The sequence below is a fragment of the Streptomyces sp. NH27 genome, from assembly GCF_056859195.1.
In genome coordinates, this window is record NZ_JACEGK010000001.1 from 1 (window position 1) to 50406 (window position 50406).

Annotated in this window: 83 protein-coding genes and 1 tRNA gene (1 of these 84 only partly in view); 21 read left to right on the forward strand and 63 right to left on the reverse strand. The window is 68.8% G+C overall.

The features are described from left to right. Positions 1 to 21 precede the first annotated feature (21 nt). Together AC13HU_RS00005 and AC13HU_RS00010 are read left to right on the forward strand one after the other, a co-directional pair. Complete coding sequence (locus AC13HU_RS00005) at positions 22 to 615, forward strand: DUF5134 domain-containing protein (protein WP_483039551.1); 594 nt, start codon at positions 22 to 24, stop codon at positions 613 to 615. Between the two features lie 489 nt (positions 616 to 1104). Then, entirely contained in the window at positions 1105 to 1725 is a 621-nt protein-coding gene (locus tag AC13HU_RS00010) for a GntR family transcriptional regulator (protein WP_483039552.1), read from the forward strand. A gap of 192 nt (positions 1726 to 1917) precedes the next feature. Here AC13HU_RS00010 and AC13HU_RS00015 read toward each other — a convergent pair whose 3' ends face one another. After that, positions 1918 to 2148 (reverse strand): hypothetical protein, encoded by a 231-nt coding sequence (locus tag AC13HU_RS00015; protein WP_483039553.1) that lies wholly within the window; start codon positions 2146 to 2148, stop codon positions 1918 to 1920. Positions 2149 to 2300: 152 nt separating this feature from the next. On the opposite strand from AC13HU_RS00015, the gene AC13HU_RS00020 reads away from it, so the two are divergent. From AC13HU_RS00020 to AC13HU_RS00050, 7 genes are all read left to right on the forward strand, one after another. Beyond that, entirely contained in the window at positions 2301 to 2594 is a 294-nt protein-coding gene (locus AC13HU_RS00020; RefSeq protein WP_483039554.1) for a GntR family transcriptional regulator, read from the forward strand. Positions 2595 to 2603: 9 nt separating this feature from the next. Continuing rightward, positions 2604 to 2783: a hypothetical protein gene (locus AC13HU_RS00025; protein ID WP_483039555.1), complete on the forward strand. Its 180-nt coding sequence runs from the start codon at positions 2604 to 2606 to the stop codon at positions 2781 to 2783. Positions 2784 to 2875: 92 nt separating this feature from the next. Then, a complete protein-coding gene (locus tag AC13HU_RS00030) occupies positions 2876 to 3187 on the forward strand; it encodes a hypothetical protein (protein WP_483039556.1) in 312 nt (103 codons plus the stop codon). 59 nt (positions 3188 to 3246) lie between these two features. Then, positions 3247 to 3669 (forward strand): helix-turn-helix domain-containing protein, encoded by a 423-nt coding sequence (locus AC13HU_RS00035; RefSeq protein ID WP_483039557.1) that lies wholly within the window; start codon positions 3247 to 3249, stop codon positions 3667 to 3669. 83 nt (positions 3670 to 3752) lie between these two features. Further along, entirely contained in the window at positions 3753 to 4547 is a 795-nt protein-coding gene (locus AC13HU_RS00040; protein ID WP_483039558.1) for a hypothetical protein, read from the forward strand. Positions 4548 to 4912: 365 nt separating this feature from the next. Beyond that, positions 4913 to 5176 (forward strand): hypothetical protein, encoded by a 264-nt coding sequence (locus AC13HU_RS00045; protein ID WP_483039559.1) that lies wholly within the window; start codon positions 4913 to 4915, stop codon positions 5174 to 5176. Between the two features lie 44 nt (positions 5177 to 5220). Then, complete coding sequence (locus AC13HU_RS00050) at positions 5221 to 5673, forward strand: hypothetical protein (RefSeq protein WP_483039560.1); 453 nt, start codon at positions 5221 to 5223, stop codon at positions 5671 to 5673. A 104-nt stretch (positions 5674 to 5777) separates the two neighbouring features. Here the strand turns inward: AC13HU_RS00050 and AC13HU_RS00055 are convergent, their stop codons facing one another. Further along, the gene (locus AC13HU_RS00055) at positions 5778 to 6035 is read right to left on the reverse strand and encodes a hypothetical protein (RefSeq protein WP_483039561.1); all 258 of its coding nucleotides are present in this window, start codon (positions 6033 to 6035) and stop codon (positions 5778 to 5780) included. Between the two features lie 3 nt (positions 6036 to 6038). Beyond that, positions 6039 to 6335 (reverse strand): sigma-70 RNA polymerase sigma factor region 4 domain-containing protein, encoded by a 297-nt coding sequence (locus AC13HU_RS00060; protein WP_483039562.1) that lies wholly within the window; start codon positions 6333 to 6335, stop codon positions 6039 to 6041. Positions 6336 to 6452: 117 nt separating this feature from the next. Here AC13HU_RS00060 and AC13HU_RS00065 point away from each other — a divergent pair, with 117 nt between their 5' ends. The 7 genes from AC13HU_RS00065 (at position 6453) to AC13HU_RS00095 (ending at position 10196) form a co-directional block, all read left to right on the forward strand. Next, positions 6453 to 6761 (forward strand): hypothetical protein, encoded by a 309-nt coding sequence (locus AC13HU_RS00065; protein ID WP_483039563.1) that lies wholly within the window; start codon positions 6453 to 6455, stop codon positions 6759 to 6761. A gap of 66 nt (positions 6762 to 6827) precedes the next feature. Beyond that, positions 6828 to 7091 carry a hypothetical protein gene (locus AC13HU_RS00070; protein ID WP_483039564.1) on the forward strand — a complete coding sequence of 88 codons (264 nt, stop codon included), beginning with the start codon at positions 6828 to 6830 and terminating at the stop codon, positions 7089 to 7091. A 17-nt stretch (positions 7092 to 7108) separates the two neighbouring features. Further along, positions 7109 to 7414: a hypothetical protein gene (locus AC13HU_RS00075; protein WP_483039565.1), complete on the forward strand. Its 306-nt coding sequence runs from the start codon at positions 7109 to 7111 to the stop codon at positions 7412 to 7414. Positions 7415 to 7433: 19 nt separating this feature from the next. After that, positions 7434 to 7763, forward strand: coding sequence for a hypothetical protein (locus AC13HU_RS00080; protein ID WP_483039566.1), 330 nt, complete (start codon positions 7434 to 7436; stop codon positions 7761 to 7763). 17 nt (positions 7764 to 7780) lie between these two features. Next, a complete protein-coding gene (locus AC13HU_RS00085) occupies positions 7781 to 8122 on the forward strand; it encodes a hypothetical protein (protein WP_483039567.1) in 342 nt (113 codons plus the stop codon). Between the two features lie 140 nt (positions 8123 to 8262). Continuing rightward, complete coding sequence (locus tag AC13HU_RS00090; protein WP_483039568.1) at positions 8263 to 9105, forward strand: DNA adenine methylase; 843 nt, start codon at positions 8263 to 8265, stop codon at positions 9103 to 9105. Further along, positions 9102 to 10196, forward strand: a complete 1095-nt coding sequence (locus tag AC13HU_RS00095; protein ID WP_483039569.1) for a tyrosine-type recombinase/integrase — start codon at positions 9102 to 9104, stop codon at positions 10194 to 10196. Before AC13HU_RS00090 ends, AC13HU_RS00095 begins: the two co-directional genes overlap by 4 nt. Before the next feature lie 315 nt (positions 10197 to 10511). Here the strand turns inward: AC13HU_RS00095 and AC13HU_RS00100 are convergent, their stop codons facing one another. Then, on the reverse strand, positions 10512 to 10925 hold the full coding sequence (locus AC13HU_RS00100) for an HNH endonuclease (protein ID WP_483039570.1): 414 nt from the start codon (positions 10923 to 10925) through the stop codon (positions 10512 to 10514). 113 nt (positions 10926 to 11038) lie between these two features. Then, entirely contained in the window at positions 11039 to 11278 is a 240-nt protein-coding gene (locus AC13HU_RS00105; protein ID WP_483039571.1) for a hypothetical protein, read from the reverse strand. A gap of 233 nt (positions 11279 to 11511) precedes the next feature. Here AC13HU_RS00105 and AC13HU_RS00110 point away from each other — a divergent pair, with 233 nt between their 5' ends. The 4 genes from AC13HU_RS00110 to AC13HU_RS00125 all read left to right on the forward strand — a co-directional run bounded on the left by AC13HU_RS00110 (position 11512) and on the right by AC13HU_RS00125 (position 12642). Beyond that, positions 11512 to 11688: a hypothetical protein gene (locus AC13HU_RS00110; RefSeq protein WP_483039572.1), complete on the forward strand. Its 177-nt coding sequence runs from the start codon at positions 11512 to 11514 to the stop codon at positions 11686 to 11688. 32 nt (positions 11689 to 11720) lie between these two features. Next, complete coding sequence (locus AC13HU_RS00115; protein WP_483039573.1) at positions 11721 to 11951, forward strand: hypothetical protein; 231 nt, start codon at positions 11721 to 11723, stop codon at positions 11949 to 11951. 77 nt (positions 11952 to 12028) lie between these two features. Next, entirely contained in the window at positions 12029 to 12313 is a 285-nt protein-coding gene (locus AC13HU_RS00120; protein ID WP_483039574.1) for a hypothetical protein, read from the forward strand. Positions 12314 to 12357: 44 nt separating this feature from the next. After that, entirely contained in the window at positions 12358 to 12642 is a 285-nt protein-coding gene (locus AC13HU_RS00125) for a hypothetical protein (RefSeq protein ID WP_483039575.1), read from the forward strand. Positions 12643 to 12698: 56 nt separating this feature from the next. On the opposite strand, the gene AC13HU_RS00130 is transcribed toward AC13HU_RS00125, so the two are convergent. From AC13HU_RS00130 to AC13HU_RS00200, 15 genes are all read right to left on the reverse strand, one after another. Then, a complete protein-coding gene (locus AC13HU_RS00130) occupies positions 12699 to 13022 on the reverse strand; it encodes a hypothetical protein (RefSeq protein ID WP_483039576.1) in 324 nt (107 codons plus the stop codon). Between the two features lie 371 nt (positions 13023 to 13393). After that, complete coding sequence (locus AC13HU_RS00135) at positions 13394 to 13708, reverse strand: hypothetical protein (protein ID WP_483039577.1); 315 nt, start codon at positions 13706 to 13708, stop codon at positions 13394 to 13396. Positions 13709 to 13723: 15 nt separating this feature from the next. After that, positions 13724 to 14095 carry a hypothetical protein gene (locus AC13HU_RS00140; protein WP_483039578.1) on the reverse strand — a complete coding sequence of 124 codons (372 nt, stop codon included), beginning with the start codon at positions 14093 to 14095 and terminating at the stop codon, positions 13724 to 13726. 25 nt (positions 14096 to 14120) lie between these two features. Next, positions 14121 to 14993: a glycoside hydrolase family 25 protein gene (locus AC13HU_RS00145; protein ID WP_483039579.1), complete on the reverse strand. Its 873-nt coding sequence runs from the start codon at positions 14991 to 14993 to the stop codon at positions 14121 to 14123. A gap of 1 nt (position 14994) precedes the next feature. Next, positions 14995 to 15729 carry a hypothetical protein gene (locus AC13HU_RS00150; RefSeq protein WP_483039580.1) on the reverse strand — a complete coding sequence of 245 codons (735 nt, stop codon included), beginning with the start codon at positions 15727 to 15729 and terminating at the stop codon, positions 14995 to 14997. Positions 15730 to 15945: 216 nt separating this feature from the next. Further along, positions 15946 to 16557, reverse strand: coding sequence for a hypothetical protein (locus tag AC13HU_RS00155; protein WP_483039581.1), 612 nt, complete (start codon positions 16555 to 16557; stop codon positions 15946 to 15948). 30 nt (positions 16558 to 16587) lie between these two features. Next, positions 16588 to 17229: a hypothetical protein gene (locus AC13HU_RS00160; RefSeq protein WP_483039582.1), complete on the reverse strand. Its 642-nt coding sequence runs from the start codon at positions 17227 to 17229 to the stop codon at positions 16588 to 16590. After that, positions 17226 to 18275 carry a DUF5047 domain-containing protein gene (locus AC13HU_RS00165; RefSeq protein WP_483039583.1) on the reverse strand — a complete coding sequence of 350 codons (1050 nt, stop codon included), beginning with the start codon at positions 18273 to 18275 and terminating at the stop codon, positions 17226 to 17228. The genes AC13HU_RS00160 and AC13HU_RS00165 overlap by 4 nt, the downstream gene beginning before the upstream one ends. 53 nt (positions 18276 to 18328) lie before the next feature. Further along, a complete protein-coding gene (locus AC13HU_RS00170) occupies positions 18329 to 20569 on the reverse strand; it encodes a hypothetical protein (protein ID WP_483039584.1) in 2241 nt (746 codons plus the stop codon). Then, on the reverse strand, positions 20569 to 25098 hold the full coding sequence (locus tag AC13HU_RS00175; protein ID WP_483039585.1) for a phage tail tape measure protein: 4530 nt from the start codon (positions 25096 to 25098) through the stop codon (positions 20569 to 20571). The genes AC13HU_RS00170 and AC13HU_RS00175 overlap by 1 nt, the downstream gene beginning before the upstream one ends. A gap of 130 nt (positions 25099 to 25228) precedes the next feature. Next, entirely contained in the window at positions 25229 to 25690 is a 462-nt protein-coding gene (locus AC13HU_RS00180; RefSeq protein ID WP_483039586.1) for a hypothetical protein, read from the reverse strand. 14 nt (positions 25691 to 25704) lie between these two features. Continuing rightward, complete coding sequence (locus tag AC13HU_RS00185) at positions 25705 to 26172, reverse strand: hypothetical protein (protein ID WP_483039587.1); 468 nt, start codon at positions 26170 to 26172, stop codon at positions 25705 to 25707. After that, entirely contained in the window at positions 26172 to 26654 is a 483-nt protein-coding gene (locus tag AC13HU_RS00190) for a phage tail tube protein (RefSeq protein WP_483039588.1), read from the reverse strand. Before AC13HU_RS00190 ends, AC13HU_RS00185 begins: the two co-directional genes overlap by 1 nt. After that, positions 26651 to 26908 (reverse strand): hypothetical protein, encoded by a 258-nt coding sequence (locus AC13HU_RS00195; protein WP_483039589.1) that lies wholly within the window; start codon positions 26906 to 26908, stop codon positions 26651 to 26653. Before AC13HU_RS00195 ends, AC13HU_RS00190 begins: the two co-directional genes overlap by 4 nt. Further along, positions 26908 to 27213 carry a hypothetical protein gene (locus AC13HU_RS00200; RefSeq protein WP_483039590.1) on the reverse strand — a complete coding sequence of 102 codons (306 nt, stop codon included), beginning with the start codon at positions 27211 to 27213 and terminating at the stop codon, positions 26908 to 26910. Before AC13HU_RS00200 ends, AC13HU_RS00195 begins: the two co-directional genes overlap by 1 nt. Positions 27214 to 27333: 120 nt before the next feature. On the opposite strand from AC13HU_RS00200, the gene AC13HU_RS00205 reads away from it, so the two are divergent. Then, positions 27334 to 27846 (forward strand): hypothetical protein, encoded by a 513-nt coding sequence (locus AC13HU_RS00205; RefSeq protein ID WP_483039591.1) that lies wholly within the window; start codon positions 27334 to 27336, stop codon positions 27844 to 27846. 1 nt (position 27847) lies between these two features. Here the strand turns inward: AC13HU_RS00205 and AC13HU_RS00210 are convergent, their stop codons facing one another. From AC13HU_RS00210 to AC13HU_RS00420, 43 genes are all read right to left on the reverse strand, one after another. After that, positions 27848 to 28312, reverse strand: a complete 465-nt coding sequence (locus tag AC13HU_RS00210) for a hypothetical protein (RefSeq protein WP_483039592.1) — start codon at positions 28310 to 28312, stop codon at positions 27848 to 27850. Continuing rightward, positions 28309 to 28848 (reverse strand): head-tail connector protein, encoded by a 540-nt coding sequence (locus AC13HU_RS00215; protein ID WP_483039593.1) that lies wholly within the window; start codon positions 28846 to 28848, stop codon positions 28309 to 28311. The genes AC13HU_RS00210 and AC13HU_RS00215 overlap by 4 nt, the downstream gene beginning before the upstream one ends. Before the next feature lie 7 nt (positions 28849 to 28855). Next, on the reverse strand, positions 28856 to 29212 hold the full coding sequence (locus AC13HU_RS00220; RefSeq protein ID WP_483039594.1) for a hypothetical protein: 357 nt from the start codon (positions 29210 to 29212) through the stop codon (positions 28856 to 28858). Between the two features lie 8 nt (positions 29213 to 29220). Continuing rightward, positions 29221 to 29694 (reverse strand): hypothetical protein, encoded by a 474-nt coding sequence (locus AC13HU_RS00225; protein WP_483039595.1) that lies wholly within the window; start codon positions 29692 to 29694, stop codon positions 29221 to 29223. A 64-nt stretch (positions 29695 to 29758) separates the two neighbouring features. Further along, the gene (locus AC13HU_RS00230; RefSeq protein WP_483039596.1) at positions 29759 to 31033 is read right to left on the reverse strand and encodes a phage major capsid protein; all 1275 of its coding nucleotides are present in this window, start codon (positions 31031 to 31033) and stop codon (positions 29759 to 29761) included. Positions 31034 to 31324: 291 nt separating this feature from the next. Continuing rightward, entirely contained in the window at positions 31325 to 32314 is a 990-nt protein-coding gene (locus AC13HU_RS00235; protein ID WP_483039597.1) for an HK97 family phage prohead protease, read from the reverse strand. After that, positions 32307 to 33737 (reverse strand): phage portal protein, encoded by a 1431-nt coding sequence (locus AC13HU_RS00240; RefSeq protein ID WP_483039598.1) that lies wholly within the window; start codon positions 33735 to 33737, stop codon positions 32307 to 32309. The genes AC13HU_RS00235 and AC13HU_RS00240 overlap by 8 nt, the downstream gene beginning before the upstream one ends. 12 nt (positions 33738 to 33749) lie before the next feature. After that, positions 33750 to 35123 carry a hypothetical protein gene (locus AC13HU_RS00245; protein WP_483039599.1) on the reverse strand — a complete coding sequence of 458 codons (1374 nt, stop codon included), beginning with the start codon at positions 35121 to 35123 and terminating at the stop codon, positions 33750 to 33752. 94 nt (positions 35124 to 35217) lie between these two features. Then, a complete protein-coding gene (locus AC13HU_RS00250; RefSeq protein ID WP_483039600.1) occupies positions 35218 to 35652 on the reverse strand; it encodes a hypothetical protein in 435 nt (144 codons plus the stop codon). Between the two features lie 306 nt (positions 35653 to 35958). Further along, the gene (locus tag AC13HU_RS00255) at positions 35959 to 36249 is read right to left on the reverse strand and encodes an HNH endonuclease (protein WP_483039601.1); all 291 of its coding nucleotides are present in this window, start codon (positions 36247 to 36249) and stop codon (positions 35959 to 35961) included. A 13-nt stretch (positions 36250 to 36262) separates the two neighbouring features. Beyond that, positions 36263 to 36739 (reverse strand): hypothetical protein, encoded by a 477-nt coding sequence (locus tag AC13HU_RS00260; RefSeq protein ID WP_483039602.1) that lies wholly within the window; start codon positions 36737 to 36739, stop codon positions 36263 to 36265. Between the two features lie 11 nt (positions 36740 to 36750). Further along, entirely contained in the window at positions 36751 to 36945 is a 195-nt protein-coding gene (locus AC13HU_RS00265) for a hypothetical protein (RefSeq protein WP_483039603.1), read from the reverse strand. Between the two features lie 43 nt (positions 36946 to 36988). Continuing rightward, positions 36989 to 37061: transfer RNA gene (locus tag AC13HU_RS00270), tRNA-Asn, on the reverse strand. A gap of 108 nt (positions 37062 to 37169) precedes the next feature. Further along, positions 37170 to 37385 carry a MerR family transcriptional regulator gene (locus AC13HU_RS00275; RefSeq protein WP_483039604.1) on the reverse strand — a complete coding sequence of 72 codons (216 nt, stop codon included), beginning with the start codon at positions 37383 to 37385 and terminating at the stop codon, positions 37170 to 37172. Positions 37386 to 37475: 90 nt separating this feature from the next. Beyond that, positions 37476 to 38213, reverse strand: coding sequence for a hypothetical protein (locus AC13HU_RS00280; RefSeq protein WP_483039605.1), 738 nt, complete (start codon positions 38211 to 38213; stop codon positions 37476 to 37478). A gap of 60 nt (positions 38214 to 38273) precedes the next feature. Continuing rightward, the gene (locus AC13HU_RS00285) at positions 38274 to 38483 is read right to left on the reverse strand and encodes a hypothetical protein (protein WP_483039606.1); all 210 of its coding nucleotides are present in this window, start codon (positions 38481 to 38483) and stop codon (positions 38274 to 38276) included. Beyond that, entirely contained in the window at positions 38480 to 38899 is a 420-nt protein-coding gene (locus AC13HU_RS00290; RefSeq protein ID WP_483039607.1) for a DUF6221 family protein, read from the reverse strand. The genes AC13HU_RS00285 and AC13HU_RS00290 overlap by 4 nt, the downstream gene beginning before the upstream one ends. 93 nt (positions 38900 to 38992) lie before the next feature. Beyond that, on the reverse strand, positions 38993 to 39388 hold the full coding sequence (locus tag AC13HU_RS00295) for a DUF3307 domain-containing protein (protein ID WP_483039608.1): 396 nt from the start codon (positions 39386 to 39388) through the stop codon (positions 38993 to 38995). Between the two features lie 4 nt (positions 39389 to 39392). Next, positions 39393 to 39563 carry a hypothetical protein gene (locus AC13HU_RS00300; protein WP_483039609.1) on the reverse strand — a complete coding sequence of 57 codons (171 nt, stop codon included), beginning with the start codon at positions 39561 to 39563 and terminating at the stop codon, positions 39393 to 39395. Positions 39564 to 39667: 104 nt separating this feature from the next. Further along, complete coding sequence (locus AC13HU_RS00305; RefSeq protein WP_483039655.1) at positions 39668 to 39853, reverse strand: DUF4236 domain-containing protein; 186 nt, start codon at positions 39851 to 39853, stop codon at positions 39668 to 39670. A gap of 2 nt (positions 39854 to 39855) precedes the next feature. Further along, positions 39856 to 40080 carry a hypothetical protein gene (locus AC13HU_RS00310; protein ID WP_483039610.1) on the reverse strand — a complete coding sequence of 75 codons (225 nt, stop codon included), beginning with the start codon at positions 40078 to 40080 and terminating at the stop codon, positions 39856 to 39858. Position 40081: 1 nt separating this feature from the next. Then, on the reverse strand, positions 40082 to 40216 hold the full coding sequence (locus tag AC13HU_RS00315; RefSeq protein WP_483039611.1) for a hypothetical protein: 135 nt from the start codon (positions 40214 to 40216) through the stop codon (positions 40082 to 40084). A 10-nt stretch (positions 40217 to 40226) separates the two neighbouring features. Continuing rightward, positions 40227 to 40400 carry a hypothetical protein gene (locus AC13HU_RS00320; RefSeq protein ID WP_483039612.1) on the reverse strand — a complete coding sequence of 58 codons (174 nt, stop codon included), beginning with the start codon at positions 40398 to 40400 and terminating at the stop codon, positions 40227 to 40229. A gap of 9 nt (positions 40401 to 40409) precedes the next feature. Beyond that, positions 40410 to 40667: a hypothetical protein gene (locus AC13HU_RS00325; protein ID WP_483039613.1), complete on the reverse strand. Its 258-nt coding sequence runs from the start codon at positions 40665 to 40667 to the stop codon at positions 40410 to 40412. A gap of 3 nt (positions 40668 to 40670) precedes the next feature. After that, a complete protein-coding gene (locus AC13HU_RS00330; RefSeq protein WP_483039614.1) occupies positions 40671 to 40886 on the reverse strand; it encodes a hypothetical protein in 216 nt (71 codons plus the stop codon). A 2-nt stretch (positions 40887 to 40888) separates the two neighbouring features. Beyond that, a complete protein-coding gene (locus tag AC13HU_RS00335; RefSeq protein ID WP_483039615.1) occupies positions 40889 to 41170 on the reverse strand; it encodes a hypothetical protein in 282 nt (93 codons plus the stop codon). 2 nt (positions 41171 to 41172) lie between these two features. Beyond that, entirely contained in the window at positions 41173 to 41367 is a 195-nt protein-coding gene (locus AC13HU_RS00340) for a hypothetical protein (RefSeq protein ID WP_483039616.1), read from the reverse strand. A 2-nt stretch (positions 41368 to 41369) separates the two neighbouring features. Further along, on the reverse strand, positions 41370 to 41615 hold the full coding sequence (locus AC13HU_RS00345) for a hypothetical protein (protein ID WP_483039617.1): 246 nt from the start codon (positions 41613 to 41615) through the stop codon (positions 41370 to 41372). Between the two features lie 2 nt (positions 41616 to 41617). Continuing rightward, on the reverse strand, positions 41618 to 41815 hold the full coding sequence (locus AC13HU_RS00350; protein WP_483039618.1) for a hypothetical protein: 198 nt from the start codon (positions 41813 to 41815) through the stop codon (positions 41618 to 41620). A gap of 11 nt (positions 41816 to 41826) precedes the next feature. After that, positions 41827 to 42069: a hypothetical protein gene (locus tag AC13HU_RS00355; protein ID WP_483039619.1), complete on the reverse strand. Its 243-nt coding sequence runs from the start codon at positions 42067 to 42069 to the stop codon at positions 41827 to 41829. Between the two features lie 139 nt (positions 42070 to 42208). After that, complete coding sequence (locus AC13HU_RS00360) at positions 42209 to 42676, reverse strand: hypothetical protein (protein ID WP_483039620.1); 468 nt, start codon at positions 42674 to 42676, stop codon at positions 42209 to 42211. Positions 42677 to 42941: 265 nt separating this feature from the next. Continuing rightward, positions 42942 to 45062 (reverse strand): hypothetical protein, encoded by a 2121-nt coding sequence (locus AC13HU_RS00365; protein ID WP_483039621.1) that lies wholly within the window; start codon positions 45060 to 45062, stop codon positions 42942 to 42944. 1 nt (position 45063) lies between these two features. Then, a complete protein-coding gene (locus tag AC13HU_RS00370) occupies positions 45064 to 46431 on the reverse strand; it encodes a hypothetical protein (RefSeq protein WP_483039622.1) in 1368 nt (455 codons plus the stop codon). Positions 46432 to 46477: 46 nt separating this feature from the next. Continuing rightward, positions 46478 to 46699: a hypothetical protein gene (locus AC13HU_RS00375; protein ID WP_483039623.1), complete on the reverse strand. Its 222-nt coding sequence runs from the start codon at positions 46697 to 46699 to the stop codon at positions 46478 to 46480. A 16-nt stretch (positions 46700 to 46715) separates the two neighbouring features. Further along, positions 46716 to 46994: a hypothetical protein gene (locus AC13HU_RS00380; protein ID WP_483039624.1), complete on the reverse strand. Its 279-nt coding sequence runs from the start codon at positions 46992 to 46994 to the stop codon at positions 46716 to 46718. After that, positions 46991 to 47515: a DUF6919 domain-containing protein gene (locus AC13HU_RS00385; protein WP_483039625.1), complete on the reverse strand. Its 525-nt coding sequence runs from the start codon at positions 47513 to 47515 to the stop codon at positions 46991 to 46993. The genes AC13HU_RS00380 and AC13HU_RS00385 overlap by 4 nt, the downstream gene beginning before the upstream one ends. A gap of 1 nt (position 47516) precedes the next feature. Next, positions 47517 to 48107, reverse strand: a complete 591-nt coding sequence (locus AC13HU_RS00390) for a DUF6197 family protein (protein WP_483039626.1) — start codon at positions 48105 to 48107, stop codon at positions 47517 to 47519. After that, positions 48107 to 48433 (reverse strand): DUF7739 domain-containing protein, encoded by a 327-nt coding sequence (locus tag AC13HU_RS00395; protein ID WP_483039627.1) that lies wholly within the window; start codon positions 48431 to 48433, stop codon positions 48107 to 48109. Before AC13HU_RS00395 ends, AC13HU_RS00390 begins: the two co-directional genes overlap by 1 nt. A gap of 3 nt (positions 48434 to 48436) precedes the next feature. Further along, the gene (locus AC13HU_RS00400; protein ID WP_483039628.1) at positions 48437 to 48823 is read right to left on the reverse strand and encodes a hypothetical protein; all 387 of its coding nucleotides are present in this window, start codon (positions 48821 to 48823) and stop codon (positions 48437 to 48439) included. 444 nt (positions 48824 to 49267) lie between these two features. Next, positions 49268 to 49492 carry a hypothetical protein gene (locus AC13HU_RS00405; protein WP_483039629.1) on the reverse strand — a complete coding sequence of 75 codons (225 nt, stop codon included), beginning with the start codon at positions 49490 to 49492 and terminating at the stop codon, positions 49268 to 49270. 230 nt (positions 49493 to 49722) lie between these two features. After that, complete coding sequence (locus AC13HU_RS00410) at positions 49723 to 50007, reverse strand: hypothetical protein (protein ID WP_483039630.1); 285 nt, start codon at positions 50005 to 50007, stop codon at positions 49723 to 49725. After that, positions 50004 to 50177, reverse strand: a complete 174-nt coding sequence (locus tag AC13HU_RS00415) for a hypothetical protein (protein WP_483039631.1) — start codon at positions 50175 to 50177, stop codon at positions 50004 to 50006. The genes AC13HU_RS00410 and AC13HU_RS00415 overlap by 4 nt, the downstream gene beginning before the upstream one ends. Then, a protein-coding gene (locus AC13HU_RS00420; protein ID WP_483039632.1) for a hypothetical protein crosses the window boundary here: on the reverse strand, positions 50174 to 50406 show its 3' portion. It continues 13 nt past the right edge of the window; the window shows 233 of its 246 coding nt (coding positions 14–246); the start codon falls outside the window, past its right edge; its stop codon occupies positions 50174 to 50176. Before AC13HU_RS00420 ends, AC13HU_RS00415 begins: the two co-directional genes overlap by 4 nt.

Here is a 50406-nt window from a genome sequence, read left to right on the forward strand (position 1 = left end):
GACGGGAGGGGGCGATCGCCGATGCGCGAACCGCAGCTGGTCGCATGGCTCCTCGTCGCGCTGAGCGCGGCGGCGGCCGTGTCCTGCCTGGTGCGCGCCGAGGACAAGGACGAGGCGGTGATGGGCGCCGGCATGGCGGTGATGGCGGTGCCGGTCTCCGTGCTCGACCCGCACCGCTGGGGCGCCCCCGTCTTCGCGGTCGTCTACGCGGTGGCCGCGCTGCGCGCCGTGCTCCCCGGCCCGCACTCCTCGGGCCACCGGGTGCACCACGTGGTCTGCTCGGCCGCGATGGTCTACATGGCGGTGGCCATGGCACGGGCCGCGCCGTCCGGTGCCGGCCACACCATGGTCATGGGCGGCGCGGGCAGTTCGGCGGCGACCGGCCTCTTCCTCGTCTACTTCGCGGTCTACGTGCTGCGTACGGGCGTCCGGCTCGCGTACGCGCCCCTGCCGGCCGCCGGCGGGCTGATACCCGGCGGCCCCGCAGGCGCCGGGACGGCTGCCGCGCCCTCGCCCGCGGACGGGCCGGTACGGCTTCGGCACGCCCCCGAGGTGGCCGTCGCCTGCCGGGTGTCGATGGCGTTGGGCATGGTCGTGATGCTGCTCGTCATGTGACCGGTCCGCGGCTGACGAGCGTTTCTGCTGGCCACGTGGGCTGTTGGCCTCACGAGTGAGGATCGGACGGGGCGCTGGATAGACCTCGCTATCCCATGACTAGACAAGATCATTTCCCATCTGTCTCCCATGCCTATCCCATGGTTGACCTGTAGGTAGACAGACAAAACCGGTCCCGGACCAACCACTTGGGGGTGAAATCGATCCGGGACCGGCACTCTGCTCAACGACCGTCCCCTTCCATGGGTGTTCACTCGTTCGAGTGAACCTTGGCCACGGCCTGACGGTGCGTGGCATGTGACCGCCCCCGCCACCAAGGGGGTGCTTGCGACGGAGGCGGCCTTCGACGCCGGCGCACTCTCTGGCAAACCGGCGCCGAGCTCAGCGGGATCGGCGTAAATGACTACACGGGCAACCCTCGATATATCGAGGCGCGGGCGCAGTTCCTACTCTGGCGGCTTCCTGTGATCTTGGTCGCCAGAGGTGTCGATGCCCCGTCGCGTGGTCTACTCGCGGCGCGCCGCCGCCGAGATCGAGCGCCGCATCGCCGCCGGCGAATGGCTCCCCGGCGACCTCCTGCCATCCCGCGCAGAGCTGGGCCGCATGCTCGGCTACCACGAACAGACCATCCGGCTCGCGATGGTCCTGCTGCGCGACCGCGGCGTCATCGCGACCCGCGGCGAGCGCCTGCGCCCCGAGGTGGCGCATGCTCCAGTCGTGAGGCTCTTCACAGACCCCGACCGGCCGTGGCCCTGGCAGACCGAGACCACGCCGCGCGGCCACACGACCGCTACCGACGAGCTCGGCGAGCGGCTCGACGTCGCCGCCGGCATCCGCCTCAACTGGGAGACGGAGGAGCGGCTCGACGCGATCGGCCGGTCCCTGATGCATGTGACGACGTGGTGGCGCGGCCGGCGACGGCCACACGCCTCGTTCGTCGCCACGGTCGACGCGGTGCTCATCAATCACGACCAGGCGGCTGCCCTGCGGCTGCCGGTGGACACGGTGGCTCTGCGGGTCGTGCGGACTCGGCTGGGCGAGGACGGGACCCCGGTGGAGACGTCTGATCTGGTCCTCCCCCGCGATCGATGGCGGCTCAAGCTGCAGTAACGGGCAGGCCCGCGCGGCGGCTTGGGACGTGAGATCCACTTTGTGGCCGCGCTTCCACCCTGCCGCTACGCGTGTAGCGGGGGCAAGGGTGTGGCCTACATTCATCCCACCGAGTGGCCTGCCGCCGCCCGGACCGGGGGTACGGAGTCGGGTGGCGGCAGGAGCCCGCGTCCGCGCATGGGCGCGGGCGGTTCAGGGCTGGCGGCCGTCGCGGGCCTCGCGGTACGCCTGCCAGAGGCGGGCGGCAGCGGCGCACTGGAAGTCCGCGGCGAGGCAGGCCGGGCAGGTGCCGGTTCCGTGGTCGAGGTAGGCCCGGTAGGCGAGCATCTGCGCCGATTCCAGGAGTGCCGCTCCGCCGGCGAGTGCTACGAGCTTCGGCGCATCGCCTGTGTTCGGCCGGTGACCGCCCGTATCCTCGACCATGTCGGCTCCCACCAGTCGGCCACTCCCCCGGGCCGGTAGCACGGTCGCGGGGGTCTCTCGTTTCTCACGGTATACCTCGCTGTAGACCTCTGTAGAGGAGTGCAGAGGGATCTCGTCATGCGCGCAGGTCAGCAGCTATTTACGTTGATCGTGTGAGTGATACCGATCCGCGGGATCTCATTGACCACGAGTCGGGCCGGCCGATCTACGTGCAGCTCGCGGACCTCGTTTCCGAGCAGATCGCGGACGGGCGCCTGGTGCCGGATCGGCCGATCCCGGCCGAGGCCCGGCTGGCCGAGGAGTACGGGGTGGCCCGTCTGACGGCGAGGCGTGCCGTGCGGGAACTGCGCGAGCGGGGACTGGTGTACACGGTTCACGGCAAGGGCACCTACGTGGCGGAACCCGGCGTCCCGGATTCCGTACCGCCTGTCACACCCGGGCCCTAGGCTTGATCCATGCCCACTCCTCCTGCCGCCGGTGACGCCGCGCGCCTGACGGCTGCGCAGATCAACGCGCAGATCCAGGTGTTGGCGGCAGAGACCGAGACGTGGGACCGGGAGTCGCTGGCCGCGCTTGCCGAGCTGCGGGCGAAGTGGTGGCGCGCCCGCAGGCTGGAAGCGAGACTCGCCGCGTAGGGCGAAGGGCTTGACGCTTCCCATTTTAGGAAGCTAGTCTGTGGTCACGAGGTCAGGGGAACAGCCCCAGACCCCACCGGAAGGACCCGGCCATGACCGTCACCCACTTCACCGCCTGGCTCGTCAACGACCCGTCCTGCCTCGACCAGGGCTGCATGGACCTCACCGTTCTTCAGGACGAACTCCTCGGCGGCGACGTCGACAACGACGGCAACTGGGCCACCGACACGAGCAAGCCGACCGCGTTCTACGCCGTCACCACCGTTGACGCCCGCGACGGCGACGCCAAGGACGGCCAGGACCAGGCCGAGGAGCTGATGACCGCGGTCGGCTGGCGCATCGTGGGCGACTGGGACGCCGTCGACAACGCCTACATCGTCACCGTCGAGCGCGACGAGGACTGACCGGCATCACCCCTCATGGCCCCCGGCGACCACCGGGGGCCTTCCCGTTTGGAGTCCCCATGTCCGACAAGACCTGCGACGACCCGCCGAGCATGCCCGACGACGAGCGAATGACGGACGCCGAGTTCAAGGTCATCCGCGAGTTCCTGGGGCTGACCGGCGACTGGCTCGCCGAACACCTCGGCGTCTCGCCTCGGACTGTCCGCCACTGGGAGCAGGGCAAGTACCCCGTCCCCGACGGCGTCCGCCTGGAGATGGAAGACCTGGAGCGGCGTACCGGTGAGTGGATCGACCGTCTCGTGCCACAGCTCATGGACCTTCCCGACCCCGGCGTGTACGTGTACCGGACCGATGAGGACTACCACTCCGCGCACCCCGAGGTGCCGTTCCCCGCGTCGTGGCACCGCGCGGTCGTCGCCCGCATCGCACAGGAAGTCCCCGCCCTGGCCATCGCCTACGCACCCGACGGGGATACGAAGTGAGCCTGCGGCCGCGGGCGCTGCCGAAAGCCCGAGCACAGACCCTGACGCGCTTGGCGGCCCTCACTGAAGGGGGCAGCCCGTTCATGCTGCCAGGCGACGACAATCTCGTGGACGCGTTCCTGACGGACCTGCGGGCCAGCGACCTTTACTGGATCAGCGAGGACATGACGGCGCTGGCCATGCACGCCGGCGAACAACTCGCCGGCGCCAACTTCAGCACGGCCGCGCGCCCGTCCCCGATCGGTCTGGCAGTCTTCGCCGGCGGCCTCGGCATGGTCGACGTCTCCCCGGGAATGGGGATGCCCATTGATGCCCTCATGTGGGGCCCCGGACCGGATCAGACGCTGCGCGTCTGGCATCTGATCGACGGGCGCTCACTGTTCGCGGAGCTGCCAGCGGCCGCGGTCCATCATGAGCCGCCCCCTCTGATTCCGGTTCGCGAGTCACGTCTACCGATCGGCGACGGGTCGACGCCCTTGGATGACCTGGGTGCCCACGAGGGGATGCTGCCGTCGCGGGCCATCACGGGGGCGATGGCCGCGGCCTGGTACCTGATGCAGCAACCGCAGTTGGTGGACCGGGAGCAGGTGGACCCGGGCCGGGCCGATGCCCGGGCCTTACGGCGGGCCGAGCTGTCCGATGCGGGCGTCACGGTGGTGGATCTGCGGCGCCTGATGGTCCCACAGGACCGAGACCCGGATGCTGGCGGCGACGGCCGCCACTACCGGCACCGGTGGGTCGTCTCCGGGCACTGGCGGGACCAGCCCTACGGGCCGGATCGGGCGATGCGACGGAAGACGTGGATCACCGCGCACGTGAAAGGGCCCGAGGGCGCGCCGTTGTTGGTCACGGAGCGCGTCAACGTGTGGCGGCGATAGGAGTTCCGGCACCTACTGCTGTTGCGATACCGCGGACCCGTTCCGGACTGATGCACGACGCCCCCGCCGCATGTAGCGACGGGGGCGAAGGCGGCACTGTCTCCGGGGGCCTCTGCCCCGCGCGGTGTGGTCCTCCAGGTCGAGGCACCGCTTGCGGGAGGAAACCGTTCCCGGCTCCGGCTGATCCCGGCAGACGGCGAGCGCCGGGCCTTGCACCCGGGTCCCAGCGATTGGCTCGGTGGCATCCACTGGCGGCGCCTGTCCCTCTGTGGCGGGGGGCCCGCTCGCGCTGGGCTCAGTGTGGCACGCACCGCCGACAGCGCGCCCGGTGCACGGTTGTCACACCCCGGTCGTAGCCTGGCGATATGGCTGACGACATTCCCCCGGACCTGCTCGACCTCCAGCGGAAGCACTGGGACGCCATGGTGAAGACCAGGGCCGCCGCCGCGGCCGGAGAGGGCGTCGCTGCGGCAACGGCCGAGGAGGCGCGGCTCGCTCACGAACTCCACGCTTACCGGGAGGGCCGCCCGGAGTGGGCGACCGTGGCCGCGCAGAAGCGCGTCAGGGAAGCCGTGGCCAAGGCGGTGGCGAAGGCAGCAGCCGAAGCCGCCAAGGCGGCCAGCGAGTAGCCCGCAGATGGCGCAGGGCGCGGTTCGCACATACGATCGAATGCGTGTCCGAACCGCTCGCCCCACTCGTGACGGTCATGCTGCCCACCGGGGACCCCGTGCAGGCGATCGTCCACCGCCGTCGGCGAGAGCCCAACGGCAACTGGTGGTACGCCATTGAGATCGAACTGTGGGGCGTCCACGACCCCGACCCGGCCGAGCCGCTCGTCGCCGACACCGTGATCGTGCCGCTCTGGGTGCCCGCCGAGTCGTGCGCACCCATCCGCGGCGAGGAATACTCCGCAGTACCGACCGAGCGGGCCGCCGCGCCGCACCGGTACGGTCTCCAGACCCGGCTCACACCCCGCACTCCCGGCGCACCGCTCCAGGTCGTGCACGAGTTGGACTGCTGGATCGGCGACCACAGCATGATCAACAAGGCCCGGGCGCGCCACCTGCTGGCCGCTGGCCAGGCGTATGAGTGTGAGACCTGCCATCCGAGCGTCGCCCAGACGTGACGCGGCCCCGCCGACGGGGGTACGGCGGGGGCAGGCGCCCTTTGAGGGTGGCGCCACCATGCACCCGGGCCGGGCACGGTGGCCATACGACGAACAGCGCAGGATCAGGCGGGTTCGGCGTTCGTCTCGCGGTCTTTCGCTGCCGCCTCTTCCCAGGTCATCGTGAACTGGTAGTACGGCTTCGGGTCCGACAGCACCCGGTCGATCTCCCGTCGGGTGTCCTCCCGGGCCTTCTTGGTGGCCTCCTCCACGCGGTATTCGATCAGTTCCTCGGGCGTGGCGTCCAGGACGACGAACGCGTCGACCACGGTGGAAAAGACGGCGAGCCGCCCGTCCGGCTGTTGGATGATCTGCTGCGGCATGGCTCAACTCTCCTCGGTGGCGGGCGGGGTGGGGACAGCCTTGCGCGGTGACCTGCTGTGTCCCCGCGCGATCCCCGAGACGCGCTCCGGCTTGACGCCGAGGTGAGGGGCCATGTCGGTGTAGCTCATGCCGTCGCGTTCGTGGAGCGTGAGGACGACTCGTTGACGCTGCTCGCGAAGCCATCGTTGGAGGTCGGGCACGGCGGTGAGGGCGTCGGTGAGGGTCTTCGCCTGCTCGATGCTCTCGGGGCCGTCGACTAGATCGGCGAGCTGTTCGAAGGGCTCGGGTGGGGTCTCCATGACAGGAGTGTAGTGGCTACCCATTTATCAAACTAGTGGCTACCCACTTGACGTAATTGATGGGTACCCACTAAATTGGAGTCATCAGCAAGGAAGCGGCGAGCAGGGGAGACGGACATGGGAAGCATTCAGGACAAGGCCAACCAGTCCGAGGCCATCGCACGAGCCTCCATCGGCCGCCTCAACAGCGAGCGCCTCGCCGAGACCTGGATGCTCACCAACGGTCAGACCCACAGCCGCGCGGTCACCATCACCCGCGGCTGGCTCATGGATGAGCTGGAGAAGCGGATGGGCCAGATGGACGTGTGGGCCGACCTCTACCCCGGCCAGGTCGTCGACTACGACGGCGACCGCTTCGGCGCGTGGCTGGAGGCCGAGTTCGACGCCGAGGGCGCCCCGGTCAACCCGCTGCCCTACCTGACCTGACATCCCCGCCCGCCCTTCCCGGGGCGGGCCAGCGCCGACCACCACACCGCATCGAGGGGACCCGCCGTGAAGCACGCCAGCCGCCAGACCAGCGAGGCCACCCTCACCGACCTGACCCGCGCAGCCGACCGCCAGTCCGGCGAGCTTCGGACGTTCCGCTGTGACCGCATCCGGTCGTACACGGTCCACCGCACCGCCTACGTCGTGGTCCTCCCCGAGACCGACCGCCCGGCCGTCACCACGGTGCCCAGCTCGCCGGCCGCGCTCATCGGGCTGGAACTCGGCCGCGACGAACGCCCCACCACTCGCCACCTCGCCACCGTCGCCTGACCCGGAAGGACACCGCTATGGCCCAGAACCGCATCGTGATTGACCAGTCCAAGATCCATGTCGAGGAGGAGGCCGCCGCCCGCATGGAGCCCGGCGCCGAGTTTCCGCGGTCCCTCGACTGGTGGCAGCGGTACGTGCCCTTCTGGCTCACTGCGAGCGAGAGCGCGGACGGGTACCTGGTCCTGACGCCCAACGGGCGCCGCGCCGACGGGGGCGTCCACGAGCTCACCCCGGCCGTCGTGCGCCGCGACCTGGCCGCAGCCCACCGGTTCCTCAACGGGCACCTCGTCCTCGACTTCACCGACGCCATCGTCACCGCCTGACCAGGAAGGACCACCCGACATGGATCTGACGTCCCGCGCCGCCTACGAGTCCGTCCGCGCCTCCTGGATCGACATGATCAAGTACCACGGATTCTCCGAGGAGTACGAGCGCACCGCCTACGAGAACGCCCGCTCCCACTGGCCCCGGTACACGGCCGGCGACGACTGGTACGTCGCAGGAGTCGCCGCGCACCGCGACTACTGGGCCGGCCTGGGCCACGCCTGTGGCACCACCGGATGCGACCACCACGAGGACGCCGCCGCCAACACCCGGCGGGCGGGCGTTGTCGCGTCACAACCCGGTCACATCCCGCGCACACCATCGCCGCAACCGGAACACTCCCCCTGACCACCCAAGGGGGACCAATGCGCCACACCACCACCGCGCTCGCCGTACTTGCCGCGGCTGCGCTCCTCGCCGGCTGCTCGGGCAGCAGCCATGACCATAGCCACACCGCGGTCACGTACAGCGGGAAGTACACCCCGCTGGCCACCACGGCGCCGGGCTCCGAGCCGCCGGTCCCCACGGACTCCAAGCTCGCCACCGGCGCCCGGACCGCCGCCTGCTGGAAGGCGATCCGCGACCAGTACACCCCGGGGACGGTGCAACTCACCGGGGCTCCCACCACGCCACCCGCCTGCGCCGGCCTCACGTCGGACGAGATCTCCGCCGTCGCCTCCGACGTCCTCGCCCACCAACTCGGCTGACCGCACGCGCCACCGCCCCGCCACCGAGACGGTGACGGGGCGGTGTTGCTATACGCGGGTGGCGACACCGTGCTGCCCGCACCGACAGTCAACTAGCGCATAACGTTCCCTTATGCGCTATGAGTTGGTACCATTTATCCATGAAGCCGCCCTTCCCGTACTACGGCTCAAAGGGCCGTCTGGCCGGTCGAATCGTCGACCTGATGCCGAGTCACCGCGTGTACGTCGAGCCGTTCGCCGGCTCCGCCGCGGTCCTCTTCTCCAAGCCCGCCGCACCGGTTGAGGTCATCAACGACGTCGACCGGAACGTGACCACCTTCTTCCGCGTCCTCCGCACCCGGGAAGTGGAGCTGACGCGGGCGCTGCGCCTCACGCCGTACTCCCGCGAGGAGTACGCGGCCGCGGACCTGTCCGACGACAGCATCGACGAACTGGAGCGCGCGCGACGGTTCTTCATCCGCGCCACCCAGGGACACAACGCGGCTGGCTCCGGCGGGCGCGCAGGTTGGTCCAACGGCATACGGGCCAAGCACACCGACGCCACCGCAACGACCAACCTCGTTGAGCGCCTCTACCAACTCGCCGAGCGGCTGCGCGCCGTCGTCGTCGAGCAGCGGGACGCTCTCGCCGTCATCGCCGCGCACGACTCGGCGGACACTGTCTTCTACCTCGACCCTCCATACCTTTCAGAGACGCGACGCTCCGGACGCGACTACGCGCACGAAGCCGACAGCGAGGACTTTCACCGCGGGCTCGCGGCCGCGCTCCGCGACGTCAAGGGAACTGTCCTACTGTCCGGCTATCCGAGCCCCCTCTACGAAGGGCTGTACGCCGGGTGGGACCGCGTCGAGACGCCCGTGCACCGGGCCACGACGAATCACCGCGGCCGCACCGGAGTGGAGCGCGGCACAGAGGTCGTCTGGTGCAATCGGTCCCTCAGCCGTCAGGAGTCCCTGCTCGACCTCTTCGGAGAGGCATCATGAGCGAGCGTCTTCCGGAGCAGCGCGCTGGGCAGTCGATCGCGCTGCCCGGCTCGGACCTGTTCGAAGAGGTCCGTCGGAAGCTCGTCGACGACCTGGGCATGGTCCAGGTCGGCCGACGGGGGCAGGAGCGTCTCTACCGGCCGCGCGCCGAGCTCCTCGCCGAAGCCGTCACGCCAGAGACGTGGGTCATGGCGATGGATTGGCTTTCCTCCACCAGGCGCGGCTCCCTCAACACCAAGCGGACCTACGCCGATGACATCCGCCGCGTCTGGGCCGCCTACGCGCAGGAACTCGGGCACGAGAGGTTCGCCCTCGGCATCTTCAACGCCGACCACATCCGCGCTTGGCGCATCCGCATGGAGGCGCGCGAGGTCTCGCGCTCCACCGTCGCCCGCTACCTCAACAGCCTGTCCTCGCTGCACAGCTACGCCAGCGAGAAGATCGACCTCCCGAAGAACCCGGTCACCCAGGACGACCGGCCGCGCGTCGACAAGGGCAACAGCTCCACCTCGACGCCCGTCCTCGAAGTCGCTGAGATCCAGGCCGTGGCCGCGCAGGCCAAGGACGAGTTCGACCTGCTAGTGGTGACGCTGCTCTACACGCTCGCCGGCCGTGTCTCCGAGATGTGCGCTGCCGACGTCGCCGACCGGATCGAGCGCGGCCGCCGCAGCTTCCTTGACGTGACCCGCAAGGAGCACAAGGAGCGGATCCTCCCGCTGCCGCTCACCGTCGCCGAGATGCTCGACGCGCACACGGCCGGGCGCACAGAGGGCCCGCTGCTGCTCGACTCCGAGGGTGCGCGGCTCGACCGGCACGACGTTGCCCGCATGCTGGCCCGCATGGGTCGCCACGCCGGAGTCCTCCCGGGGCGGAAGCTGACCCCGCACGTCCTGCGGGCCAGTCGCATCACGCACATGCTCGACGCTGGTGAGCCGCTCGCCGAGGTCCAGGCGTTCGCCGACCACGACAACCCGGCCACCACGGTCGGCTACTGGAACCGGCGTCAGAAGGGCGAGCGCAACGCTGCCCACGTCGACGCCGCTGAGGCCGTCTTCGAGGGCGTCGTGCCGAAGTTCAGGCAGGGCGCCTGACCAGCCCAGATATTGCATGTTATCGAGAGTTGCAGCACCCAAGTCCACTGCGTGATCCGTGGGTTGCCGCGTGCGCCGAACCCCTCCCCCGCGCACGTCAACGCCCCGCCCTCCGGGGGATGAGGACGGGGCACCTAGCGGGGGGAATGGGGCGGAGCGCCTGCCTTCGCAGCTCAGGCAGGGCTCCTCGACACCGGCGACGCGGCCGCCGAGCCGTGAACCCACCGTGCACCCGGGCGCCGGGCGGCGTCTACCGGCATGCACGAAGTCAGCGCCGCCATACGACGAACAGCGCAGAGGTCAGGCGGCCCGCCGCTACCGGATGGCGCCGTGGTTGGTCGCGCCCGGAGTGCGCTCTCCCGGCCACGTGTTGCACCAGTGACACGACCAGCGCAGGTTCGCAACCGTGTTGGGGCCGCCGTCGATGCGCCGCACGATGTGATCCAGGCTCCCGATACGGCGGCCGACATGCCCCCACGGCAGCGGCTTGCGCGTCTCCGGATGCGTAGGCAAGCCCTCGACGGCCAGCGACCCGCAGTGGGCGCACCTGCCCTTGGCGGCCACCAGGATTGAGTACACGTCTTCCGTGCTTATCCGCTCGGTCGGCCGGCCGGACAGCATCCGGACTCGGTTGGCGCGGCGCGCCTTCAGGCCGCACCAGGCTCGCACGTCCCGCAGCGGCACCGCGGCCCGGTACTCGTCGTAGGTGAGGTAGTGCGGGGACGGCACTTCAGCGAGCGGCGGGTGATCGGTCTCGTACTCGGCTGCGTCCGTGGGGCCGGCCTGGCGCCGATCGCCGCAAGGAGCGGGTCGACCGGCGGGGGCAGCTCGTTGCTCATGGGTCAATCCTCCTTGGTGGCGGGCAGGGTGGGGGTGGACCACGGTCCGGCCGCTGGCCGTTCAGGAAGCCTGGCGCCGGGGCGACGCATGTACCAGCGGATGAACTCGCGGATGACCCGGCCGCGCGGGCTGCGTCCTTCGGGGTGGATGGCCTTGGTGGCGGCTTCGAAGGGTTCCCATTCGTCGTCGGGCGCCCGGAACTTCCGCTGGGTGTCGTAGCTGGTCTCAGGTTCGGGCGTCATCCCGCGAGCGTATCGGTTTGTGGCCACGAGCGGCAAGACGGGACTCGCTCATTTGTGGCCACGAAACTTCGGATCTCCATCTTGCTTTGTGGCCACAACGTCGAGTACGTTTGTGGCCACAAGGAAGCGCAACTCGCGCTCATCGCCTACGAGATCGCCCGCGACGAACGCCCCGCACGCCGCCACGACGCCAACGCCGCCTGGCCAGGCAGCACAAGCACAGGAGAACCCACATGTACAAGACCATGGACCGCCGCGAGGTCACCTCCCACTCCAACTCGCTGGAGGAGGCCGTTCGGTCCGCGCGTAACGCGTGGTGGAACGGCGGCGACGACCGCACGTTCATCGTGATCAACCCGTCCGGCAGCACCGTCGCCTACATCAAGCGCGGCGTCGCCACCGTCGGTTAGCACCAGCCACCGCCGCCTGCTCCGACCCGCGCGTGCTCGACCTCGACATCTCGGCCCGCTACGTCGGCCACACCAGCACCGACAACGGCGCGACCTGGCAGGCCGTCCTCATGCCCGCACCTTGGGAATCCGTGTGCGGCGGCCACGTCCAGGCGGAAACGCTCGGCCTCCTGCTGGCCGGCTACGACGTGGTCGCCGACGGCACGACCCGAATCATCCGCGAGGGCAACGGAACCCTCGCCCGCTGGACCCTCGCGAGCTGATCGCCGCCCGGGTCCGTGTCTTGTACGCGGGCACCACGAGGCGATCAGGCCCAACCCCAACCCGGAAGGAAACAATCGTGTCCGATCTGGAAACCCTCAGCGACACCCGCATCGGCGAGATCCGCAATCTCCTCGCCGACCCCAAGGCAACTCCGGCTGAACTTAGAGCCATCGCCCTTGAACTCCTCGCGGACAGCTACTACCTGCACGGACGCGCCGACTACTGGCGGGAGAGCTACCGCCTCGCCAAAGGGCTCACCGATGACGAACTCAACGCGCTCATCGCAGCCAGCGCCGCAGCAACGCCCCACCCGCGACCCTGCCGGGCCCCCTACGACGGGGACTGCACCTGCAACACCTGAGCGTTGCCCACCCCAACCCTCGAACGCCCCACCAAGGGAGCAGCATGACCGCCCGCCGCATGTCCGCCCGCCGCGCCCGCGAACTCATCGACGCCGCCGAGCTGGTGAAATCCCCGACGTGGTCGGAGGACCGCCGCTGGCACGTCGTATCCGGCGATCAGGTCCTCGTCGTCATCGAGCCCAGCTACAGCGGTATCACCCGCAACGGGTGGCGCTCGTGGATCGCCGACCTCGGACCCTCCAGCAACCGCAGCCACCAGCCCACCCGCGAGAAGGCCGCCGTCGCCGGACTCGACGCCTGGCAACGCTGGGCCGCCAACCGACACTGACCCCGGACATGCCAACGAGCCCCCGCCCTCGCGAAGGAGGACGGGGGCTGTTGAGTTCACAGCCGCCGGTAGGCGGCCGTCCCGACGAGCATCCCGAGACTGAGCAGACCGTCACGACTCGACGACGGGGTGGGTGGTGTCGTCGCGTCCGCCGTGCACCTGTACCGCGGCGCGGACGCGTCGAAGCCATCGACCGGCGAGCACGTGTAGGACTGGCCGGAAGGGTCGGTGTACGTCCAGCCGGCGGGCGGCTGGCCCGCGGCCCCGTCCTTGCCGTCCGTCCCATCCTTGCCCGGTGCGCCGTCCAGCCCGGCAGGACCAGTCGGCCCCGAGGCGCCTTGGGCGCCCGCCGCGCCAGGCGAGCCCTCGGGGCCTGGCACCGTGGAGTCGGCGCCGGGCGAACCAGCAGGTCCGGTCGATCCGGGTTCCGGCGATGCCGCGGCGCCGGGGCTGCCAGGTTCACCGCGTTCCCCCGGCAAGCCCGTCGGCCCGGACGGCCCGACGGCGCTCGGTCCAGGCTCTCCACGCGAACCGGGCGGACCCGCCACCGGTGAGGCCCCCAACTGCTGCACCTGGTGCGCCAGGGCATCCCTCGCTGCGTTGGATGTGGACAGGTCGTGGGACATCCCCTGCATGGTGATGACGATCCAGGCCAGGACGCCGACCGCGGCGATGACGCCAGCAGCGAAGAGGGCGTCCGCGCGCCTGTGCCCAGGCAGTTCGCCAGGGTCGGGGCTTCGACGATGGGAACTCACGAACCAGCCCCCTTCGTCGCGAGATACGCCGTGAGCAGCACCAACAGGACCGGAACGACCAGTGCAGTGAGGATCAGTCGTCGGTCCTGCGCGCGCTGCTTCTCCTTCTCGCGCGCGGCGTCTTCGAGGCCCTTGACGCGTTCCACCAACAGGCGGTGTCCTTCGTCGCGGGCCTGCTGCTCCAGCAGGTACCGCTCGACGGACACGCGCTTGTCGATGAGTTCGCCGAGCTGCTTGATGTCCTCGCGAATGTCGCCGACCCGGTCCTCCAGGCGTCGTGCGAGTTCGCCCAGGGACGGGTCGTCGGCCACGAGTAGCCCTCCAGGTCAGGTGCGGGGAGCCGCCGGTGTGACCGGCTTCTTGCCGGTGAGGAGCGCCGCTGGGGAGACCTGCCCGCGGGTGAGGAGTCCGAGGATGGCCAGCACGGCGGTGTTCACCGCGGCCACGGCGCCCGGGGAGACGTTGTAGTGGTAGGCGCTGAGCAGGTCGGCGGTGACGGCGACGGCGGTGGTGAACGCTGCGGGGGCGATGGGCCGGGTCAGGACCGCAGTCACGACACCGAACACCGCGCTGATGACGGCGGTCCACGCGCCAGCCTGGTCGGCGGTCATTCCGACTCCGAGCGTCACCGCGAGAGACAGGGCCGCGCTGACTGCGCTGACCCAGAGAGCGGGCTCGCGCCCGAAGAGCTTGAACATGGCAGGGCCGTTTCTGCTGGTGGGGTTAGGACTGGAGACGGGCGGCCAGTAGGTCGGCGACCTGCGTGGCCACGGCCGTTGCGAACGCGGCAGAGCTGGCGAGCTGCTGGCCGAGCGCGGTCACCTGCGCGTCGGTCAGGGCGACGGGAGTCGGGTCGCACGCGGTCCGTGCGGCCTCGACGGCGGCCTGCGCCGCGTACTTCGCCGACCACGTCGGGTTGGTCGTGTAGTCGCCGTTCGCGTGCGGCGGCCGTGCCGCCGGGATCACGTCCGCATCCCACACGGCCGCGGCCACCTTGTTGATGTCGTCGGCGGTGAGTGCCACGTCGTCCTCCGGGGTTGGTGTCGTGCCGGCCGCCCACGCACGGAGTTGGGCGGAGGTGAGGTTGCAGTAGTCCCGGTCGATGCCGCCGGCTTCGCTGTACTGGTGGATGAGCCATGGCGCTGTGACGCGCGGGCTGCCCTTGGCGGCGGACGGGTCCGCGATCCACAGGCCGTTGCCGGCGAAACTGGTGGTGTCGTGGGTCTTCCAGAACGACACGTTGCAGTAGAGGATCACGCGGTTGTTCGGCGCGGCCTTCTGCACGGCCTTGAGCCACGCGTCCTTGTCCGCGCCGGACACGCCAGCGTCCTCCCAGTCGAGGCAGAGGATGTCGCCGGGCTTCGCCGCGGCGTGGGCGAGGAAGTACGTCACCTGAGCGGCCATGGAGCCGGGCCGGGCGAAGTGGTAGTGGCCAACGATCAGGCCGGCGGCGCGGGCATGCGCGACCTGCGCGGCGTGAACCGGAGACACGTAGCCGGTGGCCTCGGTGGCCTTGACGAAAACGAAGCCGAGACCCGACGTGGACGGGGCCGACGACTGGTAGGACGCCCAGTCCTGGCCTTCGCAGCCGGTCACGTCAGGCCCACTTGGGTGCGAGGCAGTCGCCGCCCTGGGAGAGGAGGTACTGCATCTGCTGGTTGGTGGCGTAGCAGGAGCCGTGGTCGCCGAAGGACGTGTTCCACGAGTTGTCGATCTTGAATCGGCTCTTGTCCCAGCCCGACACGGCCAGCTCGTGGCCGCCCGCGACACCCGAGTCCGGGTCGATGTCGAGCTCGCCGTCCGCCTTCGGCGTGAACATGCTCTGGTACCACGGGATGCCGATCAGGACCGCACCCTTCTGCAGGGCGGTCTGCATCGCCTGCAAGCTGAACGCGTGGGTGTAGCCGGAGAACAGCCCGACCGCCTTCCCGGACTTGCCTGCGGCGAGCGACGAGGAGCCAGTGTCGTCCGGCGGGTACGTGCCGTCGCAGTCGTCCTCGCGCGTGTTCAGCGAGTAGAAGCGCAGTGCAGTGGACTCGTCGAGCTTGTACGTACCGGCCTTGAAGACCTTCTTGCTGTCCGCCCGGAGCTGCACGACCGGGGACGCGGTGCGGTTCGCCGAGTCCGTGCCGATGACGCCGGTCAGGGCATTGCCGGTACACGATCCGACCTGGCCCTGGTCCAGGATCGGGATGCGGCGCGTCCACTCGACGGCCTTCAGCGCGGAGGTGGGCAGCACCTCGTGCGCGTAGGCGAGCGACCGGGAGTCGTGGGCGATGTGCCGGCCGAGACGCGGGTCGGTCGGCTCGTAGCGGTGACGGGTGACGGTCACGGATGCTCCTTGGGCATGCGAAAGCCCCCGGCCAGTCGGCTGCGGGGGCTGGAGGTCAGGTGTTGTCGGCGGGGGTGTTCCCTGGCGGATCGTCTGCCGGTGGGTCTGATGACGGGACGGGCTGTTCGGGCATGAGGCCGGCGTCGACCAGGGTTTGCACGTCGGCTGGGGGCGCCGGGTCTGGGGGCGGCACTGATGGCCGCGGGGAGGACGCCATCAGTTCGTCAGGGAGTACATGACGTTGTTGAGTGACACCCAGGGCGGCTGCACCCCGGACTGGGTGACGATGGAGAGGCTGCCGTCCGCATTGAAGTCGATCTTCACGGACAGGCTCTCGGAGCTGACGGCCGAGCAGGCGGCCGTGACGGTCCTCTTCGTTGCCGGCCGGACGGTCGACGGCAGCGCATCGTGCAGGAAATTCCCCGAGTTCACCGGGACGCCCCCGGAGTAGGTGACGCCGAGACCACCCCGCCACATCACCACCGGATCCCCGAACAGGTTCACGAGCCGGTACTGCACGTTGCCGTTGGAGTTGATGTTGTTGCTGTAGCCGGTGGCGAGCATCGGCGTGGTCCACGCCTGCGTGCCTGCGGCGAGCGCGACCCAGCTCGTGCCGTCGAAGCCGGTCCACACCTTGGTCGCGGTCAGCCACGCGATCATCCCGGCGACTGGCGCCGTGATCGTTGCGTCCCGGGTCGTTGCGTCCGCGAACCGCATCACCGACCGCTGTGTCAACCCATCGCGCAGCGTTTCCCCGAGAACCACCAGGTCCGGCTTGTCGGTGTAGTCGAGGGTGTCGATCGACTGCCCCCAGGCGTCGTTAGCCACCAGTGGCCTCCTGAATCTGCATGCGTTCGGTCACGCCTCGCGGTACATGCCGGTGACGGTGATGATCGTGTTGGCGGCGATGCCGGTGCCGATGACGTTGGCGCCGGTGGAGGAGGTGATGCTGTCGACGGCCGCGAGCGTGCCTGACGCGGCCACCACACCCATGCACGAGCCGACGTTGCTGACGTGGCACGGAATGGCCTGCCTGCGGTTGGCCGAGCCGCGGTACGGCACGGACGGCAGCGAGAACATGACGTTCGACGAGCCCGTGCCAACAGCCGAGGCGGTGATGTACGCGCCGAAGAAGACCAGACTGCCGGAGCGTTTCCACCAGCCGTCGCGGATGCTCCACGTCGCGGAGCCGGCGCCGGTGATCGTCGGCGTGTACGTCGTCCACTCCGTGTCGGTGGCGTGAACGAGCAGGCCCTCGGCCCGCCAGTTCCCGGCACCCGATCGGGAGATGACGACCTGGTCGGCCACCACAGGGTGCGAGTAGCCGGCCATGCGGCGGCACACGATGCCGTCCGCAGTGGTGATCGTGCCGTCCGTCCCGAGGGTGGCGACGGTCGCGGTGCGCCAATCCGAACCCCGCACCAGCGGGGCCGCCTGCGCCTTGCGTTTCCCAGCTGCCGCGAGTGCCCGCGCCGCCTGGCGCGCCGAGTGGCTGGTCACGAGTCCTCCTTCGCTGCGATCGTGGCCAGCGTGAAGTCCCCTGACGTGTCCAGCGAGATGGAGAAGCTGGCGATCTGGTGCAGTTCTCGGGTGCCGTCGGTGTAGCCGACGCGAATCACATCGCCGGGCTCCAGAAGCGGGTTGGGCAGGCTCGTGATGTCCGCGGCCGCGTTCGGCTTGAGGCTCGTCTTCAGGAGTTGCGTCGCTGCTGCGGTGCACAGGGTCGTCGTGGTCAGCGTGGCCGAGGAGTAGAACGTCGGCGTCCTGCCGAACGGTCCGCCCACGTAGGTCGGCGACGTTGGGTCGGTGTCCTCGACCGTGGCGCTGACTGGCGCGGTGTCGTCGGTGGTGTTTTCCCCGTAGGCCGTGACCGAGTTGTAGACGCCGCTGCGGGCCATGCCCCGATCGGCGGAGACGAGCGCGCCACCCTCGCCGGCCGCGACCTCCCACACCACCGACGGCCCGGACAGGTCCGGCAGCGGCGCGATGATGAACTGACCGGCGGCGTCGCAGTAGATCTCGGCGCCGATGGCCGTTGCGAGCGTGGTGCAGGCGTCCCACCTGCTGTCCTGCTGGTCCCACGTCATCGTGCCGACGGAGGCGTCGGTCGCGCGGTTGATGATGACCGCAGTGGGGATAACGGCGTGGATCAGGGTGCCGATGCCGCCGACCGCCGTGGTGGCCGCGGACTGCACCGTCGTTGGGGCGGTGAAGACCGCGTCGGCGATCTGCGCCTCCATCGAGCTGCCGCTGATGGTCACCGGGCCGATGTCGACGTCGCCGGCGACCTCTTCGACGCGGAACACACCGATCGGGGCGGTCTCGACGGTTCCGTCGGGGTATCCGATACCGCGGAACACCCGCACCTGGGCCCCGTACACGGAGACCTTGTCAGCGGCGGTCCGCGGGATGAGGCTCGTGTCGGCGAGAGTGATCGAGCAGGTTCGGCGGGCGGTCGCCGACCGGTCCACGGTCACGCTGCCGCCGGTGTGGTCGAGGTCCTGCACAGTGCCGTCCGTGAGGACCAACTCAACCCGGGTCACCACGCGGTGGCTGTAGTTCAAGGCCGCGAGGAACCGACTACTCGGGGGCGTGTACATCACGACTCCCGGTTGTCGAGGACCAGATCCAGAACCGTCGCATATGCGTTGGAGACGTCCAGGACGGACCCCCAGGCCGTGAGGACGTCCTGCACGGTCCAGCCGGCAGTGCCGCCCACGCCGCCGATCGGAGGGTCCTGCTCTGCCAACGCCAACGACCACAGCCTGCGCGGTTCCCCGCCATACGCCACCGGGCGGCTCTCCGTGATGTCCCCGACCGTGTAGTAGGCGTCGTCCAAGCCGAGCCCTGGAGAGAACTGGATCAGCAGAGGGTTGCCGGTGTCCAGGACGAAGTGGAGCGCGCCGCGACCCGCATCGTCATCCGTCCACACCTGCAATGTGCCGTTGAGACCACCGCGCACATCCGACAGGATCACCGAGTTGCGGCGCCCTCGGATGCGGTACTCGGTCTGCTCGATCGACCGCTGCCAGTCCGGAGCTGCGCTGGCCCTCACGAGCAGGTTGCGTTGCGGCTGCGACACGTCCTTGATCCAGCAATCCGACAGGTCCGCCAGCGTGAGCTGCACCGTGGCCGTCTCCCCGTCGCCCACGTAGGCACCCGAAGTCGCGTCGTACTGCTCGTACCGGTACCAGACGTCCACGCCGATCGGCGCCTCGTAGTCCTCCACGACCATCTGCGCCGCCGTCACCACAACGCCCTGCATGGCACCAGCGGGGCCGCGCACCACTGACTGCGAAGAACCGACCATCCGGTACAGCGTCAGCGTCTCGCCCACGAGCAGCTCACGCATCACCAGCGTCACCAGGCCGTGAACGGAGTCAGCCGACGCCGTGAACGAAGGCGCCGTCTCCATCAACGCCACCGCATCGAGCTGGCACACCGCACCCGCCGACGGCGCAGTGATGCTGACCTCGATCCGGGCCGTCACCGCACCGGCCGGCGCGACCACGTCATTCCAGTCCTGCCACCACGACCCGGCAGGCACAAGCGTGTCCGCCGGGAACGTTGAGACGCTCAGGCTCGTGCCCGAGCCGTCGTAGAAGCGAATCTGGGGAGCCACCGGCCACGAACCGGACGCGGAATTGAACTGGATCTGCCCCCGCCAGTTCGCGGCTGCCACGACCGGGTACTTGCCCGACGCCAGAACGCTCGTCGTGGCCGTTGAGGATGTCACCACCAGGTCGTAGGCGCCATCGAACCCCGAGGAACTCCACGGCGTCGACCTCGCGATCGTTGCGACTCCGGACACGACGGTCCACTGCCCGACGCCCTCTTCGAAACTGGCATCCTCAAACGGCATGACGGTGCCGATGGCGACAGGCGACGTGTCGGCCCGCTGAATGACAGCACCCTCGACACGCAGCACCTGTGCCGCCGTTGCCGAAGTGACGCCGGCCGCCAAAACCAGTGTTACGGCGGATGTGGGGGCCAACCCGGACACGTACTGCCGGTACCAGCCCAGGGCCGCCGGGTGCGCCAGCGTCGCCCTCTTGGTGGAGATCTGGGTACCGGAGACGTCGTACCAACGCAGTTCCACCCAGCACGCCGACGACGTGCTAGGCGCGTTGATGTACAGGTAGCCGCGGTAGTCCACGCCCGGCTGCACGCCCGGCTGCTCGGCGCACTTGATGGACATGTTGCCGTTGGCCGTTGTCGTGGCCTTTACGACCTCGCCGCCGGAGTAGTACCAGGTCGCCGGCCACGACACGACAGGAACATCCCTGGTCACGGTGCAGTTCGCGTCGGACACCCACGCAGTGGAATCGACGTCACCGCCGGATTCGGCGTTGAACGACAGCAGGTTCCCCGACGTCGTCTTCGGCGCCCCGAGGTACACGTTCTCGAAGAAGTGCGTCTTTGCGCTCGCCGTCGTGGTCGCGGACAGCACAACCCGCGCGTACACCGCACCCACCGGCGCCGTACCGGCAACGCTGACGCGGTGCCAGGACGCCGAAGCCGCGTTCGTGGTGAGAGACCAGGTGGTACTGCCCACCGTCGCGTATGACGCGGTCAGCCACTGGATGCCGATCCGCTCCGCCTGATTCGCAGAGGCCGCATCGGCGAACGCCTGGTACGTCGAGCCTGCCGTCACTGGGTAGGCCGCGGTCGTCGAGCCCTGCATCTCGCCGCTGGCCACGCTGGTGAGCGTCAGGACCCCGTCGCCGTTCCGGCCGCCGCTGCCCAAGCTCCTGGTGCAGTTGAGGGAGGCGGTCCACCCGGACGTGTCCGGGTCGACCATCTCCGCCACCGCCGACAGGAAGTTCCCGGGGATCGCCACTACGCACCCCCGGTGTTCCTGGCCGCCGCCACCAGATCCGCATGCCCGGCCTCGACGCCCTCGGCGACACGGACATCGATCAGGCCGCGCAGCGCTTCGTCGTCGAAGTGGACGTGGACATGGGTCTCGTGCACCGCAGCCGCGGAACCGGATCCACTGAATGAGCCGCCCCGTGCACGCACCGCCGCGGTCATGTCCGCCATCCGCTGCGCCGCATACACGGCCTTCGGGCCGTGCACCGCGATGCCGGCCGCCATGCCCAGCGCGACCTGCTTGCCGACCTGGTCTCTGAACACCTGCGACGGCGACTTGATCTTCAGCTTCTTCTTGATGGTCGCGACCATGCCCGTCGCGAGCTTGTTCATCTCCTTCTGGATCGCGGACTCTTGCGCCTGCAGCCCGGTGAGGAAGCCCTTTCCGGCCTGGGCGCCGCTGTCGTACATCGCGTCGGCCATGGTGTTGCCGAACGACGTGGTCAGCTTGTTCTGACTGGCCGCGAGCGCGTTGAGGTTCTTGATGTCGAAGGACGACGCGCCGGCGAGCATCGTCGCCAACGATCCGCCCGGCCCCTGGTCCGCGACCTGCGACAGGAGGGTCTTGTTGAGGCCCATCTTCGACAACTTCGCGATCTCCGACGCGAAGGTCTTCGCGGTCGACTGCGACTGCTGCATCTGCATGATCAGACTGGACACCGACGTCGCCGACGTGTCCCCGATCCCCAGGAAGTCACCCAGGCTCGACGCCTGATCGCTCGCGTAGGACTTCGCCGCAGAGATCTGCGACGCGATGCTGGCCTTCTGCGTCGCCAGAGAGCCGAGCTTCGTCGCGGTCTTGTTGTTGCCCGCGACCATGCTGCCGTACCCGGCATTCTGCAGCTTGGTGTTCATGCTCTTCACGGCCGACGCGATCGCCGACGCAGTCCCGGTCTCCAGCGTCTTCAGGAAGCCGTTGGACAGGGCGTTGCTGACGGTCGTGCGGGCCGTCTTGGACCGCTTCGCCGCCGAGGTTGCGGCCGCCAGCTCCTTCTTCGCCGCAGCCAGACGCAGCTGTGCCGCCCGGAGATCGGCCTTCGCCGCGGCCAGCGCCGCCTTGCTGCGGGCCCGGTCCTCCCGCTCCTTCGCCGCCTCATACGCCCGCTGGGCTGCATCCACCCGTGCCTGCGCGGTGGACACCGACACGGTGCCCGACGCGTACCCAGGAATCTTGATCCCCGCGCCCTTGGCGAGGGCGAGGGAGTCGGTGTTGTTGTAGATGCGGGTGCCGTGCTTCGTCACCTGCATCAGCTCGGGCCCGCGCTCGCCCACCCAGGCCGTCTCGCCGAACTGCGCGAGACCTCCCTTCGCGTACCAGTGCGGGCTCCGGGCCTGCCACTTGCTCCACGCCTCAGCAGGGGTGCCGTAGCGGTCCCGGATGTACGAAAGACCCCACAAGATCTGCGTCTTGTAGTTGGTTTTCCAGTCCGAGCCGGCCGACGCCATCTTGGACGCCGGCAGCGCCTGCGGGATGCCGTAGGCGCCGCTGGAGGCGTTCTCCGCTCGGTAGTTCCAGCCGGATTCCCCGTTCCACAGCGACTTCAGCGGCCCGAATTCGTTGGCACCCCAGTTGTAGTTGCCGAGGATCGACTTGGCGAACGACTGGGCCGCGCCGGCTGCCTTCGCGCCGAAGCCCTTGTTGTCCTCGCCGCCACCCCCGACGAGCTGGTTCGCCCACTTCGCGGGCAGACTGACCCCAGCCTTGAGGAGTCCCTTGGCTGCATCGAGCGGCGAATGGAAAAGCCCCTTGACCGCAGCGTTGAGGACGTCCTTGCCCTGAAGCAGGCCGTTCATCAGGCCCGTCATCATGTGCCCGCCCAGCTCGGCCATCACCTTGCTCGGGCTGTGGATGCCGAACACGGACTTGATGCTGCCGACGATCTTCGACTTAACCTGCCCGGCCCAGTGGCCGATGCCGGTCTTTGCGTCGTTCATGACCGCCGACGCGCCGGACAGCAACCCATGGATCAAGTTGCCGCCGTCGCTGGCCAGCCACTTCGTGGGCGACACGACAGCCTTCACGATCGGCGACTTGACGTGCGACGACACCCACTTGCCGACGCCACCCAGGGCGCCCGTGATGCCGCCGTACAGACCGGAGATGATCGAGTGGCCACGGCCGATCAGCCATGAACCAGCGCCAGAGAAGCGGCTCGTGATCGGCGAGATGACGTGGGCCGAAATCCACTTACCGACACCCGAGATGGCCGCTTCGACGCCGCGGTACAGACCGGAGATTAGGTCCCCGCCGATACCCGCGAAAACGGTCGATGGCGAGTGGATTCCGAACCAGGACTTCACACTGGAGACGACCGGATCAACGATGTGTGACTTCGTCCACTTCGCCGCGCCTGCCAGCTTTCCAACAACCCCGTCGTAAAGGCCCTCGATGAGGTTCACGCCGGCCTGGTAGAAGGCGAACTTCCCCAGGTAGCGCAGCACGATCCGCACGAACTTCCCGGACACACCAGGCACGCTGTCCGTCAGGGTGGTGAAGCCCTTCGCCAAGGCCGACTTCAACTCCAAGCCCATCAGGCCGATACGTGTCGGGATGAGGCTCAGTTCCGTACCGATCCACTTCCCCAGCGCAGGAAAGGTTCGGCTGAACGACTGCGTGAACTCCGTGTAGAGCCGGTACACGAGGTCACCGGCGGCCGTGGTGGCGGATTTCGTCGTCCGGCCAATCCACGACGCCCAGTCAAGGGTCCGCACCCACGGGATCCGGTCCAGCGTCTGCCCGATGCCCTTGACCGCGTCACCCCACGGAATCTTCGAGAAGACCCGGCCAACCGCGTCACCGACCTTGCCGATGGGAACCACGCTGATGACGGCGATGATGGTGTCGAGCCAGTGCTTCTTCCAGAAGTCCAGAGAGAAGAGCGGCGCAAATATGTTGTCGATGAGGCCGATCGCGAACGGGATCGCGGTAGCCCCGAAACCCTTGCCGACGTTAACCCAGTCGATGCCCTGCACGACCTTCGAGATGTCCTGGCCAAGCTTCTTCGACTGCCCGGTCAGGTACCCGAAAGCAGTGTCCAATCCCTTGCCGAGGCTGCTGCCGAGACCCTTCCAGTCGAGGGACTTGACCGCATCCCCGAAACCGCCCGACAGGGCGGTACGGAGTGTTGCGCCGAGCTGCTGCGCCTGCGACGTGGCCTTCGCCTTCGGCAGGACATCCCCGAACTCCAGCGCACTTGCCGGGAGCTTGGAGAGGCTCTTCACCTCCGGGGTGACACTCACCTTCGCCTTCTGCGGCTTCAGCGCGCCGATGAACTCCGACACGAATCCAGTCGCGGCCTTCAGGTCGCCCTCGATCTTCCCGACCGGAATCATGTGCTCAAGGGACGACGTCACCTTGCCGACCGCGGGCAGAGCAGTCTTGTTGAGGTAGACCACAGCCCTCGACAGCAGCGGCAGCACCTTGTCGCCGAGTTCAATCTCCATCACCTGAAGGTTCGACTTGATCAGGTCGAACTGGGCCTGGACTGTCTTCTTCTGCGCCGCGACTGCAGCAGGAAATTTGCCCATGGAGTCGTTGACCTGGACTTGCTTCTTCTTGAGCACATCCAGGTTGTTGACCATGCTCAGGATTGCCGACGACGACTTGCCGCCACCGAACGCCCGGGACAGCAGCGCTGCCGACTGCGTCGCAGACAGACCCGACGAGTCCAAGTGCTGCTTCAGCAGGGTGACCGCGCCGATGATGCCGTCCTTGCCGCGCATCGCGTTGCCCAGCATGTCGCCCGTCAGGCCGATCTTCGCGAGCTGCTTACTCGCCGCAGCGGACGGAGCTCCGAGCAGGCTGATCGACATGCGCAGGCGGGTGGCCGCGCTCGCCGAGTCGACGCCCTCATCGGTGAACAGGGCCAGTGCAGACCCGACCTGGGAGAACGTGAGGCCGAAGGTCTTCGCGGTCGGGAGGATTCCGGTGCCGAGCGCGGCGACCATGTCCTGCATGGTCATGTTGCCGGCGCCGATGATCGCGTTGACGGTCTTCGCGGACTCACCGAACGTCTGCGCACCCTTGATCCCGGTACGCCACGCGCCAGCCAAGGCGTTCGCGGTCGCCTCAAGATCCGAGCCGCCCACCGCGGCCAGATCGGACGCGACCTTCAGGGACTTCATCGCATCGACGTTGTCCATACCGACGGACTTCAGGTGGTACAGCGCCTCAGACAGCTGCTGCGGTCCCTGCTGAGTCGTCTTGCCCAGCGCCAACACCTGCTTGGACAAGGTGCCCACGTCCTTGGACGTCGCCCCCGCCTGGGTCTGGATCTTGAGCATGGACGTCTGGAACTCAACGGCCTTCTCCGCCGACACCGCCAGCGCGCCGGCGACCGCAGCGCCCATGACCGCGCCGAACTTCGCCGCGGACTGCGCGAGTTTCCCCAGACCGCCGTCCAGCTTCGACGCCGACCTCCCGGCCTTGTCGAAGACCTTCGACGCGCCGTCCTTGGCGATCAGGTCGTACCGGACACCAGTCGTCTTGATCGCCACCGCGGCCCCCTCGGAGAGACGGGAGCCGGCGGCTCAAGGCATGGGTGCGGAAGCTACTTCATGGCGGCGGCCTCAGCCTCATCGGCGGCACGCTCCTCCGCCTCAACCTGGTACAGCAACTGCCAGAGAGTCAGCTCGCGACTGTCGGTACGCGCGAGGAGTTCAGCGCGTGTGCACCCGAGGTCGCGGGCGAGAACGAGAGTGAATCGGAGCCATCCGCCGTCGCCGACGCCGTCTCCTCCTCGGAGTTTCCCTCCATCTCCTCCGCCTCGTCGTCATCCATCCCCGACAGGCGACTGGCCACGTCGAACATCCGCTGGATCACCCGGCTCGGATGCTTGCCGAGAGTCGCCGCATCCTCATCGCGGAAGATCCGCACCCCCGACTCGGTCACCAAAGTTCGCACCAGGAACCGAGCCCGGTAGTTCCGCAGGTCCGTCTCGCCCTTGTGGCGGGAAGACATCTCGAACGCATCGCGCTCCACGCCCGACATGCCCTTGACGAACACGCTGTCGCCCCACTCAGGAATCTGCACCTCCTCCACCTGCGGAGCGGTCGAGATCGCGAGGATTGCGTCGCGGGTCAACGCCATGACTGTTCTCTCTCTCAGGTGATCTTCTTGCTGATGTCGTCCATGACGCGACCGACCGCGAGACGCGCCCGCGGGCCGGCCGTCGCCATGACCTTGTAGAAGTACGGCTGCGCGGGCTGCTGTACCCAGACCTCGCGGTTCCCGAACACCGGGTGGCGCCAAGGACTCTTACTGCCCTCCATGTACGCCTGCACGGCCTTCGCGTGCTGCGGCATCTTCCGGCCGTCCACCCGGATGATCACGGACGCCTGCTTGCCGGTCGTCTTCACCTGCAACGCGGTCGACCGCGACATCTGCCCCCGCAAGCCAGCCGCGCTGTACGGCCGTTTCGAAGGGATACGGCGGATCGACGCCCGCACCGCCGGAACCAGGGGCGACGCGGCCCTCCGGAGTTCCTTCCGGAACCCCTTCACGATGGTCTTGTCGTTCATCTTCCGCAGCTCGCGGGAGATCTGCGCCAAGTCCTTGCCGGTGACGGACATCAGGAGGGGATGGTGACGTTCTCCTGCGGCTCGCTCGTGACCGTGAAGTTGACGGTCAGGGTCGAGGCGTTGGTCATGTCGCGAACCTTCGGGACAGAGGAGATCCGTACCGGGAACACGTCCATGAAGTAGTCCACGACGTCCCCCTCATCCAGCCACACCACAAACCCGTTCTGGCCGCGGGTCAGCAGCCCGCGAACGTCCAGGCCGCGGTTGTCCGCGTAGAACGTCAGCGCACTGTCGTCCGCCGAGATCATCCCGGGGATCTTGCCGGTGAAACGGGTACCCAGGTCCGGGGTGTCGACGGTGTCCGAGGTCACCGACCATCCGGAGATGTCGGAGACCTCGTCGGTGAGGTCGGTGCCCGCATCCAACTCGGCGCGCGACGGGGCCGCGGGGTTGCTGATGGTCGGCACCCAGTAGACCTTCGTGACCTCCGGCCGGAAGTACCGAACGGTCGCGGCGATTGGGGTAGCAGTCATGACTCCTCCTTGGGGGTCTGCGTGCGCCGCCGCTTGGGCGTCTCGCTGTCGCTGTCGGAAGATGCGGAAGCGCCGGCGTCGGCCGGGGCATCGTCGGTGGTTTTGAGGTCCAGCGGCTTCGGATTGCGGGGCGCCGGCTCCGGTTCAGGCGCAAGCTCCCATCCGGCCGCCTGGTGGTACGGCACGGCGCTCGCCGCCACGGTGATGCCCTGGCCCGGCAGGGTCGGATGCTGCATCCGCACAGTGGTTGCCATCACGACGCCACCCGGACCACGGCCACCGAGACGCTGGTGACGCCGTCGTAGGTGATGCTGGCCCGGCCCGTGCCGGGGTCCCGGTACGTCGCCGTCAGCGGAATGAACTCGACCTTCCCGGCTGCCACAGTCACAGTCCGGTCCGCGACCGCAAGGTCACCGTCCACCGTCCCCGGCGTCGCCAGCGTCACCGTGTGACTCGCCGAGTCAGCGTTCTTCACCGCCAGGAACACGCCGCCACCCGTGAGAGCAGTGTCACCACCCGACGTGGCCGCCACGAGCTGGGCATCCAGCTGCAGCCCCACCAGGGGGACTTGATGAGTCGCAAGAGCCGCCACGGCCCCTCCTAACGAGATGAAACGAAGCCGTCGCAGACCGCGAACAGGCATGGGATAGTGCGGGCGAACCGCAACAGAGGGGGACGGATGAACAGACACGCCGCAACAGCCGCAGCAGGAATCGCAGGGCTCGTCATCGGCGCCGGCGGATGGGCCGCGTTCGGGCCGGCCAAGACCCACACCGTCCACGACACGCCCACCGCCAACGCGGCACCCGCCGGCAGCAGTGCAACACCAGCAGGCGGCCACTACGCCTCGGCGCAGGCCATCGCCGACAAGCTCGAAGCCAACGGGTTCGTCGTGTCGATGCTTCACAAGAACAGCGACGACACCAGCGCCAGCCTCGGCATGGACGCGTCCTACGACTTCGACGTCACCGAAAAGTCCGGGCCCGCACCCGGCGACAGCGGCATCAACATGTTCCGCAACCACCAGGCGCTCGTCACGTGGACCGGCCTCTCGCAGAGCTTCGGAGGCATCGCCGTCACCGGCGACACCTGGGCCGTCACCCTCGCCAGCGACAACGCCGCCTCGGTCAAGCTCAGCAAGCAGATGGCACCGAAGATCGCGAAAGTGCTCGGCGGGACCGTCGAGGAGTAGATCAGCGCTTGGTGTAGCCGTCGGTGTTGACCTCGAACGTCAGGGCCGCCTGCGTGCCACCCGACGTCTGCTGCTGCGTCAGCGTGTGGGAACCGACCGTCGCCCGCATCACCGCACCGCCCAGCGTCCGGTCACGGTCGATCGCAGCGCCCAGCCCCGACAAGATGGCGTAAGCAGCCTGCCGCACCGACGACACGGACGGCTCACCAGCCAGCACCCACGCCGTACAGCGAACCGTCGCCTGCTCCCGATCCGGATTCCCACCCAGACCCTCGCTCGCGACCTGCGTCTCAACGTCGGTGTCCTCGGTCCCGCCGGCCCAGCCGATGTACAGCACCCGCAACTGCGTACTGTCCTCCATCGCAGGGCCGTCCCGGACGACCACGCCCTCAAGCTCCGGCGCGTCCTGAGCGATCTGCACCAGCCTGGTCAGGGCCGCCGGAACCACTGTCTGCCAGCCCATCACGCCACCCCCGGCAAGCTCAGACCGAGGAGCTCGACCGCCCGGCGCGGCACCGCATACCCCAGCTGCGGCATGTACACCTCGTCGTCACCGGCACGCTGCACACCCATCGTCCCCCGACGCGTCGACCACAAGTGCTGAAGGATGATCAGAGCCGCCACTTGGTAGTTCGAAGGCGGCTCGGCGATACCGGCCGTGTACGAGACCGACACCAGCCCCCGCAGAGGCGGCCCACCACCCAGCACCGTCACAGCACCAGACTCCGCATTGACGTGCAGACCCGCAGTATCCCACGACGTCGACTCGTCCACAGACGCCACCGACGTGATCCCGGTGACCGGCACATTCGACAGCATGAAGCTCGTGCCGCCAGACCCGAAATCGCCTTCATCGGTGAAGCTACGCTCATCGACGATCCGACCTGTCGCCTTCTCCACCGCCGACGTCGCCGCGTCCACCCACAGCTGCACCGTGGCGTCCGTGGTCGACGTGGTGATGTTCAACTGCTCCTTCGCCAGCGCGAGCGTCAGCAGCGGCACGACGACCTCACTTCTCGCCGGGCTCCGGCTTCGTCACAGCAGGCTTTCGGGGCCGACCGGGGCCGCGCTTCACAGGAGCGGGCTCCTTGGGCTTGTTGTCGTCCGACTCCGGGTTATCCGCAGCCTTCTTCGCCGCCGCTGGCACGACAGGCGCCGCGGACCCCTTCGTCATCGCCTCCCGCGTCTCCACGGGAGCCTTATCCACCGCGGTCTCCACGTGGCCGTCGTCGGCGACTGGGATGGCCATGCCGGTCTTGCACATGTGCACCGCCTCGTCCTGCGGCAGATCGACCACGCCGCCGCGCTTCGGCCACGGATGCCCGTTCCTGCTACCGGAGATGTCGACCTTCATGCGGATCTTCACGGCGGCTCCTAGGCGATGAGGCCCGCGGCGCGCATCGCCGCGAGCGCAGAGTTGATGGCCGTGCGGCCGTTGTCGTCCCCGGTGCCGTCGACATCGAGATCGTCGATTCCGGCGGTGGTCAGTTGGCCGTCCGAACCCAGCACGAACGTCGGGTCTGCGGTACCTCCGTTGATGAGGCCCTGGGTGGCCAGAACGCCGATGACCGACCCGATTCCCGTGCGCAGGTCACTGTCCGCGGTTCCGCCCGTCGGAGCGGAGATGCCGCCGTCCAGCACGATCTTCTTCAGGGCGCCATTCCAGCCCTGGTTGAGAGGCAGGTGCGTGGCGCCCGCGATGATGCCAGCCTCGCGCAGCACCGCGAGGATCGACCCGATCGCGGTGCGGGCCTGAGTGTCGGACGTGGTCCCACCGGATGGGGCGGCGATGGCCGGTGCGTGCACCCACTGGCCAGTGGCCGCATTGAGGATGGTCGGCGCTGACATGCGCGGCCCCTTTCGTCATGGACGGCTGCGGGCGCCCCGTTGTACGCGGGGTGCCCGCAGATGGTCAGCTTGCGCCGCCGGCGAACGTCTTGACGGCTCCGGTCAAGTCCACCAGGGCGCCGTCCGCGCGCATCAGCGCCCGGAACGTCACCAGGTCGGAGTCGAACGCGAAGTCGTCGGACCGCTCGAAGCGGATACCGCCAGCCATGCGCACGAAGTACTGCGACATGTCGCCGAACACCACGGACTTCGCGCCCAGGCCGACCGCGGCCACGTTCGGCTCGGTCAGCACCGGCTTGCCCATGATGGTGTCCGGGACGCCCGCCTGAAGGCCCGGCTGCCAGATGTACTGGCCGGTGGTGTCCTTCAGCTTCCTGGCGTTCGCGATCGAGCTGTCGGCCATCATCCACGTCGCCGCCGCGGACTTGCGGTACGGGGCGATGACGGAGAAGAACAGGTCGATCAGGTTGTCGGAGCTGAACGCGCCGGACACGCCGGTGGCGCCGGTCACGCCGGTGCTCGCGTCGTGCACCACGCCATGCGGCTTCGCCGAACCGTCGCCGGTGATGGCGTGCGCGCCGAACGCGTTGCCCAGGGCCCGCCCGGCCTGCATGGCCAGGTAGCCCTCCAGGTCCACACCCGAGTCGTCCAGCAGCTCGCGGCTGATCTGGATGAGGGCGCCGTACTTGTACGCCCCCAGTTCGACCTGACCGAACACCGGGTCAGACTCGGTGATGGTGTCGCCCTCGGCCACCAGCGACGCCGTGCTGTGGGCGGTGGTCTTCGGGACCTGGATGGTCTCGCCACCCGCGGTGTTGAGAATCGTCGCACCGGACTGCATGATCGCGCTGTTCTGGATCAGATTCTCGACCAGTCGGTCGTAGAAGCTGGTCGGCACCGTGTCGCCGCCCGCAGTCGCGGTCCCGACCGTCAGGGCACGGGACTGCACCTTGCGCCAGTCGATCGGGCCCTCCGGCCGCACCTCGAAGAAGCGGCTGCGGCTCTCACCGCGCATCCAGGAACGCAGTTCCTCGGCGCTGTCGCCGCCCTCGCCGCGCTGCTCTCCACGGTCCTGGCCGCGCTGCTGCGACGCGGGCTTCTTGCCCTTGCCGTGCAGGGCGCTCAGGGCGTCGTCGGCATCCTTGGCGCGCTGCTGCGTGTCCAGGGCCGCCTTGATGCGGGTGTCGAGCTGGTCCAGCTCCTGGTTCATCGCATCCCACTGGCCCTGCTCCTCGGCCGAGAAGTTGCGGTTGGCCTCGCTCGCCTTGTCGGCGATGGCCTTCATCTGCTCATATACGTTGCCGCGGCGATCCCGCAGCGACTGCACCATGTCCGGCATGGAAGGACTCCCGTCCGTTCGAAATCGATCTCGAACCGGGAGCCCTCGCGGTCCCACACCCCAACGGGTGCCAGGAGGCCGGCGCCTGTGCGCAACCGGCGGTCCGCTGATCACTCAATCCGTGTCGCATGTCGGCCCGTTGTGTGCTTCACCGCGTCCGGAGCGGACGCCGACCGGGGGCTACCCAAGGCGGCGCCGTGACGACGCGGCTACGCGGTCCAAGGACGGCGTGCCGCCCCCGCATGGCGGGGGGCTTGATGGTGCTGTAGCTGCGAGAGCCGGACCCGAAGGTCAGACGTAGGGGTCTTCCTTGCGCTCCAGGAGCGCCATCGCCGCCGCAGGACCGAACAGGCCCTTCTTCGGCGCCGGACGGGACTTCCCGTCCTTGTCACTGCGGACGAAGAACTTCCGCAGCTCGTCGGCCTGCGCCATCGAGCGGACCTCTTCGAGTTCCACCTCGAACTTCTCAGCCAGCGACCGCAGACCGGCCGACGTGTCCGCGTAGGCCGGAGTGTTCACCGGCGCCACATCCACCAGCTGTACGCCGGTGAGGCGCCGAAGCGGATAGCCCTGCTCGGTCATCGTCCAGTCGTCGTCGACCGTGCGGAACGCGAACGACGACTTGCGGACGTCGCCGCGCTGCACCAGCTCCGCGACATGCGCCATCGCCTTCGGCGGATCCACGTCGTAGGACAGGCCGTAGGCGTCCAGGCCCATCCGCAGCGTCCCCGCCGCGGTCGTGCCGAGGAGCTGGTTGTCGTCGTGGTTGTACCGGGCGATCACGTCCGGCCAGCCGTCGCCACGGGCCTGGTTGAACGCGATCGGGTCGACGACCTCGATGAAGCCACCGAGGTTCTTGCTGTTGCGGTTGAACACGGCCGCGTAGCCGCCGATCGTCATTCGATCGCCGTCCACGGCGCGCAGTTCGGCCTTGCCGGTGTCGCCGGAGGTGAACCGGCGCTCGATGTCCACCACGGGGCTGCCTCCAAGGCTGTTTTGGCCGCCGATGCTGCCGTCGGCCCCCCAGTCGCTGGGGATCTTCTCGCCGAGGCCGATAGCCCGGGCGCGCTTGATGATGTGGGCGCGGATCGCGTTGTGCGAACCACCCCCGCGGCCGACCGCGCGGATAGCCGCAGCCAAGTCGTCCGCACCGTGCATGTTCGCCGGCCGGATCGGATACGAGCCGTCCGGCATCGTCCAGCCCTGCGCCGTCGCATATGCCCGAGCTGCCGCATTCAGATCTGCCGCATCCGGTGTCGTGATGTTTCCCTGATCAGCCACCGCGTCGCCCTCCCTCGCCGGGGATCGCGCGCAGCCGCGCCGGCATGTCGTCGCCGTCGTCGCTCCGGATCATCGGCGGCGAAATCTTCGCGCCGGCCGCGATCGGCAGCGGCGTGTAGTCCTGGCCCTTGCCGTCCGGCAGCGGCGCCATGTGCTCGCGGTCGCGGATCTCGTCGATGTTCGTTGCGCCGATCAGGCGCTGCTTCTCGTACATCGTCCAACGCGCCACCGGATCCAGACGGACCAGACTGTCCGCGTCGAAGCACACGAACTGGCCCCGCGGCAGCAAGACCGACAGGTGCTCTTCGAGCTTCGAAATCCACGGCAGCAGCGTCAGCTGGATCAGCTCGATCTCACGGCCCTGCGGACTGGAGTAGCTCATGGAGCCGCCGGTCTCGCCGCCCACAAGCTCCGGTGGCACCCCGTAGATCGCGGCGATCTGGCTCGCCGTCATGCGCATGGTGTCGACGAAGGAGACCTCGGCCGCCGGCAACTGGATCGTGGAGAAGTCCCAGTCCTTGCCGTACACGATCGGCTGCCGCGTCCGGATCGCAGCCACCAAACGGGCCTTGATGACCTCGGCGTCCTTCTGGTCGACGACCTGGTTGACGTTCTTGAACGCCCCCGGCGGGGCGCCCCCGCTGGTGAACCAGGTGTCCGTGTACTCCTGCGCGCTCAACCCAGTGGACACGCTCGTGGCGAACGCGGCCATTGGCGACAGGCCCCACACTCGGCCTGCGACCGCCATCCACGGGATGTGGACGATGTCCTCGCTCGCTACCTGCTGGCCGAGGACCATCCAGATCGGGTTGACGAAGGACCCCGGCGTGCCCGGCGGGTTCGTGTCGATCACCTGCACCCACGACCGGGGCAGCCACTCGATCTGCGTGGGGTACCCGAGGTAGTCCCGAAGGGTCACGAAGCCGACTGCGTTTCCGTGGAGCACCATGCTCATCACCGCACGCTGAATCCAGTCGTGCAACGTGCCCTGACTGGCCGGAGAAGTGAAGAGAGACGCCAGCGGCATGCCGCGCTGGGCATCACCCGCCGACCGGTACTGCCGAATCGGCACGCTCGCGAGATTCGTGCTGAGAATGCGTGCCGAGCCCCACATCGCCGCGAGCCGCATCGCCCGGTCTGGGCCCACCGCCGCCGTCGGCGACTCGCCACCCGCAGCCCACGGCAGCGACGTGATCGCCCGACGCTCCACGCCGCCGCGCGACTCCACGCCGAGCACCCAGCCGCCGGCGCGCCGAACGCCACCGCCCAACCGTCCGAGGCGTCGCCGCCACACCGCCGCCGCCGCCGACCGCCACGACCGTGGCGCAGGCACCGTCAACGGATCCATCCACGTGTCGCCCACAAGCACCGGATCCGCGCTGGGCTGCCGCGCAAGGCGGCCACGCCGGAAGGGATTTCGCACAGCGACTCCCTCCTAGAAGACTGAACTGAGCACGTCGTAGTCGGCGCCCTCAAGCAGGTGCTGTCGAGTGACGAAGGACCATCGGGCCAGCGACATGGCGACCAAAGGCGACGTGTCGACCTCGGCACCTTTCGGGGTCCACGCGATCGTGTCCCCGGTCTGCCTCGTTTTGGCGCCCGCCACCGCAAGGTCGAGTGGCCTGGACGGCACATAGCGGAATGACTCCTCGCGGACCGCCTCCAGCAACTGCCCGGTTGCCGCGGCCATCTCGATCGGCCCAGTCACCGCGAGGTCGCCCGACTCCGGGTTCTCCATGTCGTCCGGCCGCACGAAGCCGGCCTTCGACAGCTCGACTTCGAGGAACGCGAACGTCGCCCGGCCCATCGCCACCGCAACCGGGCCAAGGGCGTCCCGCAGTTCCGCCAGACGCCCGACAACCCATCGCGTCCCCGGCCGATAGTCCGCAAGCTGCACATGCCCCAACTCGTCGCCGCGCGCCCCGTACACGCACACCGCCGCATAGTCCCGCAGCGGCGACAGGTCAACGGCGACAGAGACGGCTCCGACGCGCTGCGACGCCTCGTCGGCCATCCGCGCCCAGGCGGCCGCGTCGATGACGACGTTGCCCTGCGTGCGCTTCGGCCAGACGCCGAGGATCTCCCGAGCGAATCCCTGGTCCGACATGCCGCGGCGGTCTCGCTGCGTTGCCTCTTCGGAGACGCGCTTGCCCCATGCGGGGTTCGTCGCCGCCCACAGGACCTTGTCGTCCAGGTCGACCTTGTCGAGGTTGTCGAGGTTGCCGGCCGCGCCCCAGTCGCGGAAGCCGAGCGAGTCGTCGCCCCCGGCGTCGGCGCGCTCCTTGAGCATGAACAGCACGTCGCCGGACGATCCGTCGAGCGGCGGCGACGATGTGTAGATGATCTGCGGGTTCGGCCTCGCTCGCAGCGTCGGCCCCAGCGCCTCCTGCTGAAGCTGGGTGTAGGCGAACGCCTCGTCGATGATCACGACGTCGCCGGAGAAACCGCGGCCTGAGCCTTTCGAGCGGGCCACGAATTTGATGCGGGCCTCGGTGTCGAGGCGCTCGAAGCTCTCCTCGCCGTTCGTGTTCGAGATCTTGACCCGGACGCCGTCGATGTCGAGGAGGTTCTCGTTGTTTCCGACTTGCTCGCCGAGGCGCCGTAGGAGCGTCCTGAACCGCCGGAACGCCTCCATGCTGGTCTTGTACTCGTGGGCCGACCACATGATGAGCTGCTCACCCAGCAGCAGGAACCCGGCCAGTGCGCGCGCCTCCAGGATGGCGCCCTTGCCGTTCTGCCGGGCCACTAGCTCCGCGTACTCGTAGCAAGCCCACTTGCCGTCATCGCGACAGGCCAGCAGGAGATCCATCGCGTCGCGCTGCCACGAGTCCAACACCAGCCCGGCCCGTGCCGACAGCTCCGCCGCCTCTTGCCCATACGTCCACGCGTAGGGAGGGTGCAATTCAACCCGAGGCTTGGGACCTGCGCTGCGCGATCTTGGCGGTGAGGTCTGAGACACCAGGGCCTCCCGCCGTCGAGTCCGGGCCCGGGGTGGCTGGTGATCTGGGCTTGCCGTCGGGCTGCCGTTGTCCCTGCCGCAGCTCAGCCAGAAGCCCCTTCAGCGCAGACTGCTGCGCGCGGGCCTCCGCCAAGACGCCCGTGATAGCGCCAGCGCCGCCCGAATCCTCGCCGGAGTCATCCGAATCGCCACCAAGCCGGCCAGCGAAGCCTCGAATCAACCCGTCCAGCAACTCGCAGCGGTCCGCGACCCTGCACGCCTCCTCCAGCAGGACCATGTGGCCCGGCGTCAAGGGAGCGCCGGTCGTCGATGCCTTCCACATGCGCATGCCGCGGTCGGAAAGACCTTCAGGCGGTTCAGGCGAAACGCTGTCCGCCATCGCACGCCCCCACTACACTAGAAACCAGCAGGTCAGGCACACCGGGACCGAGGTTGATCCGCTCAGCGAGATCCCCGCCGGAGCCACCGAATCGCCAGAGCGAGAAGAGACCGAAAGCCCCACCAAGATCATCGGGCTCCCAGGAAAACGTCGCGGGGGGAGAGGGTTTTCAGTGTGGGCGGGGTCAATGAGCCCTACAGGCAAAAAACGGACATCCTAACGTTTATGCAGGTCAACGCCTTGATCACGTGGCGATCGGCCGTCATTGGAGGGCCATCGAGATGGTCGGAGGGCCGTTTCCGCAGGTCACAGGCTTGACGCGTCCACGGATAGGCCGGAGGGCCGTTCCCGGTGCCGTCTCGCCTGGGACTTGCTGCTGTTGCAGCGCCGGTGCGCCAACCGACAGTTGCCGCGGTCAAGGGGGTCTCCGCCTTGCCACAGTTCGAGCACGTGGTCGACGGTGCGGCTCATCCGATGCGTTCGGTCGAGGGTCTGGTCGACCCACTTCCGGCACCACCAGCAGTGCGTCTCCTCGGCGTAGACCCGTGCCTGCAGCCGTAACCAGGGTGCACCGGAGCGGCCGGGGCTATAGGCCATGGGCTCCTCCTGGTCACGTCCCGGTGATGATGCCCCTGGCACGGAGTGCGCTGAGCAGGGCGTTGAAGTCGGAGACGAGTCCGGCGACGTCGCTGGCGGTTGAGGCGTTGATTGCGGTCGCGCTGCCGGTGAGGAGTCGTGTGTCGTTGCCGGCTGCCGCGGTGGTGGCGGTGGTGCCGAGTGCGCGGACGCTCGCGGTTCCTGCTGCCTGTGCGGTGAGCCTGCTGTCGTTGCCCGCGAGTGCCGTTGTGGAGGTGGTGCCGAGCACAAGCGATGACGTGCCGGCGCCGAGGGCGGTGCGTGCGGTGGTTGCGTCTGCGGCGGTGAGCACGGCTTTGCCGACGGTGGTGGCGTCGGTGATGTCCGCCGAGGTGACGGTGCCGCCTCCGCTTCCGCTGAAGTTCCCGCCGATGACGGTGATCTCGGCGACTTCCTGCAAGGGGTCGTCGTGGGTGCCCGTGTTGAGGTTGGCGTACATCGGGGTCTGCACGGCGGCTCCTTCTACGGCTGGGTGCGGCGGATGCGGTCGAGGTTGGGTGTGGCGAGTCCGTGTGCGGGGTCGGTGCCGTAGTCGCCTACCGCGAGGCGTTCGGGTTGGCGGCAGATGTTCCAGTCGCAGGTGGTGTCGGGTTCGATGTGCCAGCAGTGCACCTGGTCGTCGTCGAAGTCGTCGTCTGGTTCTTCCCAGCGGCTCATCGGTTGCCTGCCTCGTTAGTGTGGCTCCGTCGTTTGCTGCTTGCTGGCTCGGCAGGGTTCGAACCTGCCACCGTCGCCTTAACGGGGCGCTGCTCTACCAACTGAGCTACGAGCCAAGGGAGGTCCGCGCGGCCCGACCCGCAGCGGGCCGCGCGGTGGCAGGCGTCACCTTCTGGCATCGGCCTGCGGGCCGCGCGACGGGGGGCAGCGCGGCGATCTGGGGGTTAGGCGGCGTAGGTGCGGCCCGCCTTGGTGCGGGTTGCGGCTTCGGCTCGTATGACGTCGATGGCGCGGTAGATGGGCCGGCCGGTGCGGTTGACGCGGTGGAGGTGGCCGCGGTGGGCCCAGATGCGGATGACGCCGGGGTCGACGCCGACTGCTGCGGCGGCTTCGGCGGTGATCCACATGGTGGTGGTGAGGTCGCCGTCGATGATGGTCATGTGGCCTCCCCCGGGAATGCGTTGAGCCCCGTACCGGTGTCCGGTCGGGGCTCGAAGTTTGGGTGGAGACATATGTCTCTGGCCCAAACGTTACGCAGCGTTCGAGATCTTGGCAAGTCCCGACTCTTCGTGATGTGTCGTGGTGGCCAGCGTGCGAACGTGTGCGAGGTATTCGGTGCTGGTCAGGAGGACTTCGCAGAGGTTGTTGCGGCAGGCGATGTATTCGTCACCGTCGGCCTTGCAGAGGGTGAGCAGGCTGCAGCGGGGGCACGGGACGCGGTAGTGCTCCAGCCGGTTGTCGCGTGCGGTGAAGCGTTCGGCGGCTCGGTGCCAGCCTGCGATTTGCGCGGCGGGGTTGGCGCTGTCGCGGTCGTGGGGTTCTTGCGCGGCGGGGTGGTTGGTGAGTGCCCAGTCGAGGTGTGCGGTGAGGAATCGCGTGGCGGCGGTGAATGCTCGGCCTTCGGTGCCGCTGCCGACCCGCGCGTGAAGTTGGCGGAGTTCGCGGATGTCCTCTTCGAGTTCGAGCATGCCGCCGACGATGTGGTCGGTGAGGAGCCGGCTGGCTTGTCCGGGCCATGCGGCGACGAGTGTGGTGCGGCCGATCGTGCCGACTTTGGGGCCGCGGCTGCCGTGGGTGGCTTCCAGCGAGACGGCGGCGACGAGTTCGGGGAGTTCGGCGAGTTGTCGGTGGGCGTCGGCGGTGCAGCGGGGGCAGTGCACAGGATCGCCGTAGCGCGGGGCGAGTTCGTGCGGGGTGCCGGCGGCTTCGGCGCGGCGCCACGCGTGGTTCTCGCGACCGGGGCAGACGGTGAGGGCTGCGACGTGCATGTGGGCCTCCGTGCGGTGCGGTTGGCCCCATGATGCGGCACCCACCCGACAGTGGCCGGACTAGCGCAGCTCGTCGCCGATCAGGTCGGGGTTGGCCCACTGCTGGACGAAACTGGGTTCGGCACGCAGGGCGTCCCCCAGGCGTTTCACGCCGACCGCCGCTGCAGCCATCGTGCCCCGCTCAGGCTGGATGCCGAACAACTCCCACTCCAGCTCGGCGATACGGACAGGATCCAGGCGAGGCGGCGACGGACATCGGCGCCATTTCACGGCCGCCACTCCTCGCGGAACTCTGGGTGGTCGGCGTACACGGCGGCGTGGACGCGCGCAGCGTCGAAGTAGGCGGCACGCAGCGACGAGAGGGATCGAGCGTGCTCGCCCTCTGCCTCGAACGTTTCCCGGTCCATGCGTTCGTGTTCCTCGTGCAACGCGAGCAGCTGCCGCTTGGCCTCGACCTCGCGCAGCACCCGCGCCGGATCGTGGCGGGCGATGTGGTCTGCGCTCTCGGTGTAGCTGACGGCCTCATCCGTCGGGTGGATGGCGTACACCGAACCGCCGTCGGCATGCCACGGACCAGGCTTCGCCGCCCTGGCCACCGCCTCGTCCTCGTCTAGGCGCGCCTTCAGGAATGCCACCAGCACGACGATGGGCCACTTCAGCGACGATATGAACTCCAGGACGGACACGCCGCCATCCTGCCCGACACGCGCCGGTGTTCGCCGGGGAACAGGCAGCACCGTGCCCCCGCCGCGGAACGGCGAGGGCACGGGGGGTGAGTGTCACGCCGCGATGACAAAGGCAGCGATAGCGAGGCACGAGATGTGCGCGGTCTGGTCGACGTGCTGTGCCCCGCCGCGACTGCGGAAGTCGGAGGAGCCGAGGTTGTCCATCCACCAGGCGATGGGCCACCGACGGTCAATGAGGCTGTGGGAGGCGCCGATCCAGGCGATCGCGATGATGCTGCGGACGACCGGCATGTGCGAGCCATCCAGGAGGGCGCCGCCTGCCGTGAGAGCGACCGCGCACGCCGCCACGTGGGTCCCAGCATGCGCCATGTTCGCCCGCCAGCCGGCCCGGGTGCGGTCGGCCTTGAGGCTGGCCTGCCGGTCGGTTTGCAGGGCGTAGTCGGCGACCATGTGGGCCACGAACAAGAGCACGAACGCGGTCGCGAACACGGCGTTAGTGCTGGCTCGTGAGGACGGAGAGCGCCGGCGCCATCGCGGCAACTTCCTTCACGGTGTTGCAGCCCGTGCACGTGACGAACAGGTCGCCTCGCTGGTTCTGTTCGACGCGAGCGGTGCCGCCGTTGTGCTTGCGCTCCTTGCTGACGACCTTGAACGGCTGGGCCATGGGGTTCTCCTCTGCTGGTTGATGGAGTTCTTGCTGTGTCTCTACGTTCGCGGGAATGGGGTTGGTGGAATGCACCGCGCTGGGCGTTCGGGGCGTGAGGCGGGTCACCGCCTGCGGCTGCTGCGGTATCCGAACGGTCCGGGCAGGTCGGCCGAGGTGGTGGTGCGGCCAGTGCTGGAGAACGTCTTCTTGAACCACTTCGGGCCGATGGTGATCGAGCGGGAGCGCCGGCCGAGGTTCAGCTTCACGCCGGGCAGGATGCGGATGGACTTGCGGAACGTGATCGGCACGGTCACACGCTCTTGGTCAGGTACTTGTACCGCGTGGGCAGCTTCTTCCCCGCGGCGATGACGGCGTTGTTGAGGCGGTGGTACTCGGCGGTCTCGCCGGTGACTCCAGCGCGGGTCTCGGCCGCGGTGTTCTCGTACAGGGCGGCTTCGGCGCTCCGGTAGTTGGCGAGCGCCTCGTTCTCGTCGGCGTACTCGGCGAGCTGGGATTCGGTGGGCTGCTTGGGCATGTCAGTTCTCCTCTTCGGGGATGCGGACGCCGCATGTGCGGCAGGTGACGGTGTCGTGGTGCGGGTCGGTCGCCCCGACGGGACGGCCCTGGTCCTGGTAGGTGACGTGGTGGTTGACGTGGTCGGCGAGGGGCACAGCGGATCTCCTAGATGGCTGCGAGGCGGGCGTCGGCGCCGCACGCGCAGAAGTCGGCCGCGAGTTCGTTGCGGTAACCGCAGCGGGCGCACTCCCACCAGTTGCGGTGATCGTCGATGACGACCGTGTTGGGGCCGTAGGGGCTGGACTGCTGGGTCTTCGGCTTGCGGTAGAAGAAGGACATGCGGTTCTCCTATTCGTCGGGCGCGTAGTAGCCGCGAACGCGGTAGCGGCGGGGCATGTCGGGTCGGCTGCCCTGGCCGGTGGCGGTGAGGGCGTCGTCGGGGAAGGCGTAGTAGCCGCGGACGACCGAGCCGATTGCGGTGACGATGTTCATGCCGTTGTCGTAATCGCCGACGATTCCCTCACGACCGACGAGACGCTGGAGCCGGTGCGGCTTGGCCAGGTGGTTGACGGAGCGGATCGTGACGTGCGTTCCGATGGGGAGCACGGCTCAGTCCACGTAGTCGTTGATGTGCACCAGCGCGCTGAGGGGCACCGTGTGCACCTGTCCCTGGCGGACGTGGATGCCGCAGCCTTCGGTAATGATGCGGGCGTTCGTGTCGTCGCAGTCGATGATTCCGACGCGGACGACGATGCCGCCGGGGCGACCGGTGATCGCAGATTCGCGGATCTTGCTCGGGCCGGGGATGTGATCAGTGCTGGCCACGGTCAGTTCTCCTTCGGGTTGGTGCGGCAGGTGACGGTGTCGTGGTGGGTGTGGAAGATGCCGGCGCGGCGGGGTTGCTGTATCCACTGCTGCGGGCCGGCGACGCTGGTGGCCCAGGTGAGGGCTTCACGCGGCGAGTTGGCCGGGGCGCCGATCGGGTAGCCAGGCAGCGTCCCGATGAGCTCGCCCTCGCGGTGGAGTTCCCAGCCGAGGGCAGTGGTCGACCAGAGAAGGAAGTGCGTGGCACCTGGGCAGTACCAGGCCGGCATGAAGTCCTCGGGCATGGTCACGCCTTCCGCACGTGTGGCACGAGGCCGGCGGCGCGGATGGCGCGTTCGCGGTCGGCGCGGTCCTTCTCGCCGTAGGCGGCGATGCCGTCGGCGGTGACGACCGACCGGCCAGCCAGAGCCTTGGAGAGGTTGTCGCGGTACGGGCGCCCGTCGGGGTAGGTCGCGGTGATGACGTAGGTGGGGTCGGCCATGGTCACTTCTCCCTCAGCGAATAGCGCACGAGGACGACGTCATCGACGGGGATGCCGTGGGTTTGCGAGTACCACGTGGTGAGTCCCGCGAGGAGGGAGCCCACGGTGGCGCCGGGCTGTGTGGTGTAGGTGCCGGTGCAGTCCTGGGAGGGGTTGTTTCCGTTGCGCAGGGGTCCGCGCGTGAACGTGACGCTCCACGCGTAGCGGCTCGCGGTGAGCCGGGTGTCCTGGTTGCTGTAGTCGGCCATGGTCAGGCCGCCCGGAGTTCGTCGGTCGAGCAGGCGATGTTGCCGAGGAGCTTTTCGCGGATCGGGCGCTCGACGTCCTGGAGGACGTACATGCCGCTGCGGCGGTCGTACTCGCGGATGGTGCCGGTCTTGCCGCGCCACTTGGCGTTCTCGGGGTGCGGGTTGGCGATGGTGACACGGTCACCGGGGTTGAAGGGCATGACGGATCTCCTTACTTCTTCGGGGACATGCGGAATTCGAGCACGCGGGTGAACTGCTTGCCGATGCCGAGGCGGGCGGTGGTCTGGGCGCGCGCGCTGTCCAATGCGGTCTTTGCCCTGACGCCCGGCCGGTTGGGGGTGTACTCGCCCCAGCTTCGCTCCGTGGGCCCGGAGCCCTTCGGGGTCAGGATGAGCCAAAGGTGCCACTCGTAGGTGACGCCCGATTCGAGGATGGCGTCGATGGAGTTGGACATGAGATCTCCTTCTTGGTTGGGTTAGTGATGGTGCGTGCTGACTGTCAGGCGAAGGCAGCGCCGCAGCGGGTGCACTCCCAGCCGCCGTCCTGATTCAGCGATGCCGTCGCCCCGCAGTGCTTGGGGGCCTCGTTCCACATCAACCTGCTGTCGTTGCCCGCCTGACGGGGCCGTGGGCTTCGCGCTCAGGCTGCGTCGACCCAGGTGACGGGGATCGCCCCGGCGTGCGCTTGGTGGCGGCGTGCGGGTGCCGGTATTCGTAACCGGTGCCGCCGCACGCGCGGTCGTGCGCCGCCGTGCACGAGCAGAGGAAGTAGTCGTCGGGCGTGAAGGGGTCGTCCGGGTCGGCGCAGGCGATCAGGTAGCAGTTGTCCTCGTGTTCGGTGAAGACGTGCCAGGCGTGACGGGCGTGACGGGCGCTCGTGGTGTCGAGGGTGTACGAGTTGGTGGCTACCGGGTCGGGGTAGGTGCGGCGGTACGTGTCGGCGATCTCCTCGACGGTCAGGTGACCGCTGAAGTAGAACGTGGTGCCCTCCCGGCCGCCGTTGGTGCGGAAGTCGTAGCCGTCGAATACCGCCTCGGCGGTCATGGGGCGCTGCGTGGTCATGGCGGTCCTTTCGATCTTGGTTGGGGTGGTTCAGGGCCGGTTTGACCCCGGTTTCGATTCGTGGCTTTCATCCCGCTTTGCGGGCCTGCTCGCCCACTGCTCGGGCCCTGCTCGCTGAGCATCAATGCAGGTCAGGTGGGGTGTGATCCCTGCTCGGGCCCTGCTCGCGAGCAAAGGTTGAGCAGGGCCCGAGCAGGGTCACGAGCAAGGCTGACCTGCGGAAACGCCGCGCCGAGCAGGCTTGAGCAGTGGGACGATCAGGGCATTACGGGCGCAGGCGGGCGGTCAGCGCGTTGAGTTTGAAGCCGCGGGGATTGGTCAAACCGTCCATCTCACCGAGCGGTACCGGCTTCCCGACACCCGCCTCCGCCAGCAGAGCCTTCAGCGACTCGGGCGTCAGATCTCCGTAAACGTTCGGATCGTGGTCGACGAGCGCAGCGGTGAGCGTCTCCGTCCGCATCCGGTCCACGTCGAACTTGACCATCAGGTCGACCGAGTCCGCGAGTACGGCGGTTGCGAGACTGGGGACGCTGTTCGCCGGCGGCTCCGCGTCGCACAGCCGCAGCAGCTGGTCCCACGTCAGGAGCTCGACCGGGGCCTCCTTCTTGAGCTCGCCCTCCAGGCTGTACACCGCCTCGACGTACTCCGGCAGGTCCACGCCCCGCATGGCGTCAAGGCTGTCCTGGTCGGGCTCGATCAACCCGGCCTCCTTCCGCTCGGCGCCGAGCTTCCGCAGTACGGCGGCCGGGGTCTCGTGGACCTTGTACTCGATCGGCTCATCCGCCATGCCGGGCACGCCTTGCAGGTAGATGTGCCCCGCGTCCTTGGGGTCGGTGTCGGTCGCCGGGGACAGGCGGTGCGGCAGCCAGCCCTCGGACACGGCGCCGTCGCCGAACACGGCCCGGGTGTCGCCGACCTTGCAGGGGCCGACGGCCTTGAGGGCGATCATCTGGGCGATGTTCTCCCCGAGGTACAGCTTCGTGCCGCCCTGGGAGGCGATCTCCAGGTCGATCAGCTCCTTGCGGCCGACGAGCAGCAGGTCGAACGCCAGCTTCTTCGCCAGCTCGGAGCCCTTCGGGAACTCGTCGAAGAAGAGCGTCACCGCCGGATGGGTGGGCGTCGCGATCCACTTCTTGCCCATGCCGAGCTTCTTCCGCAGCCGGGCACGCGCCTTCGACATGACCAAGAAGAACAGCAGCACAGCCTCAATCTGCTCGGTGGTCCGTGCAGTGATCCGCACCGCGTCGTAGAGGTCTTCCAGCCCGTCTCCGTGCGGGTCAAGGTCGATGGTGATGTTGTCGCGGCAGGCCGTGGTGCCTTCGGCAAGCGCCTGGAGGATGCCGGTCTTGCCACCGCCGGACGCGGCGACGAACAGGCCCATGACTCCCGCCAGGGACACCATCAGCGGGTCGCCGCCGACCGACGTGCCGACGCGGAACTTGTCTGTGATCGACAGCGACTTGGGCGCCCGGTACGGCACGCCAGGGGCCGACACGAACGGATCTCCTTCGACGAGCCGCAGGACAGCGCAAGCGCGCCGCTCCACCATCGGCTGAGGCCGGAGCCCACCCGCCGGCAGGTCGAGGCGGGTCTCCAACGCACCCGCCTTCGTGATGATCGCCTCCGGCGTGCCTTCGGAGATACGGACGACGCACTGCCAGCCCCAGTCGAAGCGCACGATGCCGTACACCTCGGCGACAGGTACGCCCTCGGCGAGTAGGGCGCGCAGTACGCACACCGCGAGGAGGTGCGGGGTGGTGGCACCGGCGATGACGAACGGCTTGCCCTCGGGCAGCTGATCGACGGTCGTGCCAAGCTCGGACGGGCCGAGCTGGGCGGGGCCCGCGCTGGTGTCGAGAACCGGGCCGAGCGCCGCGATGGCTTCCCGGCTGACGCGCCGGCCGTGCCACGCCGCGGTGGCGACGCCGCCGAGCGCGAGGACGATGTCGACCCAGCCGCCGAGGATGAGGCCGCCCGCGGCGAGCCCCCCGCCGGTCATCAGGGTTCCAGCGCTGGTCTTGCCGAGGTACTGAAGGCGGTGCAGCCGGCGCTCGCGACGCCACTCCTTCACCTTGTTCTTGGCTGCGGCGGCTTCCCCTGTGCCCTCGGACGCCTTCAGCTCACTCTTGGCGAGGCGGATCATGTGGGGGTAGTCGTCGTGGTACGCCTCGGCCCACTGGCGCGAGGCGCTGGCGACGCCTGTGGCAACCCACCGCGCACCCTTCCCGCCGGCCCGCCCGGTCGTCCGGGCGACGACCATCGCCGCGCTCCCGGACCGAGCCGGGGCCGCCTTCTCCGGGGCGTAGTCGGGAGTCATGTACGGGCTCGCCGTGGGCATCTCGGGGACAGCCTCGACAGCGCGTTCGGTCATGTGGTCGATGGCCATCTCAGACGTCCTCTCGGGAGGTGTTGGACTGACGCTTCGCGTCGGCCGCAAGGGCCTTCGCGATGGGGTGGAACGGGGCGGTGTCGCCCTTGGTCCGGCGGGGCGGCACGGGCTTGTACGAGGACTCGCGCCGGGGGGCCTTCACTTGGATCGCACGCTGTGCGTTTGTGGTCGATTCTGGCGCCTTCCAGACGCCCTTTTCGGGGGCGCCGGCGCGGGCGTCGAGCATGCGGCGGGCGGCCACGTTTCGGAGGTTCTGGGCCTCCGCGGAGTCGCCCGGGTCGGTTCCCTCGACGTCCTTGTGGGCGCGCCGCCACACGGCCTCGGTGACGGTCGTCTCGCCGAGTGCGGCGGCCAGTTTCAGGGCGTGCTCCCACACCTTCGGGAACCGCTCCTCGCGCTCCTTCGCGAGCTTCTCCGCAGCCGCCTTCGCGGCTGCATCGGCGGCCTCGCGGTCGGCCAACTGCTGGGCCTCGCGGGCAGCCTTCTCGGCGGCGGCAGCCTTCTCCGCCTTCTCCTGGGACTTCCGCTCCCGCCGCGTGAGGACACCATCGCGGCGTCGGATGCGGCCGTTCTCGTGGAGGTCCCACACACCCGGGCCGGCGATCGACGCGAACGCCGTGGCGAGTGCGGTACCCATGTCGAACGTCCGGAGCCCGTGGTACAGATTGATGCCCGCCGCTACGAACGCGAGCAGCCACACGATCACCCGGTAGTGCCACACGGGGCGCTTGCTCACGGCGGCGGCGCGGGCCCCGCGGTGCACCACCCACGCGGCACCTTCGAGCATCACCGGAGCTGCGGCCATCCACGGTGCCTTCGGGTTCCAGAAGAACGACATCTGCACCGGCAGCGACACGATGCCGCAGACGATCGCGAAGCGGATCGCGTAGGCCCGCCACTTGTCGTCTGCGGTCTTGATCTCGGCGGCCGCGGCCTGCTCGGCCTTCTTCTCCTGCGCGGCGTGCTCGGCTGCCGCCTTCCTGGCCTGCTCGGCTTCGTCGCGCTTCCGGTTTGACTCGGCGATGCGGGCGTCGCGGGCGGCGTCCTTCTCGCGGGCACGCTTCTCGGCCTCGTCGTTGGCGATCCGCTGCTTCCGCGCCTCTTCGGCGGCCTTGATCTTGGTCGCTTCGGCCTCGGCCTCAGCTAGGGCCCGGATGCGGTCGGCTTCGGCGAGCTTGATGGGGTCGTAGGCGGGCTCGGGCATGGGGGCGGTCTCCGCCACGGTGGTCGGTTCGGGCTGGGGCTCGTGGGTGGCGGGCGCGATGCCGCCGAGGTGTATCGGCTGCCAGTCCCCGAGCATGGGCACGCGCGGGGGCATGGTGCTGCCGTTCACGGTGGTCCCGTTCATGCGGGTCTGGCCGGTCACGGTGATGTCTCCTCTGCTGGTCAGCGGGTGGGCTGGTGGTAGGCGGTCAGTAGGCGCGGGCGAGGGCCGCAGACGAGATTCGCGCGCATTCGGCGACATCCATGGCGTCGCATGCCTGTTCGCGGAGACGGCGGGCGAGTCGCTGGTCGCCAGCGGCTTCGGCCCGCTCCACGGCGGGCCACAGGCGGGCGGCGAGACGGTCGTGCTCGGCTGCGATCTCGGCTCGTTCCTCGTCGGTCCAAACGGGGTGGTCGTCAATGAACTCCATGACGTTGTCTTCCTGATCAGCGGGCGGGGGCCCGGTAGGCGAGGCGGAATTCGGTGACAAACGCCGCGCAGATGGCGGCGACGCCGACGTGGGAAAGGGCGGGGCGGCCGGTGTGGGTGGCGAGCTGCTGCTCGACGTGCATGGCGGCGTCGGTGGCGAGCGTGACGACCACCCGGATGGTGCGGAGGACCAGAACGATCAGGCCGAGCGCAAGGTGCGCGCCAACCGCCAGGACGACGAGCGGCGCACGCCGCACCTGGGCCACCGAACGAGTCGGGCAGGTCGGCGGCATCACGTCACCTGCCGCAGCATCTGCCACAGTCGATCGGACGGCCCCCACATCGGGTCGATAATCGCGACCTGGCGGGCTGCCCGCACCGCCGCCATCGCGTCCCGGCCAATGCCGGTCCACATGCCGGTGAGATCTCGGCCGGAAACCGCTTCCCCGAATACGGTATGCGGGCGGCCCGCCCGCTCAGTGACGACAACCGGACGGCCATCCGCGATAGTCAGCCCAGCCCGACGTGCAGCCATCGTCACCTGGCCGTACAAGCCCGGGTCGGCGATGAGCCCGTAAACCGCAGCCCGCTGCCGCCACCGTCGCCTGTCGAAGCCAATCTCGTCCAACCCCGGCTGGGAGCCGTCGGTGACGAACCCCGCGCGGTTGGCGGCGATCAGCGTCGACAGCAGCGTGCTGGTCTCGTCGTCAGGGGCACTGCCGTAGTAGCCGGGCCGCTTGGGGATACGTCCCTCCAGCCAGTCCGCCATCAAATTGCCCAAGTCGGCGACCGTCTGGGCCTTGTTCCAGTGGCGCATGTCAGGCTCCCTTCGCGGCGGCCCGCACGACGGCGAGCACCTGCTGACGGGTCGTGGTGGACAGGTCGTTCCACTCCCAGAACGGCCGCGTGACGCCCCGGTCGGCGAGGACGCCCTGGATGGCGCGGTCGGCCTCGGCGACGGTCACCTCGGTGCCGTAGCCGAGCCGGTAGAGCGCGTACTGGGCGCCCCGGACACACCGGCGGCCGGCAATGGTCCGGTTGTGGCGCCCGGTTGCGTCCCATCCCCACTGCTCCAGCACCAGCGCGGTGAGTTCCAGGTGCTGGGCGACGGTGATGCGGAGCCGTACCGCCCGCTCATTACGCCGCGCCGGGTGCAGGGCCAGCAGCCGGTCTGGGAGGACCCGCCACATACCCCGCGGCAGCGGCGACGTGTCGGCCGGCGCGCCGTTCGGCGTCTGGGAGAGAGCCTCCTCGACGAGCGCCGCGGTCGGCAGCGACACCAGGCGGTGCGCAGTCCGGGTCGGGTCGTGCAGCCACGCCTCAACCTCGCCAGCGAGACCAGATTCGAGGCCCTCGAACAGCGTTGCGGTCATCTGCACGACAGCCCGCTCCACCTGGGGGACGGCCATCACGACCACCGCCACGGCTCGCCAGCGGCGGAAGCGCGCTCCGCCGCAGCAGCGAGGGTCTCGGTCATCTCCCGCTGCCGGCGCGGCATCCGCCGCACCGCCTGACGCAGCACCGCGGCGATCGCAGCCGCACGACGCGGCGGAACCTCGAACGGGTCACCCGACCGAGGGCGCGTCAGCGGCTCCATGATCGCCAAGTCCCGGCCCGACAGCGGCAGAGCCTGAAGCGCATCCACCCACTCACCGACCTGGCTGTAACTACGGGAGTGGCACCCGTCGAACGGCCGGCCCGGGTTCGGCGCGCCATGACTGATCGTCCACGTCATCGGTCACACCCCCGCCGGAACAGGACGGGCCTTCTTCAGCGCCTTCTCCAACGCAGCCCGCTCGAAGATGTCCGGGCGGTTGGACAGTTCCTTGAAGGTCATCAGCCCGCGGGGCCGGTCGGCGTGCAGCGGCCCGAAGCCGAGCCACGCGCCCGCCGCGGACAAGTGGCCGCACCGGGCCTCCTGACCAAGCCACCTGCCAGGCTTGCTGAACTTCCACTCCATGAGCGCCTGCTTGGGCATCCCCGGGTGAGTGACGTTGAGGTCGACGACGCTGTAATAGGTGTGGCCCGGCACGACGGATGCCGCGAATCGGGTGGCTTCGCGATGGGCCCCACCCCGCACCCTGGCGTCCGTGATGGCGTTGTCGATGAGATCGATCAGATTCATGGCAGGGAAAGCCCTTTCAGCAGAAGGATTCGGGGTGTCTGATCTGGCGGTTCTCCTTGGGACCCAGGTGGCCTGGGTCCCGCGAGCAACGGTCAGTTCTGGAATGCGTTACGGCCGACCGCGGCACGGATCTCGGCATCGGTCGCTCCCGCGTCACGGGCCCGCGCGACAGCACCGGCCGCGTCCCGGCGGGCAACAGCGGAGTGCTGCGATCGACTGCCCCACACGGCATCGGCGGCAGTGGCCCGCTCCGCAGCGGCAACGACCCGAGTGAGAGCCTTGTCCTTGGACATTCAGTTCCTCCAGTTCCAGGGCGGACTATCCGGTCCCGGGCCGCCCCCGATGCGAGCTCGGGAACGACACGGGTCCGCCAGTCAGTGCAGGTTGGGCGCCGGGCCCGCAGGACGGGGATCAACCACGGACCCGGCGGTCAGGGGCGACCGGTCAGTAGACCGGGCCGTCGCAATGCCGGACGTGAAGTCGCACACCGGGGTGCTCGCGCTGGGCACGCAGCACGTCCTGCGCGACGGAGGCGAGCGCACCCGGTCCGCTCACGCTGCCGAAGGAGAGCAGCACGCCGGTCCGGTCGTTGTAGATGCGGTAGTTGATGTCGGCGTCATAGACGTCCGGGCGATCACGGAGGGCTTTGCCCTTCCACATGTCGGGCATCAGTCCCCCTCGGACTCTTCGCGGACCGGCGTGGGCTGCGGGGTCTGCTGATGCTCGGCGTAGTCCCGAGCAGCCGCCGCGAGTTCGTCATCAGCGGGCACCGCTACCGCCCCTTTCCCGCTCCGCGCGCCACTTCTCGTTGTGCTCACGCGGGCTGGGCGCTGGCGGCCGATGCGGCGACTGCTCCTCCGGCGTACCCACCTGCCGGACGATCGCGATACCGGCGGCGGTCACTTCGCACCGCCCGGCTTCGGGAGCGCCCGGCACTTCTCGGCGTGCGACTGGGCGCGGTTATGCGCGATCTCCTCGTACTCGTCCCAGGCGCCGCTGCCGTAAGGGCAGCCCGCACACCGGTAGGAGGTGCTGTCGCCACCACCAGCCACATCGACCGTGGCGCCACCCGCGGTCCGGTATCGAGCGATGACGCCCTCCGGCCAAGCTGACTCCACCTCGGCCTGCGCCTGCTGGACGTGGGCCGCATCACGAACGAACCGCCCGCGAGCAAACCTGCTCACCGCACACCACCCGACTGCCGAGACGCGAGGCTGTACGCGTCCAGGGCGAAGTCGCCCACGATCTCGTCGATCGCCGGCCGGGACAGGCGCAGTCGCGCGGGCTTCGGGCGGGCGGCCGGGATACGGGCCGGGGTCGGGGTCGGAGCCGGCACGACAGTCGGGGCGCTCACGCCGCCACCTGCGCGATCTCCTGCGCTACCCGGCGACCGAGCTGCTGCTCCCGCTCCAGATACGCGGCCTCAGTCTCCAGCCGGTGCTGACGCGCCTCACGCGCCCGCTTCAACAGCTCGTCCGGGTTCGGGTCGGAGTCGGTAGGGGCGGCGGAACGGGTCTTCCGCACGTAAGACGCGGCAGCCAGAGCCGCCTTGTCCGAGCTCGACTGCGGGAAACGAGGGGCGA

Coding starts and splice junctions, on each gene's coding strand:
- AC13HU_RS00390 (WP_483039626.1), bottom strand. CDS start 48,107: ATGGCCGTCCCCCAGGTGGAGCGGGCTGTCGTGCAGATGACCGCAACG.
- AC13HU_RS00395 (WP_483039627.1), bottom strand. CDS start 48,433: ATGACGTGGACGATCAGTCATGGCGCGCCGAACCCGGGCCGGCCGTTC.
- AC13HU_RS00340 (WP_483039616.1), bottom strand. CDS start 41,367: ATGGCCGACCCCACCTACGTCATCACCGCGACCTACCCCGACGGGCGC.
- AC13HU_RS00230 (WP_483039596.1), bottom strand. CDS start 31,033: ATGCCGGACATGGTGCAGTCGCTGCGGGATCGCCGCGGCAACGTATAT.
- AC13HU_RS00030 (WP_483039556.1), top strand. CDS start 2,876: ATGACCGTCACCCACTTCACCGCCTGGCTCGTCAACGACCCGTCCTGC.
- AC13HU_RS00105 (WP_483039571.1), bottom strand. CDS start 11,278: ATGACGCCCGAACCTGAGACCAGCTACGACACCCAGCGGAAGTTCCGG.
- AC13HU_RS00275 (WP_483039604.1), bottom strand. CDS start 37,385: ATGACCATCATCGACGGCGACCTCACCACCACCATGTGGATCACCGCC.
- AC13HU_RS00350 (WP_483039618.1), bottom strand. CDS start 41,815: ATGCCCTTCAACCCCGGTGACCGTGTCACCATCGCCAACCCGCACCCC.
- AC13HU_RS00005 (WP_483039551.1), top strand. CDS start 22: ATGCGCGAACCGCAGCTGGTCGCATGGCTCCTCGTCGCGCTGAGCGCG.
- AC13HU_RS00065 (WP_483039563.1), top strand. CDS start 6,453: ATGGGAAGCATTCAGGACAAGGCCAACCAGTCCGAGGCCATCGCACGA.
- AC13HU_RS00360 (WP_483039620.1), bottom strand. CDS start 42,676: ATGACCACGCAGCGCCCCATGACCGCCGAGGCGGTATTCGACGGCTAC.
- AC13HU_RS00060 (WP_483039562.1), bottom strand. CDS start 6,335: ATGGAGACCCCACCCGAGCCCTTCGAACAGCTCGCCGATCTAGTCGAC.
- AC13HU_RS00110 (WP_483039572.1), top strand. CDS start 11,512: ATGTACAAGACCATGGACCGCCGCGAGGTCACCTCCCACTCCAACTCG.
- AC13HU_RS00125 (WP_483039575.1), top strand. CDS start 12,358: ATGACCGCCCGCCGCATGTCCGCCCGCCGCGCCCGCGAACTCATCGAC.
- AC13HU_RS00095 (WP_483039569.1), top strand. CDS start 9,102: ATGAGCGAGCGTCTTCCGGAGCAGCGCGCTGGGCAGTCGATCGCGCTG.
- AC13HU_RS00085 (WP_483039567.1), top strand. CDS start 7,781: ATGCGCCACACCACCACCGCGCTCGCCGTACTTGCCGCGGCTGCGCTC.
- AC13HU_RS00355 (WP_483039619.1), bottom strand. CDS start 42,069: ATGTCCAACTCCATCGACGCCATCCTCGAATCGGGCGTCACCTACGAG.
- AC13HU_RS00205 (WP_483039591.1), top strand. CDS start 27,334: ATGAACAGACACGCCGCAACAGCCGCAGCAGGAATCGCAGGGCTCGTC.
- AC13HU_RS00250 (WP_483039600.1), bottom strand. CDS start 35,652: ATGGCGGACAGCGTTTCGCCTGAACCGCCTGAAGGTCTTTCCGACCGC.
- AC13HU_RS00055 (WP_483039561.1), bottom strand. CDS start 6,035: ATGCCGCAGCAGATCATCCAACAGCCGGACGGGCGGCTCGCCGTCTTT.
- AC13HU_RS00400 (WP_483039628.1), bottom strand. CDS start 48,823: ATGAATCTGATCGATCTCATCGACAACGCCATCACGGACGCCAGGGTG.
- AC13HU_RS00035 (WP_483039557.1), top strand. CDS start 3,247: ATGTCCGACAAGACCTGCGACGACCCGCCGAGCATGCCCGACGACGAG.
- AC13HU_RS00090 (WP_483039568.1), top strand. CDS start 8,263: ATGAAGCCGCCCTTCCCGTACTACGGCTCAAAGGGCCGTCTGGCCGGT.
- AC13HU_RS00280 (WP_483039605.1), bottom strand. CDS start 38,213: ATGCACGTCGCAGCCCTCACCGTCTGCCCCGGTCGCGAGAACCACGCG.
- AC13HU_RS00310 (WP_483039610.1), bottom strand. CDS start 40,080: ATGCCCAAGCAGCCCACCGAATCCCAGCTCGCCGAGTACGCCGACGAG.
- AC13HU_RS00225 (WP_483039595.1), bottom strand. CDS start 29,694: ATGTCAGCGCCGACCATCCTCAATGCGGCCACTGGCCAGTGGGTGCAC.
- AC13HU_RS00300 (WP_483039609.1), bottom strand. CDS start 39,563: ATGGCCCAGCCGTTCAAGGTCGTCAGCAAGGAGCGCAAGCACAACGGC.
- AC13HU_RS00320 (WP_483039612.1), bottom strand. CDS start 40,400: ATGTCCTTCTTCTACCGCAAGCCGAAGACCCAGCAGTCCAGCCCCTAC.
- AC13HU_RS00385 (WP_483039625.1), bottom strand. CDS start 47,515: ATGCGCCACTGGAACAAGGCCCAGACGGTCGCCGACTTGGGCAATTTG.
- AC13HU_RS00075 (WP_483039565.1), top strand. CDS start 7,109: ATGGCCCAGAACCGCATCGTGATTGACCAGTCCAAGATCCATGTCGAG.
- AC13HU_RS00180 (WP_483039586.1), bottom strand. CDS start 25,690: ATGGCGTTGACCCGCGACGCAATCCTCGCGATCTCGACCGCTCCGCAG.
- AC13HU_RS00245 (WP_483039599.1), bottom strand. CDS start 35,123: ATGGATCTCCTGCTGGCCTGTCGCGATGACGGCAAGTGGGCTTGCTAC.
- AC13HU_RS00345 (WP_483039617.1), bottom strand. CDS start 41,615: ATGGCCGACTACAGCAACCAGGACACCCGGCTCACCGCGAGCCGCTAC.
- AC13HU_RS00195 (WP_483039589.1), bottom strand. CDS start 26,908: ATGGCAACCACTGTGCGGATGCAGCATCCGACCCTGCCGGGCCAGGGC.
- AC13HU_RS00140 (WP_483039578.1), bottom strand. CDS start 14,095: ATGTTCAAGCTCTTCGGGCGCGAGCCCGCTCTCTGGGTCAGCGCAGTC.
- AC13HU_RS00255 (WP_483039601.1), bottom strand. CDS start 36,249: ATGGCCTATAGCCCCGGCCGCTCCGGTGCACCCTGGTTACGGCTGCAG.
- AC13HU_RS00405 (WP_483039629.1), bottom strand. CDS start 49,492: ATGCCCGACATGTGGAAGGGCAAAGCCCTCCGTGATCGCCCGGACGTC.
- AC13HU_RS00185 (WP_483039587.1), bottom strand. CDS start 26,172: ATGTCCGTCACCGGCAAGGACTTGGCGCAGATCTCCCGCGAGCTGCGG.
- AC13HU_RS00025 (WP_483039555.1), top strand. CDS start 2,604: ATGCCCACTCCTCCTGCCGCCGGTGACGCCGCGCGCCTGACGGCTGCG.
- AC13HU_RS00015 (WP_483039553.1), bottom strand. CDS start 2,148: ATGGTCGAGGATACGGGCGGTCACCGGCCGAACACAGGCGATGCGCCG.
- AC13HU_RS00040 (WP_483039558.1), top strand. CDS start 3,753: ATGCTGCCAGGCGACGACAATCTCGTGGACGCGTTCCTGACGGACCTG.
- AC13HU_RS00265 (WP_483039603.1), bottom strand. CDS start 36,945: ATGAGCCGCTGGGAAGAACCAGACGACGACTTCGACGACGACCAGGTG.
- AC13HU_RS00365 (WP_483039621.1), bottom strand. CDS start 45,062: ATGGCCATCGACCACATGACCGAACGCGCTGTCGAGGCTGTCCCCGAG.
- AC13HU_RS00190 (WP_483039588.1), bottom strand. CDS start 26,654: ATGACTGCTACCCCAATCGCCGCGACCGTTCGGTACTTCCGGCCGGAG.
- AC13HU_RS00045 (WP_483039559.1), top strand. CDS start 4,913: ATGGCTGACGACATTCCCCCGGACCTGCTCGACCTCCAGCGGAAGCAC.
- AC13HU_RS00375 (WP_483039623.1), bottom strand. CDS start 46,699: ATGGAGTTCATTGACGACCACCCCGTTTGGACCGACGAGGAACGAGCC.
- AC13HU_RS00010 (WP_483039552.1), top strand. CDS start 1,105: ATGCCCCGTCGCGTGGTCTACTCGCGGCGCGCCGCCGCCGAGATCGAG.
- AC13HU_RS00080 (WP_483039566.1), top strand. CDS start 7,434: ATGGATCTGACGTCCCGCGCCGCCTACGAGTCCGTCCGCGCCTCCTGG.
- AC13HU_RS00335 (WP_483039615.1), bottom strand. CDS start 41,170: ATGCCCGAGGACTTCATGCCGGCCTGGTACTGCCCAGGTGCCACGCAC.